We start from the raw sequence: 57,066 nt of genomic DNA, 5'->3' as shown, positions 1-57,066 counted from the left end.
GTGATAACTGATCGCGCCGCCGAGCCCGCCGAGCCCAGTCGCTTCGGAGGCGGTGATAGCCGTGCTGAGAACCGCCGTTCCCGCGAGAACGACGCCGGCCCACAACACCGCGAGAATTCCGCGCGCGACCGGCGCGGTGCGGCGGGAGAGGAGGAAAGGTGTTGGCAGCACGACAAGAATTGCCGCGACCAGCAGTTGCAGACGAGCCGGACTGTCCGTGCTGTTGCCGAGCTGCGGAGCGTACGCACCGATCGCCGCCGCGACCCCGGTCAGCAACGCGAGCAGCCCGGTGAGCGCACGCCAAATGGTGAGCCCGGGGACGCGAGCCTCGCCGGCCAGGTCGGTGCGCTCGGTTTGCGTCTGCTGCGGTGTCGCAAGTGGAGTGAGGACGAGGACCAGCACCATCGGCACGACGGCGAGATACGCGCCCGTCGAGACCTCCAGCCCGGGCACGGCGAACCCGGCGACCAACGTCGGCACCGCGACGGCAAGCACCGCCGCGACAATCCCGCCGAGCGTCCCGCGAGCGACACCGTCAGAGCCGGCGAAAACCCCGAGCACCGCGGCGACCGGCAGCGCACCGGCGAGGAGAAGGTACCCGGCGAGCGCCAGTCCCGGGCCCTCGAATGCTGACCGCGCAAGGAGAAACGGGTCGTCCGAGAGGACCGGGGTCATCAGCAATCCGACTGCGGCGACGACGGCGAGCAGCGGAATGATCAGCCGCCACCGGCGTTTGTCGTCGCCGCCAGCGATCTCGTTGCGCTCCAGCACGACGCGCGCGGCCACTATTCCGGCGGCGAGCGTCAGCAGATGGCCGACGATCAGCAGCCAGAACCCGATGCCGACACCACTGCGGTCGAGCAAGCGGTCCGGGAGGTACAGCTCGGGGCGGATGGTTTTGGAGCCGTTGACGAGGAATTGGAGATCGAGGATCAGCCTCCCCGGCGCGAGCGCGGCGAGTCCGGTGACGAGACCGGCCGCCAGTCCGTAGCGGCCGCTTCGGGCTGCGGCGACCGCGATTCCGGCTGGGACGACGGCGAGGATGACGAGAAGCGGCCAGGAGAGGTAGCCGGGTCCGGCGTCCGGTGAGACCGGGGCGATGGCGCCTGCGGCCAGGGCCAGGGAGCCGACGGCGAGGAGGGCGGTCGCGGCTTGGAGCCTTGGGGAGGGGGGTTGGTCGGTTAGGTCTAGGAGGGTCTCGCCTTTACGGCTTGTGTCTCGACGGCTTGCGTCTTCGCGGTCCGCGTCGCGACGGTCTGCGCTTCGGCCGTTTGCGTCTCGGCGGTCAGCGTCCTGGCGGCTGGGGATGGTCCGGGGCGCAGACCTCTGCTCGTCAGGGATGGCGGCAGGCTTCCGGCTGGCCAGACCTGCCTCGTCACGCTGTTGCCCGGCGGCAGGTTCCCGGCTTGCCGGGCTTTCCGCAGCGGACTGGTCGCGGTCGGCTGAGCTTTCAGCGGAAGTCTCCTCGCCACGGCTAGGCGAGTCGGCGGGACTTGCCGACGTCGGCTCGGTGCCGCCGGGCGAGTCCGCCGAATGTCCGGCAGGGTCCGTCCTGCGGCGACGGGACGAGTCGGCGGGGCTGTCGGCGGGATCCGATTTCGCGCGGTCGGCGTCGCGGCGGGCACGGGCTCGGGCGGCGGCCTTGCGCTCGGCGAGGCTGGGACGCCGGGGTCCGGCGGGACGGCCCGGGGTGTCCGGGGCGGAATCGCCGTCGGAAGGCTCTGGGGTCGGCGGAGTCATCGCTCGCGACGCTAGCAAGGACCGGCCCCGGCGCGGGGACAGCAGGGCCGCCTCGACCAGGCCGGAACGCACTTCCAGGTGAATTCGCCGCGGGATGAACCTTTGGCCGTTCCCGCGCGTCTGACGGGTGCGAAGAAAAAATTCCGCCGATCCGCGTAAGAGGGGCGCGGGCCGGAGGTCTCGACGGCAAGAGGGACTGGAGTGCCGGAGGGAGCGTCGGGAAAAAACTTCGGGGAAGTCGCGTAAGGGAGTGGCGTTCGGGGCGTCACTCCGGCACGGGGCGAAGCACGAGGACACATCGCGGGGGCGATGGACGAGGTCGGATGCCTGTTCGTGGCAGGCGCCCGACCCGGTCGCGGAGGGGAGCCGCGGCGGGTGCCGGAAGGTCGTGGGGACGGCCTGCCGGGACCGAGATGGAGGGGCCGAGACCTGCCGGGGAGGGCAGGTGAACGGCCGCGTCGCGGAGGGAGCCGCGAACTCCGTTCCTGGCAGGCCGGGGAGGACCTGCCAGGAACGGAGACGGCCAGTGCCTGCCGGGACAGGCAATCAGGCCGGGTCGCGGAGGGGACGGCGACAGGCTCGGCAGATCGTGGGGACGGTCGGCCGAGATCGGGGACAGGGACGGCCGGGGCCTGCCGGGGAGGGCAGGTAACCGGCCGCACCGCTAAGAACCCACTGGGCTTGCCGTGAGTGACCGGCATCACAAGATTCGCCGTGAAACTGCTTCAACGCACCGGGGTGGCCGGTTATTTCGTCCGCGAGACCGCCGGGAGGGCCTTCATGGGCGTTGGGCCATCCGAAGGTATGTGACTCAAGCCACAAACGGCGAAGTAGTTTCCGATTAACTTTGGGTAGTTTCCACAGCTAGACGCGCGATGCGCGCCACTCGTTCGGCCGAAAGCCCGGTCGCGTCTTGCTCATTGAGGCGCCGCTTCGTTACTGTCCTGCGGTCCCCATTACAGTCAGGTCACGAAGCAGGACGCTGAGCGAATCACCCCCGAGGTTCGTTCACGGGATCCCCCGCCCGAGTCCGTTTCCGCCCGGCTCCCCGACGATGGAAGGCCCTGTCTTGGCTTCACACCGCTCCCCCGGCGGCCAAGCCCCTTCCCCGGCGCTGAAAGACGCACTGGACGGTGCAGTCATCCGCGTCCGGGGGCAGCACCGCATCGCCCCGCCCTCCTCCGCGCTTCGCGGACGGGTCGTGGTCGCCGCCGTCGCGGCTGGCGCGTTCGCCGCAGCCGCCGCCGGGCAGACCCTCAAGTCCACCAGCGGCGGAGATTCCGACGCCGCGGTCACCCCGCTCGCCAACGCACAGAACGCGAGCGCCTCGTTCACCCTCGGCAGCGCGGGCTCCGGGGGAGCTCCCGAACTGCTGCCGGCCGGGCACGCCGTCGACGCCTCCGCCGAAGCCGCGAAGATGGCCGACAGCGCCAAGGTCACCAAGGCCCGCGTGCAGGCGGAAACCGAAGCCGCGCGCCAGGCCGCCGAAGAGGCCGCCCGCCCGAAGACCTGCATGCCCGCTCACGGCACGTTCACCTCCGGCTTCGGCGCCCGCTGGGGCACGAGCCACCTCGGCATCGACATCGCCAACTCGATCGGCACCCCGATCTACGCCGCCTCCGACGGCACCGTCATCCAGGCAGGCCCCGCCAGCGGTTTCGGCCTCTGGGTGCGCATCCAGCTCGACGACGGCACCATCCAGGTCTACGGCCACATGAACAGCTTCTCCGTCCGCGAGGGCCAGAAGGTCAAGTGCGGCCAGCAGATCGCCGAGATCGGCAACCGCGGCGAGAGCACCGGCCCGCACCTGCACTTCGAGGTGTGGCAGGACGGCACCAAGAAGATCGACCCGCGCCCGTGGCTTGCCGCCCGCGGCGTGAACGTCTGAGCCAGACCGCATTTCCTGTTCGCCGGGCGATCGGCGCAGTGGTGCCCGCCGCCGCGCGGGCACCATCGACTGAGTTTGGTTCGTACGGATCCTTTCTTGGCTGCTCGTAGTGGAAACGCCTTTGTGCGTGAGGAACTCTGGCGGCGCGTGTCATCGCGAGGCCTGGTGTCGACAGGCTCGTCCGTGAACTGGGATTCCGTCGGTTAGTCGCACCGCATGGCCATCGGCCCGAACAATCGGCGACGAGTTCCAACGATCTCTGCCCGGCCTGAGCGAGACTTTCAGCTGTCAGGCGATGGCGTCACGGATCGCTGCCCGGCAGGCGACGGACGAAGTAGGCGACTGCTACCTGCCACACTGTGCACAGGTCCGCGCGTCTTCGCCATGGCATCCATCGCGCGAGTCCCTCGTCAGCGCGCGATGTTCCTCCGCAGACGACGCATCTGCCGTCTGGTCCTAATGCGTGCTGTCTCAGCAGCGCGCGCCATGCTGCGGCCAGCCGTGCCACATCCCCTGGCACGTCCCGAGCTGGCCAAGCTGCCGTCCCCACAGCAACCGTCCCCGCGACTCTCCTCAAGTACTCCTGTACCCCAGCGGCAAATACCCCAAACAGCACCGCGTCCATCCCTGCGTCCCTTCCATAGCCTACCGCATTTCATCGAACTTGTGTTCGATGAACTCAGTATGCCGGAGGGGACCGACAAGATCGGTGGGTTCGCTGGGGAGTTCACTCGGTCCGGCGAAAGATGTCCCGGACGGGGCGGGCAGGCGTCCGACACCGGGCAGGAGTGGGCTGCGGCAGGAGGCTGGGAACAGGCGGAAGCCGCGCAGGGCCCCGGGCGACGCCGAGTTTTGGCACCGCCAGCGGGAAACTAGGGCGAGTGGACCTGTACCGGAGGACGACGAGGAAGGCTTCGCGGGGAGGACGGCTCGCGGTACCGACAGGGGTGGCCTGCCACGGCTGGAAGCATCACGCGCGAGACGTGCGGGGCTGACGCCTGGAGAGGCAATGGGAGCTGAGGGGCGACGTTGCGCGAAAGGCAGCGTGGAGCCCAGAGCAGTGCTGCGGTGTTGGCGGCGGCCAGTGCTCACTGTGGCGAGTCAGCTTGGACAGTCCCTCTGGCGCGCCGGACTGCGGAGAATCGGGCCCACGGCACGGCACGGCACGGCACGGCACGGCACGGCACGGCACGGCACGGCACGGCACGGCACGGCACGGCACGGCACGGCACGGCACGGCACGGCACGGCACGGAGGATCAAACCACCGAAGCCGCGTCAGCCGTAACAGTCACAGCAGCCGTAGCCGCAGCCGCAGCCGCTGGCGGATCAAAACTGCAGCAGCCGTAGCCGCCGCGGCCGAAAGTGTCGTAGCCGAAGGCTCAGCAGACCTCAGAGTTTGACCATCGGCACACTGCCGATCAGCATCAGCCGGACCTTCCCGGAAGCTCCGAAGTCGATCGTCGCCGTCGCGCGGGGGCCGATGCCGTCGCAAGAAATAACGGTGCCCAGGCCGTACTTGTCGTGGCTTACGCGGTCTCCGACGTCCAGTTTCAGCGCCACCGTGTCCTTCCACGCCTTGCCGAACGGCGAGCTCGAGGACGTCGACGACGAGGAGGACCGGCGGCCCCACGTCGTCGCGGCTCGGGGGCCTGACGAGGAACCGGACGAGGAGCCGAAGTTGCCGAAGCCTGGGGAGGACGGTTCCAGGCGGCGCCAGTCGACCAGGTCCGGTGGCAGCTCGTCCAGGAAGCGGGACGCGGGGTTCATCTGCGGCTGTCCCCACGCCGACCGGGTGAGGGCGCGGGATACGTAAAGTCGTTGCCGCGCACGGGTGATCGCCACGTAGGCCAGGCGGCGTTCTTCGGCCAGTTCAGCCGGGTCGCCCAGGGCGCGCATGTGCGGGAAGACTCCGTCTTCCCAGCCGGTGCAGAAGACGACCGGGTATTCCAGGCCCTTGGCGGTGTGCACGGTCATCAGGGTGACCACGCCCGCGCCGCCGTCGCCTTCTTCGCCGCCGTCTGGGGACGGGATCGAGTCGGCGTCTGCGACGAGCGAGACTCGTTCCAGGAAGGCGGGCAGAGAACCTGGGGCGGGGACGCCGTCGTCCAAGACCAGTTCCGCGTTTTCGTCGTTGGTGACCTCGGCGGTGAACTCGGCGAATTCGCGTGCCACCGTCACCAGTTCGGTGAGGTTTTCGACGCGCGACGCGTCCTGCGGGTCGTCCGATTCCTCGAGCTCCGCGCGGTAGCCGGTGCGCTCCAGGACCGCTTCGAGCAGGTCGTGGACCTCGGTGCCGGACGACGCCATCTCCTGCAGTTCGTCCAGCAGCGTCACGAAGCCGGTGATCGCCTTGGCCGAGCGCGGGTTCAGCAGCGCCACCTTGTCGTCGACCGCGTCGCGCAGTGCGGCCCAGAACGAGATGCGCTCCCGTTCCGCGTGCGTCGCCACGACTGCTTCGGCTCGGTCGCCGATGCCGCGCTTCGGGACGTTGAGAATCCGCCGCAGGCTGACCGTGTCATCGGGATTCGCGAGGACGCGCAGGTACGCGATCATGTCCCGCACTTCGCGCCGTTCGTAGAACCGCACGCCGCCGACGACCTTGTACGGCAGGCCGAGCCGGATGAAGATTTCCTCGAACACTCGCGACTGGTTGTTGGTGCGGTAGAACACCGCGACGTCCGAGTAGTCCGCCTCGCCCTTCTCCGCCAGCGAATCGATCTCCCCCGCGACGAACGCGGCCTCGTCGTGGTCGTTGTCCGACACGTAGCCGACGATCTTCTCGCCGTCGCCCGAATCGGTCCACAGCCGCTTGGCTCGCCGGTTGGGGTTGCGGGCGATCACCGCGTTGGCCGCGGACAGGATCGTTTGCGTGGAACGGTAGTTCTGCTCCAGCAGAATCGTGTGCGCGTTCGGGAAGTCGCGTTCGAATTCCTCGATGTTGCGGATGGTCGCGCCGCGGAAGGCGTAGATGGACTGGTCCGCGTCACCCACCACGCACAGTTCGGCGGGCTCGATCCCGGTGTCCGTGGCTTCGGTGCCGGCGAGTGCGCGCACCAAGGTGTACTGCGCGTGGTTGGTGTCCTGGTACTCGTCGACCAGGACGTGCCGGAAGCGCCGCCGGTAGTACTCCGCGACGTCCGGGAACGCTTGCAGCAACGACACTGTCCGCATGATCAGGTCGTCGAAGTCGAACGCGTTCGCGCTCGCCAGCCTGCGCTGGTACTCAGTGTAGACCTCGGCGACCCGCCGCTCCAGGTCGTTCGCCGCCTTCGAGACCGCGTCGTCCGGATCGACCAGCTCGTTCTTCAGGTTCGAGATGTGCACCGCGAGCGTGCGCGCGGCGTACTTCTTCGGGTCGATGTCGAGATCGCGCGCCACGAGCGTGATGAGCCGCTTCGTGTCGTCCGAGTCGTAGATGGAGAAACTCGACGACATGCCGAGCGTTTTCGCCTCGCGGCGCAGGATCCGCACGCACATCGAGTGGAACGTGGACACCCACATCGCGTTCGCGCGCTTGCCGACGAGCGCCGCGACGCGTTCGCGCATCTCGGCGGCGGCCTTGTTGGTGAACGTGATCGCCATGATCTCGCCCGGATGCACGCCGCGCTGGCCGAGCAGGTAGGCGATCCGGCGCGTGAGCACGCGCGTCTTGCCCGATCCGGCTCCCGCGACGACCAGCAGCGGACCTCCGGCGTGCGTCACCGCCTCGCGCTGGGCGGGGTTGAGGTCCTCGAGCAGGTCTGCGGTTCCCGGCCGGGCAGCGCGGGCGGGCGGGTCTGCGGGGAGATCGAAGAGGGTGTCCATCGTCTGTCAACGCTACCCCGGGGGTACGACAGTCCCGGAACAGCCACGGGTCGGCCTGCGCTTCCGGACGTACGCCGCAGTGTCGCCTCGCATCCGACGCGCGACGCCGCCGCGGCGCGGAGCATCGAATGGCATGGACGACAAGATTCCCGCCCGGCTGAGGGCTTCCGACGGCGATCGCGAGCGCGTCGCCGAGACCATCCAGGCCGCCGGTTCCGACGGACGGCTCACTCTCGAAGAGGTGGAAGAGCGGCTGCGCACGGTCTACGCCACCCGCTACACCGACGAACTCGGCGAACTCACCGCCGATCTCCCCCGGCCGGCTCCTGCCCGGCCGCGCGGCGGCGGCTGGCCGCTGACCCGGGCCGCGCTGCGCGAACATCCGGCGCTGCGCGTCCACCTCGGCATCGTCGCCGTGCTCGCGACCTTGCTGATCGTCCGCTGGGCGATCGGCGGCGCGTTCTTCTTCTGGCCGGCGATGCCGTTGTTCTGGCTGTTCATCAGCCTGGTGCTGCACGCGCGGGTGCGGGCGTTCCGCGGGCGGCCGGGCGCGCCTGTGCCATACTGAATCCGTGCGGCACAGCAGCGAGCGATTTTTTTACGGGACCCGGACTCCGGCTCCCGTGATCGCGTAGTGCCCCACCCGCCATCACCCGCAGCCCCGGAGTCCACTGGACCCGGGGCTTTCGCCGTCCCTGGGACAGGGAGTCCGGACTTCAGAGAGGTCCCGATGAACGCGCAGACGCAGAACGCCGACGGACAGCCCGCCGAGCACACCCCGGCGGGCGAGGACATCTCGTCGCTTCGCGAGGAGATCGACTGGCTCGACTCCGAAATCCTCCGGCTCGTGAAGCGCCGGGTCGAGGTGTCGAAGACCATCGGCGCGGCCCGGATGGCCGCGGGCGGCACGAAAATCGTCTACAACCGCGAGATGGACGTGCTGGCGCGCTACCGCGAACTGGGTCCGGAGGGCCGTCAGCTGGCGATGCTGCTGCTGAACCTCGGGCGCGGCAGGCTGGGCCGCTGACCCGGTATCCGGGGCATCCCCGATTCGCGCGGCAGGGAAACCGGGCAGACTGGACACATGATTAACCTCATCGCCGTCATCATCGCGATCGCGAGCGTGCTGGCGGCCCTCGGCCACGTCGGCTACCTGGCGCTGCTGAACAACGCGGCGGGCAAGCGGGCGGGCGGGGCCCCGGTGGCGCAGTACGTGCGCAGCCGCTGGGCTCTGGCCGGCGGCGCCACGGCGGCCTCGCTGTTCGCGTGGCTGCTCACTTCCGGCAACGTCGTGCTGGACGTTCTCGCCATCGTCATCGCGGTCGGTAGCGGCGCGACGTCGATGAAGGCCCTCCAGTCCACGCAGGCGAAGTACCGCAGCGGCGGCTGACGAGGCCCCGAACTGGGCAAACGCCGGGCGGGACGCTGCGCTGCGTGACGTGCCGCCCGTTCGGGCGCGCCCGGTCGAGTGAAACCGGTGCAAGTTGCAGGATGGGTGAAGACATTCGCCTGCCGGTTTCCTACTGTGAAGTCCGTGAGGACCCTGGCGTCTGCGCCGGGCTATGCCCGGAGGACGCGCGGGAGCTGCGGCTCCGCGCGCCGTTCTCCGCGTGCGCGTGCATTTGCGCGGGAGTTCGCAAGTGTGGACGCAAGCGTCGTTCTCCTCGTCCCTGCTCCGTTCGGGTTGACGACCGCCCCGGCGCCGTCACGCCCCCCTCGCGGAGGGGTCGAACCGGCATGACGGGAAACACGATGGGCGGTCGGCGGCACGCGGACCGTCCCGGCGCGGTGTCGGACGCCGAGGTCACCGTTCCCGGACGGCACCGCGTCCGCGCCGACGGCACCTGGACCCCGGTGGTGCCGCCCCGCACCGCCGGACATCACCGGCACCGCACCGGTGCCGTGCCTGCCGTCGACGGCGCCCCGATGCAGCGAGGCAGCGAGAACCCGCGGCTGCGCGGCGCACCGGCCCCGCGCGCGGACCGCGTGCCCGACGACGGGAACCGCCCGGCCCCCAACCAGCCGGTCTTCCCCACCGCGAGCGGCACGTTGCCGATCGGCGAACCGCCGTTGCCGCAGCCGCAGCGCCGCCGGACGACGAGCGATCGCCGCGCCCCCGTCGAACCCCCGCGCCGCCAGGCCTCCGCTCCGGACCGGCTGGCCGAGCCTCGCCAGACCGCTGCTTTCCCCGGACAGCCGTCCGAACCTCGCGGCCACCAGACCGCCGCCCCAGCCCAGCCAGGCACCCCCCAAGACCAGCAGGTCGCGGCCCCGCTGGCCCGTCAGCCCGAATCCCGCGCCGCCTTCGCTCCCCCGCAGGACCGGATCCCCGAGGAGCACCGCGCCTTTGCCCCGCCGGAAAGCGCACTCCCCCAGCCGACCCGGCGCACCCGGCAGGAACGCGTCGCCACCACCTCCGCCGCGCTGGCCAACCGGCCGGAAAGCCCCCGCGAACGGGTCGAGCTGAACCCGGTCGCGGAGGAACCGCCCCGGCGCCAGCGCGTCACGCTCGGCGAACCGGCCGTATCGGCGCGGGAGAGCCAAGAGCAGCAGGACGACGAGGTGCGCGTGTACGCCGCGCCGCTGCTGGACGGCCTCGGCACGTTCGATCTCGGCTCGGTGCCCGCGTCCGTCACCCCGCCGAAGACCTGGCGCAAGGCCGCGTGGTTCGCCACCGGCGCGTCCGGCGCGGTGGTCGTCGGACTGCTGTTCGCCGGGACGTTCCTGGTCGGCGGGCCCACCACCACGACGACCGACGCGGTCGGCGGGGGCGGCTGGCCCGGCAGGCAGAACGGCGGCAACCCGAACCTCAGCGCGCTCATCCCGAACGGGCAGCACGGCGGGGTCGGCGGCAGCGTCCCGCGCAGCGACTCCAGCACCAGCCCGGACGGCGTCACCTCGGACAACGGCACGCATCCGCAGCAGGGCTCGGGTCCGAACAGTTCCGCGAGCAGCAGTTCGGCAGGCGTGACCACGTCGGCGGGCCCCGGCACCGGCACCGGCAGCAGCACGTCCGCGCCGACCACCACGGACTCGCCCTCGTCCAGCGAGCCGCCGCAGAAGCCGCCGGTCACTCCCGCTGAGCGGGAAACGAAAGGACCGCCGGTCTTCACCGCCGGCGACGCGGACACGATGGGGAACAACTCGGAGAAGTTCTTCAACAACGTCACAACCGACCCGTCGGAGGCCTCGTCGGTCACGTCCGGCGACCTCAAGCAGCAGGGCCCGCAGGGGCTGCGCAAGCGCTACGCCGACGTCGCGTACTTCGAGGTCAAGAAGGTCACCATCGACCCGCAGCACGGCACCACGGTGAACACGGTCGAGGTCACGCACCAGGACGGCAGCAAGAGCACCGAGCAGCAGACGCTCACCTTCGACGACAACGGCAAGATCACCGACGACGGGCGCTGACCAGCACACTGTCTGCAAATGCCGATGCACGTGCGGTGCGGTGAGCGGTTGTTCCCTCGTCCGGTTGGGTGACATAAGCTGCCGTTCGTCGTACGACGGCGGCATTCCGGCGACGGAGTCTGGCGGCAGCCGGTCGGCACAGGGTTACCTGGCGACTACGAGGTCCGGGCCGACCACGAATCGCCTCGGACCGCCCCGGGGACACCGCCACCGTGTCGTGTCCCGCCCCGAACCCCCAGAGCGAGGACTTTCGTGCTTGAACGGCAGCGAACCCGGCGAGAACCCGACGCCGTGCGCGTCGAGGACGTGATCCCGCCGGAACTGCTCGAGGACGTGGCCGAGGCCGACCGCGAATATCTCGAGCAGGTGTTCCGCGAACCGCAGAAGTACCTGCCGCCGCGCACCCGCCGCCCGGTCGCCCAGGCCGCGGAACCCGTCGAAGAGCCCGAAAGCAAGCTCGCCCGCCGCGCGAAGCTGGCCGGGCTCGTCGGAGCGGGCGCGCTCGTCGCCGGCGCCGTCGTCACCGCCTCGCTGCTCAGCGGCGGCCCTCGGCCCACCGTGCCGGTCGCCGGAGGAGCCGCGATGCCCGCCGGGTTCAGCGGCGCGGCAGCGCTCGGCGGGCAGGCCGTGCCGCAGCAGCGCAAGGTCCACTCGTCCGGCGGCACGACGTCGGGGCAGAGCGAAAGCACGACGCAGTCCCAGCACACCGGCTCGACGGCCACCACGCCGTCGAACTCGGGCGCCACGACTCCGGAAACCACTTCCGGCACTTCGTCGTCCGCCTCCTCGAGCACCGCCCCCTCGGCGGAATCGCACAAGAAGTCCGCCACCTCGTCCGCGGCCGCGCCGGATCCGGTGAAGCTCGAAGCGGTGCGCAAGTTCTACGCCTCGATCGACCACCAGCCGGAGAACGCGCTTTCGCTGCTCAGCCCGAGCGCCGCGCGCGGCGAAACCGGCGATCTGGTCCGTGCGTGGAGCGGTGCCGACTCGATCGACGTCCAGGAACTGCACGTCCAGGACGACGGTTCGGTCTTCGCCGTGGCGCTGGTCCACCAGGCCGACGGAACCCTCTTGCGCGTGACCCAATTGTTCGACGTCGTCGAGCAGGATGTGATCTCGCAGGCCCGCGTCCTGTCCGCGGTCTACTCCTGACCTGCGCGAACGTGGTTGTGGCGGGTCGGCCGAAGTGTGCCGCGTGCGTGTGCGCAGAGTGAGCGCCTAGCCTTGTCACGGGTCGGTCTCGGCAAAACCGGCACACGGTCCACAGCAGGTGCCTACGCTCCGGTGCTGCGGCGGGTTCGAACTCACCCCTTTGGGGTAGAACAGTCCCGCCCCGGGAAGTCGGAGCCCCAAAGGGAGGTCGCGTGAGCGACGAGGGTCGTCTGGTCGCCGACCGGTACCGGATCGTCGGGAAAATCGGTTCCGGCGCGATGGGGGCCGTCTGGCGCGCCCACGACGAGGTGCTGGGCCGTACGGTCGCCATCAAGCAACTTCTTCTCCAGCCCGGGCTGGAGAACCACGAGGCGGAGGACGCCCGGCAGCGCACCATGCGCGAGGGCCGGATCGCCGCCCGGCTGCACCACCCGAACGCGATCACCGTGTTCGACGTCGTCACCGACGACAACGGCCAGCCCTGCCTGATCATGGAATACCTGGCGTCCACCAGCCTGGCGCAGGTGCTGCAGGAAAAGGGCACCCTGCCGCCGATGGAGGTCGCCCGGATCGGCGCGCAGATCGCCGCCGCCCTGCGCGAGGCGCACGCGGTCGGCATCGTGCACCGCGACATCAAGCCGGGCAACATCCTGCTCGCGGGCAACGGCACGGTGAAGATCACCGACTTCGGCATCTCGCGGGCCAAGGACGACGTCACGGTCACCAAGACCGGGATGATCGCGGGCACCCCCGCCTACCTGGCCCCCGAGGTCGCGATCGGCGGCGACCCCGGCCCCGAGTCGGACGTCTTCTCGCTCGGCTCGACGCTGTACGCCGCCTGCGAGGGACAGCCGCCGTTCGGCCTGTCCGAGAACACGCTGAGCCTGCTGCACGCGGTCGCCGCGGGGCAGATCAACCCGCCGCGGCAGTCCGGTCCGCTGGCGAGCGTGCTCGCGGTGCTGCTGCACCCGGAGACCCAGCACCGGCCCACCGCCGACGAATGCGAGGAGCTGCTGGCCGCGGTCGCACGCGGCGAGACCCCGCTCGGCGGTCCGGACGCCGACACCATGATGGCCTCGTCCTCGGGCACCCTCGGCGCGGCCGCGCTCGGTGCAGCCGGTGGCGCGGCAGCCGCTGGTCTGCTGCATCCGGACGACGAGCAGGCCGGCCACTCCGGCACGCTGCTCGACGACCCGGGCGTCACCCAGCAGTACGACCCGAGCGCACAGCAGTACTACGACGAGGACCCGTACCCGCCGGGCTCCGGCTACCCGGAAGACGACTACGACGACCGCGGTTACCACCAGGACGGCTACCACCAGGAGCCGCCGCTCTACGGCGACCCGAGCCGCAACGGCCTCGCCGCCACCCGCGCGGTGCCGGTGCCGGACCACTACGAGGACGATCCGTACGACGAGGACCCCGCGCCGCGGACCCGCGTGCAGACCGCGCCCGAGGACGACGAGGACGAGAAGCCCGGCGCGTGGAAGAAGCCCGCGATCATCGGCGGCGTCGTGGTCGTCGGCCTGGTCGCGCTCGGCGTGTGGCTGCTGACTCCGGGCAATCCGCCGGACGCTTCGCAGCCCGCGCCGCCCGTTTCGTCGTCCGCGGTCGCGCCGACGTCCGTCACACAGCCGCCTTCGGAAGCAACCACTACGTCCCCGCCTACGTCTTCCCGGGAAAGCGCGACCCGCGAGACCCAGTCGACGCGGCACTCGCGGCGGACCACTTCTGCGGAGGACACTCCGACGCAGGAAACGTCCCAACCGCAGAACACCAAGCCGACGAAGCCGACGGGTTCCAAGGAACCGACGAAGACGCCGAGCGAGACCAGCGGGCCGCCGTCGCCTACCGGATGATTCAGGGACAGCATTGAGTTCAGAAGGCAGCATCGTCGGCGAGCGGTACCGGCTCGACCAGCCGATCGGGCGCGGACGCGCGGGCATCGTGTGGCTCGCGTTCGACACGCGGCTGTTCCGGACCGTCGCCGTCAAACGCATGTACCTGCCCGTCGGCCTGCCGCCGGACCGTGCCGAACAGGCGCGCGCGATGGCGATGGAAGAGGGCAAGGCCGCGGCGCGGATCGATCACCCGTGCGCGATCACGGTGTACGACGTGCTGCCCGACGGCCAGGACGTGTGGCTGGTCATGGAGTACATCCCGTCGCGCGGGATGTCGGTGTTCCTCGCCGAGCACGGCCGGCTCACTCCGGAGCAGGCCGCGTTCCTGGGCATCCAGCTCGGCGACGCGATGGCGTCGATTCACTCGGCGGGCATCGTCCACCGCACGCTCGAACCGAACACGGTGCTGCTCGCGGACGACGGCAGCGTCAAGCTGACCGATATCGGCATCACCGGCGGCGGTCCGCACGCCGCTTACCGGGCGCCTGAGGTCACGCGCGGCGCGCCTCCGTCTGCAGCTGCAGACGTGTTCTCGCTGGGCGCGACGCTGTACACGGCGGTCGAGGGTGTGCCGCCGTTCGGTGACGACGGCCAGTCCCCGGAACGACCGCCGGAGAACGCCGGCCCGCTCGCCGGGGCGTTGCAGAAGATGCTGCGCGCCGACCCGGCGGCCCGGCCGACCATGGACGACACCGTGCACGCGTTGAAGGCGATCACCGTCGGACGCGAGCAGACCGCGTTCATCCCGCCGACCGCGCCTGCGTTGCCGACGCTTCCGGCGTCGCGGCCGCTGCCCGTGCAGCCGCCCAATGTCCCGGAGCCGACCCAGCAGATTCTGCCGCAACAACAGCCGCAGCCACCGGCTCCGCTGATGCAGCTTCCGGTCCAGCAGGTGCCGCAGGCTCCCGCTCCGGCGCAGCCAATGCAGCAGCAGACGATGCAGCAGCCGACCGCCCGGTACACGCCCACTCCGGCGCAGCAGGCCGCGTCCGCGCAGGCTGTTCGGGAGAAGGCGGCGGCGCGGCGACGGATCATCCTCACCGTCGCGGCGATCCTGTGCGCGATCCTGATCGGGATCGGCGTTTCGCAGCTGCTGTTCGTCTGAGCCGATGTCAGGCGACGTTCTCGGTCGCCTCTTGCATGGCTTCGAGGAACGTCTGCACGGCCGGGCTGCCCGCGACGCGCGCGGCCACCGCGGCGTGAATGTGCCTGCTCGGCTGCGGATTGCGGACCCGGCGCACGACCACTCCCGGATGCGGAGTGCCGAGCCCCAGCTCCGGCACCAGCCCGACGCCGAGCCCGGCGGCGATGAACCCTTGCGCCGACGGATAGTCCTCGGACTCGACCACGACGTTCGGATGGAACCCGGCCGACGCGCAGGCGCCTTCCAGGATCGCGCGGCAGGCGCCGGGGATCGGGTCGACGCCGACCCACGGTTCCTCGGCGAGGTCGGTGAGGTCGAGGACCCGTTTGCGAGCCAGCCGGTGCGCCCGCGGCAGGACCGCGCGGTACGGGTCGTCCAGCAGCGGCACCAGCTCGATGCCCCGGCCCGGCTCCGACGGCCGCGGGTACACGATGATCGCCAGGTCAGCACGGCCTTCCTCGACCTCGGTGAGCGGGTCGCCCGGGTCGATGAGCTTGAGATCGAGCCACACGCCGGGGTGTTCGCGGCGCAGCGCGGCCACCGCGTACGGCACCATCGTCGCGCCCGCCGTGGCGAAGTAGCGGATGGCGAGCTTGCCGGTGCGGCCTTCCTTCAGCTCGGTGAGCGCGGCCTCGGCTCGGGCCAGCTCCGCGCTGAGCGTCTCGGCGTGTTCGGACAGCAACGTCCCGGCCGGGGTCGGCTGGACGCCGCGGCCGACGCGTTCCAGCAACGGCGTGCCCGCTTCGCGTTCGAGCACCGCCAGCTGCTGGCTGATCGCCGACGGCGTGTAGCCGAGATTCCTCGCCGCGGCAGTGATCGAACCGCTCGTGATCACCGCGCGCAGCACCTGCATGCGCCGTACATCGAGCATGTCTCGATCCTACAGCTTTGCTTAATTGTCCCTGCAGTTATTTTCGCTTGTCCTTACACCTTGCCGCGGCGAAGCTGGCTAGCGAGGCAAAGGAGGAACCTGGGGTGGGCGAGTCGAAGACGCTGCTGAGGATCGCGGCGCTCGCGTTGATGTGGGGATCGAGTTTTTTCTGGATCAAGCTCGGGCTTGAAGCGCTTTCCCCGGTGCAGCTGGTGCTCGCGCGGCTCGTGCTGGGCGCCGTGGTGCTGCTGGCGCTGTGCTTGATCGGGCGGCGGAGCCTGCCGTCGCGACGGAGCACCTGGGGGCATCTGCTCGTCGCGGCGTTCTTCCACAATGCGTTGCCGTTCCTGCTTTTCGCGGTCGGCGAGACCACCGTGGACTCCGGCATCACCGGGGTGCTGAACTCGACCACTCCGCTCTGGGTGCTCGTGGCGGCCCCGTTCCTCGGGGTCTCGAATCGGATGACCGCGACGCGGATCGCCGGTCTGGTGATCGGGCTCGGCGGGATTCTGCTGATCTTCGCGCCGTGGCAGGCGTCCGGGCTGCTCAGCTGGGGTGCGCTGGCGTGCCTTGCCGCGGCGGCGAGCTACGGGTTCGCGTTCGTCTACGAAGGCCGGTACCTGTCGAACACCGGCTCCTCGCCGTACGCGATCGCGGCCGGGCAGATGCTGCTGGCCACGGGTTTTCTGGTGCTAGCCATGCCGTTCGGCGGGCTGACGCCGGTGCACCTGAGCCCGGTCGCGCTGATCGCGGTGGTGATCCTCGGCCTCGGTTCGACCGGGATCGCGTTCGCGCTCAACTACCAGCTGCTGGCGAGCGAAGGCGCGGTGGCCGCGTCGGTGGTCGGTTATCTGCTGCCGGTGGTGTCGGTGCTGCTGGGCGCGGTTTTCCTGCACGAGCAGCTGAACCTGCGCGTGATCGCGGGCATGGTCGTGGTGCTGCTCGGCGTCGCGTTGACGCGGTTGCAGCGCAAACCGGCCGTGACCCCGGAAGAAGAACTGACTCCGGCCTAGACGAGACGGCGGTCCGAGGCCCAGCGGGAGAGCTCGTAGCGGTTCGACAGCTGGGTCTTGCGCAGGACGCTCGACACGTGCGTCTCGACCGTCTTCACCGAGATGAACAGCTCGGACGCGATTTCCTTGTACGCGTAACCGCGGGCGAGCAGGCGCAGGACGTCGCGCTCGCGCGGGGTGAGCAGGTCCAGTTCGGGGTCGTTGATCGGCGCGGACCCGGGACGGTCGGCGAAGGCGTCGAGGACGAAACCGGCCAGGCGCGGGGAAAACACCGCATCGCCGTCGGCGACCCGGACCACCGCGCGGACGAGTTCCTTCGACGAGATCGTCTTGGTGACGTACCCGCGCGCGCCGGCGCGGATCACCGCGATGACGTCCTCGGCGGCGTCGGAGACCGACAGCGCGAGGAACACGACATCCGGCAGCTCCGGGCGCACGCGGCGGAGCACCTCGGCGCCGCCGCCGTCGGGCATGTGGACGTCGAGCAGCACGACCTGCGGACGCGTGCGCGCGATGCCGGCGACCGCTTCCGCGACCGACCCGGCCTCGCCGACCACCTGCACCTCGTCGGTGATCGAATCGAGTTCCGTGCGCACTCCCGCGCGGAACAACGCGTGGTCGTCCACGAGGAAGACCTTGACCGGTTCCCGCTGGCTTTCCGTCACGACTGCCCACTCCCTCGCTTCGCCTGCCCCCGAGCATAGCGAGGTCATGCCACCCCTTTGGCCGCCTTCACCGGCATGGCGAGCTGGACTTCGGTGCCTTCGCCGGGTGCGGTGCGCAGCTTGCAGGTGCCGCCGTGGCGTTCCATCCGGCCGCGGATCGAGTCGGCGAGGCCGTGCCGGTCGGCGGGCACGACGTCCGGGTCGAAGCCCTTGCCCCGGTCGCGCACGAACACGGTGACCTCGGTGGGTTCGACCTCGGCGAACACGCTGACCTCGGCGACGCCGGCGTGCTTGGCCGCGTTGACGATCGCCTCGCGCGCGGCCTGCACCAGCGCGGTGAGCGGCGGGTTCAGCTCGGCGTCGCCGACCACGACCTGGCCGACCGAGATCGCGAACTGGTCCTCGACCTCGCCGCACGCCGCGGCCAGCGCCTCGGACAGTTGCTGGCGGGTGCCTTCTTCCTCTTCCTTGGTCCGTTTGTCGCTGGGTTTGCCGTAGCCGCCGGGGCCGTACAGCCAGCCGCGCAGCTCGCGTTCCTGGCCGCGGGCGAGGCGCGCGACCTCGGCGGGCTGGTCGGCCTGGCGCTGGATCAGCGCGAGGGTCTGCAGGACGGAGTCGTGCAGGTGCGCGGCGATTTCAGCGCGTTCGTCGGTGCGGATGCGGGCCTGGCGTTCCTCGCCGAGGTCGCGGACCAGCCGCAGCCAGAACGGGACGGTGAGGACGGCGACGCCGATCAGCGTCGCGAGCACCGCGATCAGAGCGAATTTGACCTGGTCGAAGTCGCCGCTGGCGAACACGACGAAGCCGATGCCGGTGGCGACCAGCGCGACCCCGGCGAGGATCCGGACGAACGCGGCGAGCCTGCCGCCCTCGCCGACCAGCCCGTCGCGGGCCCCGACGCGCCAGCGCCGCCGCTGCGATTCGTCCGCCTCCCGCCAGACGACCGCCGCACCGAGCGCGGCGAGCGCGAGCGGCACCGCGACCCAGCCGCGGATGGCGCCGGTGAGCGTGCTGCTGGCGATCGCGAGCCCGATGCCGAGCGCGATCAGCCCGTATGCTTGCTGGCGGTCGCGGGCCTTAGGCGCGGTTTCGGTTTCCTCGGCGCTCTGCGGGACGAACACCCAGAGCAGGCCGTAGGCGAGCAGGCCGGCCCCGTTGAGCGCGGCCAGCAACGCGAACACGACGCGGACCCAGACGACCGGAACCCCGAGGTGATCGGCGAGCCCGCTCGCGACGCCCGCGACGGCCCGCCCGGAGCGCCGCCGGTACATCTTGGGCCGCGATTCGGGTTCGGCGACCTCCATCGCCTGGGCGGACACGAGTGCCGAGGGCTCCTCGGCGGTCGAGGAAACCCGCCCCGGGGCACTGATGTCGAGAAAGTCCTGCACGAGTCCCATCGTCACACGCGGGAGCGGCCCGGACATCGGGGAAGGCCCTGATCCACTCCCCCAGATGGCCGCCGGTGAGGAAATTCCGCGAACCTCCCTGCCGCCTCCCGGGACTCGGTACGATGCAGGGGGCGAGCGATCACAGTGCGTACACGGGGCGGGGAGGCCGGATGACCGAGCAGCATCGCGCGGAACACGTCGAGTCCGCAGGCGATTACTACGCCCGGACGCAGAACGTGAACCAGATCTTCGCAGCCGGCGAGGACTCGCCGGAGACGCGCAGCGCGACTGAACGGAATGCCTCGCAGTACTCGGTCCAGCAGGGCCAGCAGCTGCTCCAGGGCCAGCAGACCCGCGGGGACGCGCCGGCACCGGACGCGAATTATGCGTCGTACAGCCACGAAGACCTGCACAAAATGGTCAACGAGGGCCTGGACTTCGAGGGAATCAACGACCGCAGCCGCGTGACGAACGTCTACGGCAACTGGCTCGCGGACGCGTCCAATCAGTTCCGCGACGCGGCCAACACAGCGGGTGCGGAGTGGCAGGGAACCGCCGCTGCGCAGGCGCATTCGTTCTTCCAGAGCACGGCGGACCACACGGAAAAAACCGGCAGCGCGATGCAGCTGGTGTCCAACCGGTACTCCCAGCAGTCCGCAGCGGCCGATTACGCGCACAAGAACATGCCGGAGCCGACGGGGTTCGACCAGAAGGCCGAGATGGCCAAGGCGACCGAGCAGTTCCAGAACGGGAACCCGCTGCAGGGCGTGATCGCGATGGGCGACGTGGCGGCCAAGCAGCAGCAGGCCGACGCCGCGCACCAGCAGGCGGTCCAGGTGATGCACGGGCTGGACACGACGTATCACGAGACGTCGACTACGCAGCCGGTTTATTCGCCGCCGCCGCAGATGAACAACGACAGCACTCACGCCAGCAGCGCCGCGCCGGTGACTGTGTCCGGCGGGACTTCGAGCGGTCCTTACAGCGGGCCGGGTTCGGGTGGGCCGGTGACCGGTGGACCCGGGACCGGGTTCACGGGAACAAACCCGCCGCTGAGCGGTCCCCCTCCGGTCAACTCCTTCCCGCCAGGCGGAGGCAATTCCCCGGGCATTCCTTACAGCCCCGGACCGGGAATCAACACCGGCACCGGGCCGCTCAGCAACCCCGCGGTGTCAGGGGGCGGGAACAGCCTGCGGACCACGCCGAACATCGGCGGCCGGTTTTCTCCGGAAGGGCTCGCTTTGGGCGGTGGCGGCGGCGGGAACTCCGGCTCCGGCGAGGACACGCCGCGCAGCCGGTCAGGCGGCGCTGGTCGAGGTGGCGCCGGTGGCCGCGTGACCGGCGGTGCTGGTTCGGGCGGCTCCGGGAAGCCCGGCGAGTCCGGCGGCAAGGGCGCTGCTGAGCGGCTTGAGCGCGGCGCTACTGCTGCTGCGAACGCTGGAAAGGGCGGAAAGCCGGGTGCCGGGGGTGCTGGCGCCGGCGCGGCGGGTGCCGGGAAGAAGAAGGAAGAGGACAAGGAACACAAGAACAAGATCCCGACACAGGTCGATCCGGACGAGGTCTTCGAGGTCAAGCCGGAACGTGGGCCGGACGGGGAGAAGATCACTCCCCCGGTTCTCGGCGGCTGATTCCAGCTGCCAGACGCGCGGATGTCCTTCGCCGCGCCAGGGCCTTCGCATCTCGAGCGCATACGTAGACACAGGAGCAGCTGATGTCAGGAATCGAAGTAAACCCGGAGCCGCTCTCTGGAAACTCTTCCGCGGCCGACACAGCGGGCAACGCCTTCTTAGCGGGACTCACCGAGGGCCCGGGGAGCCACGAAGCCGCGGAGAAGATGCGCGAGGCCGGGAACACGCTGAAAACGTTGGCCCAAAACGGCTCGTTCGCGGTCAATGAGGCCGGGTTCAACGCCTACATGAAGGCCTGCAATTTTTTCCTCGACGGCTACAAGACGATGATCCACGACCTGACCCTCCTCACCGAGTTCGCCAAAATGGGCAGCTCGCCATACGCGACCTTGGTAGCAGGGTTCAATGTCGAAGTAGCAGCCGTAGGCGGCGACGCAATGCTGCCTAACCTTGTCCTCATGCGGGATGCCATTGAAACCGCCAGAGACGCTCTCGCCATCGCGCGCAAAAATTACCGCGAAACCGACCACACTCACAAGAAGTCATTCGATCAGATCAACAAGAAAATTGACAACTGATGATCGCATCGCGAGTCCCGAAAACCCTGCTCCTGCTCGGCGCGGCCACGGTGATGCTGACCGCGTGCGACAAGACCGTCGACGGGACCGCCGGAACAAGCCAAGCACCCCCTCCGACCGCCGCACCGCCTGCCTCTTCTGAAAATCCTTTTGCCGCGAGGAACCAGTGCGCGCTGCTGGATCAAATCCTGGCTGGCCGAGGTTTTTCCAAAGCGACCCCCTCGGTCGCCGATTCACAGCGCTCTTGCGTGTCCAAGAAGCCAGGCGACGGACCGGACGCTGGCGTCATCGGGCTCACTTTGCAGGCCGGTCAGCGCTACACCGACAACGTTGCCGACCCCAGCAAGGCGCACGCCGGCAACGTCAACGGCCGCCCCTTAATCGAGGAGCGCCAGCCAATCGGTTCAAGTGGATCATGTGTGATCAAGCTGGCTGTCGCGACCAACTCTCGCGCGCTCATCGATGTCACAAACGGCAGTGACACCGACGTAGCATGTGCGGCGGCCCGAGACCTAGCGGTCAAGCTAGATCCCCTGCTTCCGAAAGGCTGATCTCGCCGCGCTAGAAGCCGTACGAGTCGCCGACCTTCGTCAACGGCAAAGTTGGCCACCATAGGACTTCTTCTCTAATAAGGTCAGCAGTACACGGACAACATCCGGAACCCCGGCGATGCTCGACGTAACCCGTGGTACGGACACCGCTATCTCGTGTCAGACCGCGGAAGACTCGGCCAGCAAGCTGAAGCCGCTGCTCCCGTTACCGAAGCCTGCTCGAAGAGCAGGCCTACAGCAGTGCGACGACAGTCCTCAGCCGGAACGAGCCCCACGCCAGGGCCGCATCTCGGGGATAACCTCAGGGACCTTCCCCGATGTGCCGCCCCACTCCATCGACCATGCTGTGAAGCATGAGTGGTGCGAACGACGTGCGGCCTCCCCGTACGAACCCCCTGAACGGGTTCGAGGAGACCGTCAAGGACTTCTGGGCCAGCAGGCCTCGGCGGCCGCACTCGGGTCGGAAGGTTGCTGGGGTCGCGGCTGGGCTGGGGGATCGCTACGGGATTGACCCGGTGGTGATTCGGGTCGCGTTGGCGGCGGCGACCGTTTTCGGGGGGTTCGGGCTGGTGCTTTACCTGCTCGGCTGGTTGTTCTTCCCCTCCGAGGGCGACGAGGTTTCCGGCTTCGAGGCGTTGATCGGGCGCGGGCAGTCGAGCATGACGAAGGCCTTCGCGGCCGTGCTCACGGTCGCGGTGATTCCGGTTGTCGGGTGGACGTTCGGCGGCGGCTGGTTCGACGGCGGCGGCCTGATCGGGTTCGCGTTGCTCGCCACGTGCCTTTATCTCCTGCATCGCACCCGCGGGCAGGACAACCGACCGGCGCCGATCGTCGCGTTCGCGGCGGACGGAACCGCTTCCGGAACCGGAGCTTTCACGATGAACAGCGACACCCCGACTCCCGCGGCGGCGGCACCGGGCTGGGATCCGCTGGCCGCCGACCCGGCGGGCTGGGATTTGCCCGATCCGGCGGCACCGCCACCGCCGCCGCCTCCGGCAGGCGACTACAACAACTACGAGCACCGGCCGCCGCGGCCGCGGTCCAAGATCGGGGCTGCCACGTTCGGGGTCGCGGTGATCGTGGCCGGCGTCGGCGTCGCGCTCGCGCTGAACGGGTTCGACTGGTTCTCGCTGCGGCACATCATCGGCATGACGCTCGCCGTGCTGGGGGTCGGGCTCGTGGCGGGGGCGTTCGCTCGCGGCGCACGCGGTCTGATCGGGCTCGCGATTCCGCTGTCGGTCGCCGGGATGGTGCTCACGACCAGCACGTTCGACAACCTCGACGTGCGCGGCGGCGTCGGCGACCTGTCCGCCACTCCGCGTACGGTGGCCGAGCTGCAGCCGGTCTACCGGCACACCGCGGGCAACATGAAGATCGACCTGACCCAGCTGGCCGCGAGCGAGCCGATCACCACCACGGTCTCCAACGGCGCCGGAAACACCGAGGTCATCGTGCCCCGCACCGCGGACGTGACGTTCACCTGCGAGAACAGCGCCGGTGAGGTCGACTGCCTGAACCGCACGTCCAACGGCGTCGGCCAGCCTGCCGTCACCGGGACCGACAACGGCGACGACAACGTCGGCGGACAGAAGATCACGCTCCACGTCACCAACGGCGTGGGCCAGGTGGAGGTGCGCCGTGGCTGAGAACCCTTACTCCTACGACGAGCCCGAAGCCCCGGCTCGCCGCCGCGGGGTCGACTGGATCACCCTGGTCGTCGGGGTCGCGACGCTGCTCGTGTCCGGCTACGTCCTCACCGACGGCTCGAGCTGGCTGCCGACCTTCGACTTCCGCTGGATCATCGCGGGCGGCGCGGTGTTCTGCGGGATCCTGATGCTCGGCGCGTCGTCCCGCAAACGACGGCCCTGAGACACAAAAAAACGGGGCCCGGACATTTCCGGGCCCCGTTTTTTCACGTCATTCCCACTCGATGGTGCCCGGCGGCTTGCTCGTCACGTCCAGCACCACGCGGTTGACCTCGGACACCTCGTTCGTGATCCGGGTCGAGATCCGCTCCAGCACCTCGTACGGCAGCCGCGTCCAGTCGGCGGTCATCGCGTCCTCCGACGACACCGGGCGCAGCACGATCGGGTGACCGTACGTCCGTCCGTCGCCCTGGACGCCGACGCTGCGGACGTCCGCGAGCAGCACCACCGGGCACTGCCAGATCTCCTGGTCCAGCCCGGCCGCGGTGAGTTCCTCGCGGGCGATCGCGTCCGCCTCGCGCAGGGTCTCCAGCCGGTCCGCGGTCACCTCGCCGATGATCCGGATGCCGAGGCCCGGCCCGGGGAACGGCTGGCGCTGCACGATCGTCTCCGGCAGCCCCAGTTCGAGCCCGACCCGGCGGACCTCGTCCTTGAACAGCAGCCGCAGCGGTTCGACCAGCTCGAACTGCAGGTCGTCAGGCAGGCCGCCGACGTTGTGGTGGCTCTTGATGTTCGCGGTGCCCTCGCCGCCGCCGGATTCGACGACGTCCGGGTACAGCGTGCCCTGCACGAGGAACCGGTAGTCGCCCTGCGCCTTGAGGTCGCGTTCGGCCTGCTCGAACACGCGGATGAACTCGCGGCCGATGATCTTGCGCTTCTGCTCCGGGTCGGTGACGCCGGCCAGCGCGTTCAGGAACCGCTCGCGCGCGTCGACGGTGACCAGGTTGACCCCGGTCGCGGCCACGAAATCGCGCTCGACCTGGGTGCGCTCCCCCGCGCGCAGCAGGCCGTGGTCGACGAACACGCAGGTCAGCCGGTCTCCGATGGCGCGCTGCACGAGCGCCGCGGCGACCGCGGAGTCAACGCCGCCGGACAGGCCGCAGATGGCCCGTCCCTCGCCGATCTGCGCGGCGACCGCGGCGACCTGCTCGTCCACAATGGACGAAGTGGTCCAGCCGGGCCGCACGCCGGCGATCTCGTACAGGAACCGGCGCAGCACCTCCTGGCCGTGCGGCGAGTGCGCCACCTCCGGGTGGTACTGCACGCCCGCGAAGCGCCGCTCGACGTCCTCGAACCCGGCGACCTCGGCCCCGTCGGAGCTGGCCGTGACGACCGAGCCCTCGGGAGCCTTGGTGACGCTGTCGTTGTGGCTCATCCACGCCGTCTGGTGATCGGGCAGCCCGGTGTGCAGGACGCCGCCCTCGCCGACGATCCGCACGTCGGTGCGGCCGAACTCGCGCACGCCGGTCGGCTCGACGACGCCGCCGAGCGCGCGGGCGAGCAGCTGGTGGCCGTAGCAGATGCCGAGGATCGGCACGCCGGCCTCGACCAGCTTCGGGTCCATCGCGGGGGCGCCCTCGGCGTACACGCTCGACGGGCCGCCGGACAGGATGATCGCGGACGGGTTCTTGGCGAGCAGCTCCTCGACGGTCGCGCTGGACGGCACGACCTCGGAGAAGATCTGCGCCTCGCGCACGCGACGGGCGATCAGCTGCGCGTACTGCGCCCCGAAGTCCATGACGAGTACCGGACCGGTGGGAGTGGCCACCCAAGACCTCCAGGTATCAGCGCTTTTGCCACCATCGTCCCAGGTGGGCCCCGTCACGTCGGCAATGGCCCCGTAATGAGGACAGCCGCTGTCCGCGAACCGGCTTACCGTTCCCGCATGACCAACGACTGGACCAACGAACTGACCGAGCAACTCGACTGGCACTGGCAGCACCACGTGCGCCCGAAGCTGGAGGGGCTGACCGACGACGAGTACTTCTGGCAGCCGGTCGCGGACTGCTGGACGGTGCACCCCCGCACGAGCGAGAACGACCCGGGCACCGGCGACTTCACGGTCGATTTCTCGTTCCCGGAGCCGACTCCGCCGCCGGTGACCACCATCGCGTGGCGGCTGGCCCACATCATCCCCGGCGTGCTGGGCATGCGCTCCGCGTCGCACTTCGGCGGACCGCCGGTGTCCTATCAGGACTTCCCGTACGCGGGCACTGCCGACGAAGCGCTGAAGCAACTCGACGACGCGTACGCGACCTGGATCGCCGGCGTACGCAGCCTCGACGCCGAAGCGTTGGCGCGCCCGTGCGGTCCCGCTGAAGGCCCGTACGCGGAGCTGTCGATGGCCGCGCTCGTCCTGCACATCAACCGAGAGATGATCCACCACTGCGCGGAGATCCTGCTGCTGCGCGACCTTTACCGAAACCGGTGACCAGCAGCCCCAGCGCGATGCCGAGCAGCGCGGGCATGCCGTGGTTGTCGTGCAGCACCGTGTCGAGCACCGCCAGTGGCACGATCAGCAGCGCGGCGCGGTAGAGCGCTTGCGGCGGCTCGGCCTCGCGCGCCCGCCACACCACCACCGCGAGCGCGCCGAGCAGCCCGGCGACGCACATCGAGTTGCCCGCCCCGACCGAGTTCAGCCAGACGTAGCTGAGGTACTGGCCGAACAGTCCGCAGCCGAAGTACAGGACGAACCAGGACACCCGGCCAAGGCACCATTCCGCGAAGGTGCCGACCGCGGCGAGGGCGAGCAGGTTGAAAATCCCGCCGAAAATCTTGCCGTCTTGGAAGAACATGCCGGTCAGCAGCCGCCACCACTCTCCGGCGTCGATCGCGGCGGCGTCGCGCTTGAAGCGGTCGAAGAGCGCCGGATCCGCCAGCTGGGCAACGAGCACGACTGCGGTCACGAGAAACACCGCGCCGGTCAGCACCGGACGGCGCGGTGTTCCGACCCGCGCGAAGAAGGCCCGCGACGGGCTTTCGGTCCAACGAGAGGCCACGGAGTTCGTCATGGGCCGAACGATATGCCGGGCGGGTGCCAGGGACCCCCGACAAATGTCATCTCGACGCCAGGACAGAAGCCACAATCGAAGGACCGAGTCCGGCGTGCCGGGCTTGGCGCTCCCTAATACCTTGAGCCCATGGACACGATCACCCCACAGCCGCGGGCCGCGTGGATCGCCGGTCAGGCTGAGCAGGGCGCGAGCACCCTCGTGGTGCACCACCCGTTCGACGGCAGCGAAGTGGCGACGGTCGCGGTGCCCGGCGCTGACCAGGTGGAACGGGCGGTGGCCGCGGCGGCCTCGGTCGCGAAGGAGTTCCGGCGCACTCCCGCGCATCAGCGCGCGGCCGCACTGGAGCAGGTTTCGCGCGGGATCGCGATGCGGGCCGACGAACTCGCCGAGGTGATCACGGCCGAGAACGGCAAGCCGCTGAAGTGGGCCGAGGCCGAGGTGAAGCGCGCGGTGTCGGTGTTCCGGATCGCGGCCGAGGAGGCTCGCCGGTTCAGCGGCGAAATGCAACGGCTCGACGCCGATCCGTCCGGCGACGCCCGGCTCGCGCTGACCCGCCGGGTGCCGCGCGGGCCGGTGCTCGGGATCGCGCCGTTCAACTTCCCGCTGAACCTGGTGGCACACAAGGTCGCGCCCGCGCTCGCGGTCGGCGCGCCGATCATCGTCAAGCCTGCCCCGCGTACGCCGCTGTCCTCGCTGGTGCTTGGCGAACTGCTTGCCGAGACCGACCTGCCGGAAGGCGCGTTTTCCGTGCTGCCGCTGGGAAACGAGGAAACGCAAGCGCTTGTCGCCGACCCGCGGCTGCCGGTGGTTTCGTTCACCGGTTCGGGACCGGTCGGCTGGTCGATCGCGGACGCGGCTGCGCGCAAGCACGTGGTGCTCGAACTGGGCGGCAACGCCGCGGCGGTTGTGCTGCGCGACTGGCCGGACGTCGAGGGTGCCGCGCAACGGATCGCGACATTCGGGAACTACCAGGCGGGCCAGTCGTGCATCGCGGTGCAGCGGGTGATCGTGGACGCGGCGATCGCGGAGGAGTTCGTGCCCGCGCTGACCGAGGCCGTCGAGGCACAGCAGACCGGCGATCCGTACGACCGCAACACCGACGTCGGCCCGGTCGTCGACGAGGCGGCCGCGGAACGGATCATCGAGTGGGTCGAGGAAGCCGTGGCCGGCGGTGCCCGGGTGCTGACCGGCGGAACCCGTTCGGGCGCAACGGTTGCGCCGACGCTGCTGACCGACGTGCCCGCGGATGCCAAGGCCTGGTCGGAGGAAATCTTCGGGCCTGTTCTCGCGGTGTCCATTGTGGATGGTGTGGACGAGGCTTTCGCTTCGGTGAACGCATCCGCGTACGGACTGCAGGCTGGGGTGTTCACCAGTGACGTGCAGCTGGCCTTCCACGCGTCGGCGGAATTGGAGGTCGGCGGCGTGATCATCGGTGACGTGCCGTCGTACCGCGCGGACCAGATGCCATACGGCGGCGTGAAGGGATCGGGCATCGGCCGGGAGGGCGTGCTGTCGGCGATGAACGACCTGACCGAGGAGCGGGTCACTGTTTTCACCGGGGTCGACCTCTGACCACAGTGGACTTGCGACGGGCAACGGCCGCGGACGCACGCGACATCGCCGACGTGTGGCTGCGGTCGTTCTCCGCCGCGTTGCCGACAGTTCGCCGCGCCCACGATGACGACGCGGTGCGCTGGTGGTTCGCGAATGTCGTGGTTCCGCAGCAGGAAACCTGGGTCGCGGTCGCCGAGTCCACTGTGGCCGGACTGCTCGTGCTCGACGGCGCGGAACTGGCACAGCTTTATCTCGACCCTCCGTGGCGCGGCCGCGGAGTCGGAGACCTGTTGGTCGACTTGGCCAAACAGCTCCGCCCCGACGGGCTGGCCCTGTGGACGTTCCAGGTCAACGAGCCAGCACAACGGTTTTACCGCCGCCACGGTTTCGTCGCCGTCGAATACACCGACGGGCAGCGAAATGAAGAGGGTGCGCCAGACGTGCGTTACGTCTGGCCCCCGCCTCAAGCCGACTGAGCGAACTTGAAAACCCCGTTGGGGTCGTACTTCTTCGCCACCTGGTCCAGCCGAGCCGCGTTGTCGCCGTAGTAGGCCGACTTCCAGTCCGGCAGGTCCGGGTCGATGTAATTCACGTAGCCGCCGCGCGCGCCCGCGTCCGCCAGTCCAGCGACCACAGTGGACACAGACTTGCGTGCGGTGTCCTGGCTGCTCTCCGTTGCCGGGGCGTAGACCTGAATGCTGGCCAGCGCTTTCCGGTGCGGGAACGCCGTTGCGGTGGGCGCGATGTCGCCGACCGCGCCGCCGAGGCCGTCGATGAGCAGGTCCATTCCCTTGTGCCCGGAAGCGAGATCGGCGATCTTCCCGCCGTCGACCGGATCGGTGATGATGCGTGACGACGCCACGAAGGTCTGCCGTTCGGAACTGCCGGAGAAGTAGTTCATCGCCGCGCCGTAGCTGAGGGTTTTCATCGTGCGGCTGGACGGCGTCACCGAGAATCCGCTGAGCGCCGACGTCAGGCCCGCTGAAGTACCCACGAACGCCCCGCCGACCCGGCAGGCTCCGCTCGGGCCGCCGGAAACCACGCAGTTCGACCACAGTTCGGGCGGGGCGCTCGGCAGCCAGCGCTGCCACGCGTCGACCACGTCGCTCGCCGAACCGGACGGGAACTTCAGCGAAAACACCGTGACGGTCGGCGCTTCCACCGTGGTGAAGGTGAACGACGTGACCACCCCGAAGTTTCCGCCCCCGCCGCCGCGCAGTGCCCAGAACAGGTCGTCGTCCGCTTGCGCGCTCACCGTGCGCAGCTTGCCGTCCGGCGTGACGATCTGCGCGGCCTGCAACCGGTCGCAGGTCAGGCCGTATTTGCGGGTCAGCACGCCGATTCCGCCGCCGAGCGCGAGCCCGGCGATGCCGACGGTCGGGCACGAACCCGCGGGCAGGCAACGGCCGGCCTTCGCGAGCGCCGAGTAGACGTCGCCGAGTTTCGCGCCCGCGCCGATCACCGCCTGATCGCCCTGGACGTCGACACCGGCCATGCCGCCGACATCGAGCACCAACCCGCCGTCCGGCGCGGAATACCCGGCATAACTGTGCCCGCCGCTGCGCGCGGCGAGCGGAACCCGTCCGCCGGCCGCTTCGACGCACGCCTGCACATCCTCCGGCTTCGCGCATTTCGCCACCGCAGCGGGATTGTGTCCGTCGAAAAGCGGATTGAACGCCCGCTTCGCGGTGGCGAATCCGTCGTCGGAAGGCAGCACGAGGTCGCCGGAGAGTTTGCCGCGCAACGCGTTCCAGTCCGGCGGCCCGGACGGCTTCGAGCTGGTGCTCGGCGGTACGGACGTTCTCGTCGTCGGGCTGGTCTGCGGCACCGACGGTCCCGGTTTCGCTGTGCAGGCCGCGGCCACCGCGCCGACCGCCGTCAACCCGGCGGCGCGCAGGAACGTCCTTCTCCCCAGTGTCATGTTCATTCAGACGCCTCAGACCGTGAATGGGTTGCGAAAAGTCCAGCGAGTAATGCCCGAAGGGCGAATTCGAACCGCTCGGCGTGCCGGGCCCCGTCCCGCAGGGCTTGCGCGAGCAGCGGAAAGCGGTCCTCGTCAAGGTGCGCGAGACTGTCCACATCGGACTTCGCGCCGGGCGTACGGCCCGCCTCGGCGAGCGTGTGGCCGAGGACGAAGGTCATCACGGCGTTCACCATGTCGAGTCCGCGCGCCGGCGGCAACTCCAGCAGCCGCAATGCGGTTTCGATCACCTGCAACGACTCCGGGCTGACCGCGGGGCGGGTGGCGGCGAGCGGCAGCACGCCCGGATGCGCGAGCAACTGCTCCCGGTACGCGCGGGCGACCCGGCCAAGCCACTGCTGGCCGGACTCCCCCGGCTCCGGCTCGATCCCGGCCAGCGCCGAGACGAGCCGGTCGACCAGCGCGTCGAACAGCGCTTCCTTGTTCGGCACGTAGTGGTAGAGCGTCATCGCCTCCACGCCGAGTTCGGCACCGAGCTTGCGCATCGACAGCGCGGCGATGCCGTGCTCGTCCACGAACGCGAGCGCGGCGTCCACGACCCGCTCCCTGGTCAGCCCGGCGCGCGGTCGGGCCCTCCGATCGGACACTGGTCCCCCTTGACGTTTCTTACGCCGTAAGGTACCACTGTGCTCGTCTCTTGCAGCGTAAGAATCGAGGAGCCATGACCGGCCCCAAGACCGTCCTGCGCCGTTTTCTCGCCATCGTCAACAGCCACGACCTCGCCGAACTGGACACCGTCGTGGCCGAGGACGTCACCGAATCCGGCCCGGTCGTGGTCGACGCGCCGACCGGCGGGCTCGCCGCCTTCCGCACCGGCTGGACGCAGATGCTGACCGCGTTCCCGGACCTGCGCGTCGACGTCGATTCACTACTCGCCGAAGACGACCAGGTCGCGGCCACGGTGACGCTCACCGCGACCAACACCGGCTACTACCGCAGAGGCTTCGCGACCGGCAAAAGCGGAACGTGGCGCGGTTTCGTCCTGGCGCGGGTGACCGACGGGCGGATCTCCGAACTCGACATCCAGACCGACCGGCTCGCCATCCTGCAGCAACTGGGCATCGTCGGCGACGACGACGAGCTCGCCGCCGCCCGCCAGCCCAGCTGAGTCAGATCAGCGGAGCCATCTCCGGCACCGGCCCGGAAAGCGCGGAACTGTCGCCGCGACCGGTCAGCCAAGCCAGCACCGTGCCGGGCGTTCCGGTGACGAGGTCGCCGCCTTCGCCGAGGGTCCAGGTGCGGACGCCGTCGGTGATCCGGAACGAGGGCAGCGGACGCGGGCACATCCGGATCAGCGTCCCGATCACCGCTTCGAGATGCCCGCCGAGCAACGCGGTGGCACTGTCGAAATCGTGGCCGGCGTCGAGGTCGGCGAGGTGGATCGTGGTCTCGGAAAGCCGCAGCGTGAGCACGTCCGCGCCGGTCAGCTCGCCGCCGTGCCGGTGCCGGACCGGCGCTGCCCACACCTCGTCCGACAGCCGCGCGGCGTGGTCGGTCAGGCGCTTCCCGGCCGCGACCAGGTCGGCCACGATTTCCGCCGGAGCACGGCCAGCGCCAGCCTCGATCTCGTCGTCCCGCGCGTTGCCCGGGCCGTACATCGACCGCTCGACCCCGGTTTCCGCCCAGGTCAGCAGGTTGCCGAGGGCATCAGCGTTGCGCGCGAGGTGGGTGAGCAGATGCGCGCGCGTCCAGCCCGGCAGCGCGCTCGGCTCGCCGAACGCCGAGGCAGGCATCGTCTCGGCGACTCGTGCCCATTCGTCGTGCAGTTCCCGGATCCGGTCCAGCGCCGCAGTGGTCACCGGACGATCTTAGGTCAGCGGCGCAGTGCCGCGGGCGCGTTCGCCGGAACCGCCGGGTTCTTCGGCGCGACCGGTTCCACCCGGGCGTACCCGCTGCTCTGCTCCGGCCGCTCGTCCGCCTCGCCCTTGTTGGGCCAGAACGAGAACGCCCGCTCGGCCTGCGCGGCGATGGTGAGCGACGGGTTCACCCCGAGGTTCGCGGTGATCGCCGAACCGTCCACAACGGACAGTCCGGGATAGCCGTAAACCCGGTGGTACGGGTCGATGACCCCGGTGTCGGCGCTGTCGCCGATCGGCACGCCGCCGATGAAGTGCGCGGTGAGCGGGATGTCGAAAACCTCGCCCCAGGTGCCGCCCGGCATGCCGCCGATCCGTTCCGCGGTAAGGACGTTCGCCTCGTGCCCGGCCGGGATGAAGCTCGGGTTCGGCTCGCCGTGGCCCTGTTTCGACGTGTACTTCCGCCGTCCGAACAGACCGCGCCGGGTGTAGGTGGTGATGGAATTGTCGAGGCTCTGCATCACCAGCAGGATCACCGTGCGCTCGCTCCACCGGTACGCGTTCAGCAGTTTCGCCGACTGCACCGGGTGCTTGACCAGGAACGTGACCGCCTGCCGCCAGCGCGGAACGCGCGAAGACCCGTCGGTGGCAACGGTCTGCAGCAGGCTCATCGCGTTGCTGCCCTTGCCGTACCGCACCGGCTCGATGTGCGTGTTCTCGTCCGGATGGATCGACGACGTGATCGCGACGCCGCGGCTGAAGTCCCGTTCGGGGTCCACAGTGGTCCGCGCCGCGCCGATGATCGCCTCGGAGTTCGTCCGGGTCAGCTCGCCGAGCTTGGCGGACAGCTTCGGCAGCGCGGCCGTGTCCTTCATGCGGTGCAACAGGTTCTGCGTTCCCCAGGTGCCCGCGGCGAACACCACCTGCGCCGCGGTGACCGTGGTCCGGAACCGCCGCGAACGCGTGCCGGTCTTCTGCAGCGTGATCTCGTAACCGTCGCCGCGCGGGCGCACCGACGTCACCGTGGTCAGCGGAATGACCTGTGCGCCGTCCTTTTCCGCGAGGTACAGGTAGTTCTTCACCAGCGTGTTCTTCGCGCCGACGCGGCAGCCGGTCATGCAGGAACCGCATTCGGTGCACCCGACCCGGTCCGGCCCGGCACCGCCGAAGAACGGATCCTTCACCGTCTCGCCCGGCTTGCCGAAATACACCCCGACCGGCGTGGCGTGGAACGAATCCTCGACGCCCATCTTCTTCGCGACGTCCCGCATCACCACGTCGGACGGCGTGATCGTCGGGTTCGTGACAACGCCGAGCATGCGGCTGGCCTGGTCGTAGTGCGGCGCGAGTTCGCTTTCCCAGTCGGTGATGTGCGCCCATTGCCGGTCTTGGTAGAACGGCTTGAGCGGGCGGTACAGCGTGTTCGCGTAGACCAGCGAACCGCCGCCGACGCCAGCGCCGGCCAGCACCATCACGTCGTTGAGCATGTGGATGCGCTGGATGCCGTAACAGCCGAGCTGCGGGGCCCAGAGGTAGCGCTTGAGATCCCAGGACGTCTTGGCGAACTCGTCGTCGGCGAAGCGCCGGCCCGCCTCGACCACCGCGACGCGGTAGCCCTTCTCGGTCAGCCGCAACGCCGCGACGCTGCCGCCGAACCCGGAACCGACCACGAGGACGTCGTAGTCGGGTTCTTGCCGCGCGGTAGTGGTGTTACTGGCAGTCACAGGAAAGAGGGTAACCCCCGGGGAGCCGCCAGGCCAGAGTTAAGTTACTGACGAGTTACCTCATCGGGTCTTGCGCCGCGGCGCGAACCGGAACAGCTCCCCGAGCGCCCGGATGATGGCGGGCCGCTCCGCCGGAGTCGTGCCGCGCAACGCCACGACCAGCGCGAGCAGCCGGATCAGCAGGCTGCCCACCACGATGCCGCCGAGCCACCAGGTCGGCGCGAACTCCCCCAGCAGTGCCATCCGCTCACCCTTCAGGCGCGACACCGAACTCCAAAGATAACGAAAGCATAACGGAGGTGGGCGCACTTCGGACCTGCGGGCACAAAAAAGGCCCCCGCGAAGGGGGCCTTTTCCGCGAATACCTCAGCCGCGCACGGTCAGCCCGACGCGCTGGAACTCCTTCAGGTCCGAATACCCCGTCTTGGCCATCGCGCGACGCAGCGCGCCGAACAGGTTCACCACGCCCTCCGCGTCCGAGGACGGGCCGAACAGCAGCGTCTTCAGGTCCACCGCGTAGTCCGAGTCCGGGCCGGCCACCACGCGGGAGCGCGGCAGCGACGGGTGCGCCGCCGCGGCGGTCCAGTACAGGCCCTGGCCCGGGGCGTCCGACGCGGTCGCCAGCGGGGCGCCGAGCATGACCGCGTCCGCGCCGCAGGCGATCGCCTTCGCGATGTCGCCGGACGTCGTGATGCCGCCGTCGGCGAGGACGTGCACGTAGCGGCCGCCGGTCTCGTCCAGGTAGTCGCGGCGCGCGGCGGCCGCGTCCACGATCGCCGTCGCCATCGGGGTGCCGATGCCGAGCACGCGGTCGGTGCTGGTGACGCCGTCGGTGTAGCCGTGGCCGACGATGACGCCCGCCGCGCCGGTGCGCATCAGGTGCATGGCGGTGCGGTAGTCGCTCACGCCGCCCGCGATCACCGGCACGTCGAGGCGGCCGATGAACTCCTTGAGGTTGAGCGGTTCCGCGTCGCGCTGCACGTGCTCGGCGGAGATGATCGTGCCCTGCACGACCAGGATCTCGACGCCCGCCGCGATCAGATCCGGGGTCAGCTCGGCGGCGTGCTGCGGGCTCACCCGCGCGGCGACCGTCACACCGGATTCGCGGACCGTCTTGATCGCCTCGGTCAGCAGGTCGAGCCGGATCGGCGCGGAGTGCAGCTCCTGCAGCTCGCGCACGACCGCGGCCGGGTCTTCGCTGTCCTCGGCGGCGCGGACGAGGCGGAAGATCGCCTCCTCGACGTTCGCGTGCCGGGCCCACAGCCCTTCGGCGTTGAGCACGCCGAGGCCGCCCAGTTCGCCGATCGCCACCGCGGTCCCCGGCGACACGATCGCGTCCGTCGGGTGGGTGACCAGCGGCAGGTCGAACCGGTACGCGTCGATTTGCCACGCGGTGGACACCACCGACGACGACCGCGTCCGCCGCGACGGCACGATCTCCACGTCATCGAGGTCATACGCCCGCCGCGCCGTGCGGCCCATGCCGATCTCGACCAGATCCCGCACGTGATGTCCCTTCTCGCGCCTGACGCCTTCGCGGTCCATTGTCGCGAGTCGGCACGGGTGACCTGCGCGCGGGGGACCGTTGCGGTGGCGACAACCACCGGTTGTGCGCGCGGTTGTTTGCCACCGGCGCGGGCGGATGGTTGGCTGCCCGGCTGAACGAGGGGGACGGATTTGGCGCTGGGCAAGGACTTTCACCGGCTGTGGCTCGCGTACGCGGTCAGCGTCGCGGGCACCTACTTCGCCCTCGACGCCTTCTCGATCATCGCGGTCCGGGTGCTGCACAGCAGTGCCGGACAGGTGTCGCTGCTGGCCGGAGCCGGGCTCGCGGCGGGTTCGCTGGCCGCGCTCCCGCTCGGTCCGTGGGTCGAATTCCGGCGAAAACGACCCGTGCTGATCGCGATGGACCTCGTCCGGTTCGCCGCCCTGCTCACGCTGCTGCCCGCGTACCTGCTGGATCTGCTGACGTTCGCCCAGCTCGTGGCGGTATCGGTGCTCGTGGCCGCGGCGAACATCGCGTTCACATCGGCGAGCGGGGCGTATCTGAAATCACTCGCGCGTGGTCCAGACCTGCTCGCCGCGAACGGCCGGTTCGAGACCACGCTCTGGACCGCGACCGCACTCGGCCCGCCCGCCGGCGGTGCGGCGATCGGGTTCTTCGGCCCGCTGGCCACTGTGCTTCTCGACGCGTTCAGCTACCTGCTGTCCGCGTTCTCCCTCTCGACGATCCGCACCCGCGAGCCCAAACCAGCCCGCCCGGCCGCCTTCCGCGCCGCAGACCTCGTCGAAGGCTGGCGCTACCTCTTCCGGCACGCCCGGCTGCGGATGCTGTTCCTCAACTCCTGCCTGGTCAACGGCCTGATCATGGCCACCTCGCCAGTCCTGGCGGTGCTGCTGCTCGGCGAACTCGGCCTGCCGACCTGGCAGTACGGGCTCGCGTTCGGCGTCCCCTGCCTCGGCGGCCTGGTCGGTTCCCGGCTCGCCCGCCGCCTGGTCCCCCGCTGCGGCCGGGTGCGGCTGCTGCCGATCCTCGCCACGGTCCGGACGTGCTGGGTCGTGCTGCTGGCGTTCGTGCCACCCGGGATCGGCGGGCTGTTCTGGGTGATGGCGGTGGAGTTCGGCCTGATCATCTGCGCGGCGGCGTACAACACGGTCCTCGCGACGTACCGGCTCGAGGAAACCGAAGACGGGTACGTGAGCCGGATGTTGTCCGCGTGGCGGATCAGCGGCGGCGCCAGCACCGCTGGCCTGACGCTGCTGTGGGGCTTGGTCGCGACGTGGCTGGGCACGCGCGGCGCACTCGGGCTGGCGGGCGCGTTGATGCTGGCGACGCCGTTGCTGCTGCTCGGGTGGAACCGCGCTCAGAACGAGACGCGCGCGGTGGAATCGGTCCGCAGCACGGATTCCTGATCGAACAGGTGCTTGTAGTCGGTGCGGATCTGTTCGAGGTCGCCGTTCGCGTGCTGATTCGTCGGCGGATACAGCACGACAAGCACGATCGAATGCTCCCGGACGACCGCGCCGCCGCCGGACCGCCACTGACCGGTGCCCTCGAGCTGGGTGAAGCCGTCCGGGAAACGCGGCGTGATGTCCTTGGCCGAGAAGTCCGCGAACTCCTTTTCGCTCACCTCGCCGCCGCCGGGCTTCGAGGTGCCGAAGTACAGCTCGGTGCGCTTCCACAACGAACTGTCCGGCGAATCCGCCGCGGCCGCCGACGCCGCCCCTCCCCCGAGCACCATCGCGGCCGCCGCCGTCAGCACGAACCTCCGGGAAAACCGCATTCGCCCGCTCCCCTCGCCGTCACCTGGAGATCCAGTGTGCCGGGCGGCGGAGCGGGCGAACAGCGCGATCAGCGGGTCGTGTAGTTCGGGGCCTCGACCGTCATCGTGATGTCGTGCGGGTGGCTTTCCTTCAGCCCGGCCGCGGTGATCCGGACCAGCTGCGCCTCCTGCATCGCCGCGATCGTCTCCGCACCCGCGTAACCCATGCCCGCGCGCAGACCGCCGACAAGCTGGTGCACGACGTTCGACAGCGGCCCGCGGAACGGAATCCGGCCTTCGATGCCCTCCGGCACCAGCTTGTCCTCGTTGAGCACGTCGTCCTGGGCGTAGCGGTCCTTGGAGTAGGACTTCGCCTCGCCGCGCGACTGCATGGCGCCCAGCGAGCCCATGCCGCGGTACACCTTGAACTGCTTGCCGTTCACCAGGATCAGGTCGCCGGGCGATTCCGCGGTGCCCGCGAGCAGGCTGCCCAGCATGACCGTGGACGCGCCCGCGGCGATGGCCTTCGCGATGTCGCCGGAGTACTGGATGCCGCCGTCGCCGATCACCGGAACGCCCGCCGGACGACAAGCCTGGTCCGCCTCGTAGATCGCGGAGATCTGCGGCACGCCCACACCCGCGACGATCCGCGTGGTGCAGATCGAGCCCGGGCCGACGCCGACCTTCACCCCGTCCACGCCCGCGTCCACCAGCGCCTGCGCACCGGCCCGCGTCGCGACGTTGCCACCGACGACGTCGACGGTGTCGCCCAGTTCCTTCTTCAGCAGCCGCACCGTTTCCACGACCGCCCGCGAGTGGCCGTGCGCCGTGTCGACCATCAGCACGTCCACCCCGGCCTCGGCCAGCGCCATCGCACGCTTGTGCCCGTCCGGGCCCACGCCGACCGCGGCGCCGACGATGAGGCGGCCGTCCGGGTCCTTCGAGGCCTTCGGGTACTGGTCGGTCTTCACGAAGTCCTTGACCGTGATCAGGCCACGCAGCTTGCCCGCGCCGTCGACGATCGGCAGCTTTTCGATCTTGTGCCTGCGCAGCAGCCCCAGCGCGGCCTCCGCGGTGACGCCGACCTGCGCCGTCACCAGCGGCGTCCGGGTCATGACCTCGCTCACCAGGCGGGTGTGGTCGACCTCGAACCGCATGTCGCGGTTGGTGATGATGCCCACGAGCGCGCCGGAGGCGTCGGTGACCGGGACGCCGGAGATCCGGAACCGCGCGCACAGCGCGTCGACCTCGGCGAGGGTGTCGTCCGGGGAACAGGTGACCGGGTCGGTGACCATGCCCGCCTCGGACCGCTTCACGACCTCGACCGCCGCCGCCTGCTCCTCGATCGGCAGGTTGCGCTGCAGCACGCCGATGCCGCCCTGCCGTGCCATGGCGATCGCCATCCGCGCCTCGGTGACCGTGTCCATCGCGGCGGAGACCAGCGGAACGTTGAGCTTGATGTTGCGGGTGAGCTGCGTGCTCGTGTCCACCGCGCTGGGCACCACGTCCGATTCCGCGGGCAGCAGCAGCACGTCGTCGAAGGTCAAGCCGAGCATCGCGAACTTGCTGGGCACTGCGGGGGTGATGCTTTCGCTGGTCATGAGGGGCGAAGGGCCTTCCTGGCGGGAGTGGGCTGGAGTCGCGGGCAGCGGTGCCTGGCGTGGGCCGAGGGTGGTCGGGCCTTCCCCTCATGATATCCGGGCCGGGGCCCTGGCCCGGGCGGGTGGCCCGGCGGGTAGCGTGCAGGCCGTGCCGCACGATGTGTTGCCCCCCGATCCGTTCGCGGACGACCCGGACGATCCGGCCCGGGCCATCCCCGACCCCGACGACCACCTCGAAGAGCCGATCAGCGCGGACGAGCGCACCGAGCTGCTGGCCGACCTGTCCGACCTCGCCGTGTACCAGGCTCTGCTGGAGCCTCGCGGGGTTCGCGGCATCGTGGTCGACTGCGGTGAGTGCGACGAACCCCACTACCACGACTGGACGCTGCTGCGCGCGAGCCTGGAGCAGCTGCTGTCCGACGGCCGGATGCGCCCGCACGAGCCGGCGTTCGACCCGAACCCGACCGACTACGTGAGCTGGGACTACTGCCGCGGTTTCGCGGACGGGGTCACCGCGAACGAGAGCGCGTACTGAGTTTTAGATCGTCCGAAAAGGTCCTGGTGAGCTTGGCCACCAGGACCTTCTTCGTGTGCGCGGACAAGTTGTCCACAGGGGTTGTCCACAGCTGTGTCGACTTGTGGACAACCCAGGGTCAGCGTCGGCGCTTCACGCTTTCCGCCTGGGCGATCATCGCCCGCTCGGTCAGGTTCGGCCACGGCGGACGGCGCACCACGGCCAGCGTCGCGAACGCCGCCGCCACGAAACCCGTACACGCGCCGATCAGCGCGATCCGGCCCTGATCCGTCGCGGGCGTCCACGTCACGCCGTCCGCGTTGATCGTGTACAGCCCGACCGCACGCCCCGGCCCGCCTCGACGGCCCTCCCGCGTGACGGTGACCAGCACCGTTCCGCTCGCGGTCTCGTAGGGCTCTCCGAAAACCAGCATCGCGCCTCCCCGCCGATACGAAAAAGGTCCCGGCACTGTTCGTGCCGGGACCTTCGGAAAACCTAGGAACCGCTGGTGCCGTTCGGTGCCTGCGCCCCTTGCGACGACTCGTTGCGCGGACTGCTGCCCGTGCCCGGATCGTTCGGGGTGGCGCTCGGCGACGGCGGCGGCGAACTCGGCGTCGACGTCACCGGCGGCAGCGGCGTCACCGAGGTGACCGGCGGCGGGTTGTCGGTGTGGCCAGTGCCCGGCAGCGAGGTCGACTGGCCGGGCGGCTGCGCCGCGCTGCTGGCCGGGACGTGCGTCGGCGGGACAGCGGGCGAGGACGACTGCTGGTTTGTCGGCGGGGCCGTCGGCTGACCGAGCTGCGCGGCGAGTTCGCGGTGCTGCTGCATCAGCTGGTTGCGGTTGTCCGCGTCGGTGACCTGGGTGAGCGCGGCCTGCGCGTCGGCGAGCGCGCGCCGGGCGTCCGCGAGCCGGTTGTCGGCCAGCGCCAGGTTCGCCTTCTCCAGGTCGAGCTTCGCCGCGGCGGCGGCCTCGACGGAGCGGGCGTGGTCGGCGTACAGCACCTTCGTGAGGCCCCACAGCGTGTCGCCGGGCTGGGCGTCCCGGGCGGCGAGCCCGGTGCCGGTGAAGGCGATCGCGGCGGCGGCGCACGCGGCGGCCACCGGCACGAGATAGCGGCGGCGCCGGCCTCGGCTTTGGTATTTGCGCGCCAGCGTGGCGGTCTTCACCGTGGTGATCGCGGTGTCGACGTCGACCAGCTCGGCGAGCGGCTCGCTGTCGATGTCGCGGCGCCAAGCGAGCAGCAGCGCGTTCAGTTCCTGGTCTCCGAGCCCGTCGGCGACAGCCGGATCGGTCCCGCCGAGCGCGTCGAGGAGCGCGTCGTCGGCCTGGATGGCCGTGAGGTCGCCGTCGGCTTCCGCTTCGTACCCGGTCAGGCCGCTGGCCTGGGCGGAAGGTGACAGGTCTCTGTCCCGGTCTTCGCGATCGGTCACTCAGATCACCTCCTCGGCGGCAAGCACCTTGCGCAGCCGGGCGAGCGCCCGGTGCTGGGCGACGCGGACGGCGCCCGGCGTGGAACCGACGGCGTCCGCCGTCTCCTCCGCCGACAGCCCGACCACGACCCGCAAAACGACGATTTCCCGTTGTTTGTCCGGCAGCACCTGCAGCAACTGCGCCATCCGCTCGTTCAGCTCACCCTGGAGAGCACGTTGCTCCGGGCCGACGCCGACCTCGATCTCGTCGGGGATCTCGGCGACCGGCTCCGCCCGGTTGCGCGCCGCGGCGCGGTGCGCGTCGGCGACCTTGTGCTGGGCGATGCCGTAGACGAACGCCAGAAAGGGGCGGCCCTGGTCACGGTACGAAGGCAAGGCCGTAAGCACCGCGAGACACACCTCCTGCGCAACGTCGTCTGCCGAAGCGAACGAACGCTCCTGCCTGCCAACCCTGGCACGGCAATACCGCACCACAAGGGGACGAATGGCGGCCAGCAACCGCTCCACTGCCTGAGGGTCTCCCTCGACAGCGGCGGCGACCGGCTCGTCCAGTCCATCCCCCACAGTGGCCATCGCAGACAACAGTCCCAGCGTTACGTGTAGGCGTGCAAAGAATCCGGCGCGTGGTCGTCCCCGTCCAGCGCCGGTCACAGCTACCGTACCGTCGGAGTCCTACCAGACAACCGCCAGAGGTGGTGACCGGCGCGCCGGGCGCGGCCGGACGGCGATTGTCGCAGGCAGACGGGCTGGGGCAGTGCCGTCACGCGGTGGGGACGCGGGCGTGGCACGAGTGCGGGGGCCAGGACAACAGGTACGGGCCAGGGCTTGGCTGCCCTGGCCCGTTCGTCACCGCGGGAATCGGATCGGAAGTCCCGTTTTGGCTTGCCCCGCCTCGGTCAGGACACGAGGCCGCGGCGGAAGCCGTGCGCCACGGCCTGCGCGCGGTCGCGGACGCCGAGCTTGCGGAACAGCCGCCGCGCGTGCGTCTTGACCGTGTCCTCGGAGAGGTACAGCTCACGGCCGATCTGGCCGTTGCTCTTGCCCTGGCTCATGCCGCGCAGCACCTGCAGCTCGCGCTCGGTGAGCTGCACGCCCGGGTCGGACGGCTGACGCGGCGCGGGCACCGAGGTGCTGGCCAGGGTGTGCGCCAGCGCGGCGACCAGTTCGGGCCGCGAAGCGTCCCAGCGCAGGTAGCCGCGCGCTCCGCCGGCGATGGCGGCCGCGATGCTGCCCGCGTCGTCCGGGGCTCCGAAGACGATGACGTTCGCCTGGGGGTTCGCGGAGACGAGCCGGCGCGTGGCCTCGACGCCCGTCGGGACCGCGCGTTGCGTTCCGACCAGCACGACATCGACCGGCTGACGGGTGTACCGGGCCAGCAGCTCGTCACCGTGCGCTACGCAGTCGATGCGACTGACCCCAGGCACCGCGGACATCACACGGGTGAGCCCTTCGCGGACACTGCGTCGGTCGTCGCAGATCAAGACCGTCGTCACGGGGTTTCCTTCCTGCAGCCGGGTGACATTCCACTTCCCCTATCGGACGCTTTAGCCCGAACCTTGACACGATCCGGTGGCTTTTTTTGAAGTTTCTTAGCCCGGATGCCGGAACGCCCGTTCCCGCAGGCCTACCCGGGTCCGACGGGCACCCACGGCGATTCGTGTGCGATACGCATCACGCCAGGATCCGCGTGCCGTAACACTGCGTGCAACACTTGGCGACTCCTGAATCGATACTCCTCGGCCCGGTCGTGGTCCAAGTCAGCGGCGACGCGGTCCGCCACCCAGCTAAGTGAATCGAGTTCATATTTTTCGGCGTCCGCGGCGGCTGCGACGACGAGTTCCCGAGCCCCGTCCTGCCCTGCGGAGAGCAGCGCGACGCCGAGGACGATGCCGGACTTCACGATGTGTCGCCGAGCGTGCCGGGCGACGGCAGTCTCGTAGGCGTGGCGGGCCGGGGCGACGGCCGCTTCGGGCTGTCCGTCGGCGAGCTCGATCTCGGCGCCCACCCAGCCGCCGCGGATGGTCGCCCGCCAGCGCCGGTCGGCTTGGGCGGCACGGACGGCCAGGCGACGGGCGGCGGAGATGCGACCGAGGGCGAGGTTGTCCGCGGCCAGGCCGAGGAGGGCGTCGGCTCGGGCACCTTGGAAGTCCAGCCCGTGGGGGTCTTCGGTGGGCTCGACGAGGCTGCCTTGGCTGGCGGGTGCGCTGCGGCTCGCGGTGCCGGGCGAGGAATCGGTGGCCGAGGTTGACCCCTGAGCGGGCGAAGCTGCTCCGGTGCCAGTTCGGACTGGGCCGCCGCGCCGCGAGCCCGAATCAGCCGCAGCTAAGCCGTCACCAGCCCCTCCCGAGCCAACGCCTCGCGAACCCGAATGAGTCGCGGCCACGCCCCCAGCTGTTCCCGAAGCGCCACCACGCGAGCCCGCCCCAGCCGCAGCCAGCCCACCGCCAGCCATTCCCGAGCCGCCTGTCGGGGTCCTCCACTCCCCCGCTCCGCGCAGCCCGACCGCCAGCAGCGCCTCCCCATCCAGCTTCCGCGCCAGCACGTGCGCACCCAGCTGCCGCCGATGCGACGCCAGCGTGCTCGCCGCCAGCGAGGCCGTCAGCGGATCACTGCCGCGCCGGAGCGGGTCGAGCAAGTCCGCGGCCGCCGCGTATCGGCCGCGGGCGCCCAGCACGATTGCCGCCAGGAGGCGTTGCCTTGGCGAGCCGTCGCGAGGTATCGGGTCTGCCGACCTGGCGTCCGGGCCGAACGCGAGGGCCGTCAGCGCTTCTTCGTCCACTCGACCTTTCTAGCGCGGAGCACCGACAAGAACGTGCTCCACGCGGTCGGCGGCCGCGGAAAGATCCGCCAGCAACTCGACTTTCGGCGGCAGCAGCGCCGGATCCCAGCCTGGGCCGCAGGCGAACAACCGGGTCCGCTGCCGTCCGCGGGACACGCGCGCGAAGAGCCGAGGGTCCGCGTTCGCCCGATTCGCCCACAGCACCACTGCAGCGGGCGCGCTTCGCCGCACTGCTACCGCCAGCACTTCTTGTGGCAGCGCAATGCCGAAGAGCTGCGCGCCGATCCTTCGCCCCGCGAGAGCCGCCGCGAGCGCGTACACCGGCATGTTGTCCCGTTCGTCGGGCACGCACGCGAGAAGGACCGGCCGTTGGTTGCGAGGCTCGTCGAGGACCGGCGTCGCGCGCACTAGTGCCGCGTACACGCACTCAGCGAGCAGGTACTCCACTTCGGCACCCGCGTGCACACCGCGCCACCGCGCGCCGAGCGCAGTGAGGACCGGGTCGATAACGTCCGACCACGCCTGAAGCACACCTAGCTCGCTAATGGCGTCAACGAGCATGCGCTGTACCGCGCCGACGTCCATCGCCAACGCAGCAGTGCTCAAGCGACGCGCGAGCCGCGAAGGCACTTCGAAGTCGTCAGCGGCCGCTTTCGTCTCTGTCGCTTCCGCGGGCTCGGCAGGCGCTGGCACGAAGTCCGCGCGCGGCATCTGCTCTAACGCGTACTGCGCGGCCTCCGCCGTTGAAGCGCCGCGAAGGAGCGCGCGCTGCATAAGTTCGAGACGACCGATGTCGGAGCTGCCGTAGCGGCGATGTCTGCCGTCGGTGTGGCGACTGGGACCGAGACCGTAGCGGCGGTCCCAAGTACGCAGGGTGGACGGCGCGACACCGAGCCGGCGGGCGACCGAGGCCACCGGCAGGGTGGGTTCTCCATCGCCTGATCCGGATCCCACCCGGTCAATATCCAGCCCGTTCGCGGTCCCGGCAACCCGAGCCAAAAGCCCTGCTCACACATCTGGGGGATGCCTAACGGCTGAATCGCCGCCGATCTATTGAACAACTATTGGCGCGCTTCTAACGTTACCGCCGTTGCACCGAATGGAGTATCGGCACCACAGCAGAGCAGCTAATGGCATCGACCGGATGACGGAGGCGGTCAGGATGGCAGACACGCGCAGGCTCCCCGGCCCCAACGCAGACATGTGGGACTGGCAGCTGGAGGGGTCGTGCCGGGGGATGGACAGCGGATCCTTCTTCCACCCGGACGGAGAGCGGGGACCGGCGAGGGCGCGGCGCGAGGCCAGGGCCAAGGCGATCTGCCTGTCGTGCCCGGTGCTGGAGATGTGCCGCAAGCACGCGCTCGCCGTGCACGAGCCCTACGGCATCTGGGGCGGGCTGTCCGAATCGGAGCGCGACCACATCATCAAACAGGACAAACGCGCGCTGACCATGGCGCACATCTGACTTTTATCACGGCGCGGAAGGGGCGGTGTCCACAGTGGACGCCGCCCCTCCGCCGTTTCCGGGCCACATCGAGAGTGCGAGGTCGATGACGGTCATCAGCGAGTCGAGGCTGACGCCGTCGCGCGCCTGCATGGTCAGTCCATAAAAGACAGTCGCGTACAACGCACTGAGCGCGTCAATGTCCACAGTGGCCGCGAGGTCGCCTTCCTCCACTCCGCGACGAAGGCGCTCGTGAAGCTGCCGTCGCACTTCGTCCCGCGAAGCAGCGAGAAACTTCCACACGGACACATTGGCTGGCGTGCAGTTGGTAGCCGCCAGAACGACCATGCAGCCTTTGGGATGCCCCGGTTCCACGTACGCGCAAGCGTTGTCGCGAAGCATCGCTTCAACCGCCGCGCGCGCCGTCGGCTCTTCGGTCAGCGCGCGCATCGTGTGCCGTCCGTACGCGGATTGGTAATGCTCGATCGCTTCGCGGAACAGTGCTTCCTTGTCCCCGAAGGCCGCGTACAGGCTCGGCGGCTTGATGCCCATCGCCTCGGTCAACTCGGACAGCGACGCACCGTCGTAACCACGCTCCCAGAACACCAGCATCGCCTGGTTGAGCGCGTGCTCGCGGTCGAACGCGCGCGGGCGGCCGCGGGGTGACATGGACCACCTTCTTTAGTGAGCGATACAGAAGTCTTGACCCGACCCATCGTACGCGGCTATTTATGTAGTTATCGCTACAGAAAGAGGTGGGACATGGGAACCCTGGACCGCAAGGTCGCGCTGGTCACCGGCGGAAGCCGCGGAATCGGCGCGGCGATCGCACTCCGGCTGGCCGAGGACGGCGCGGACGTCGCGATCACCTACGAACGCGCCGCGGACCGGGCGGCGGAAGTAGTCGCGTCCATCGAGAAATTCGGCAGGCGAGGCCTCGCTCTGCAGGCGGACGCCGCCGACGCGGACGCGGTGACCAGCGCAGTCGACCAGACCGCGGCCGAACTGGGCGGACTGGACGTGCTGGTGAACAACGCCGGCGTGTTCCCGGCGGCACCGGTCGAAGACCTGACCACGGAAACGATCGACCGCACGCTGGCGATCCACGTGAAGGCCCCGCTGGTGGCGGCCCGGGCAGCGGTACGGCACATGAAGCAGGGCGGGCGGATCGTGTCGATCGGCAGCGATTTGGCGGAGCGCGCGCCGTTCGTCGGATTGAGCCTGTACTCGGCGAGCAAATCCGCGCTGGTGGGGATGACCAAGGGCCTGGCGCGCGACCTGGGACCGCGCGGGATCACGGCGATGGTGGTCCACCCCGGCTCGACAGACACCGAAATGAACCCGGCGGACGGCCCGCATTCCGGGGACCAGTTGGCGCATATTGCGTTGGGGCACTACGGAAATCCGACGGACATCGCGGCCGCGGTGGCTTACCTGGCTGGTCCGGACGGGCGGTATCTGACCGGGACGTCGATCACGGTGGATGGCGGGTTTACTGCTTGATCAGCGTTGGGGCGCCGGTCGAATGGGCACCACCCGATCATGCGGAAACACCTGCGCCCGAACCCCGCACCACGCACCACGCAAAGCGGGGCGGCACTCCCCGAAGGGAATGCCGCCCCGCTATAACGCAAAGGCTGAACCGCGTCAGTGCGAGTGACCGTGGCCAGCGGCCTCCGGCTCCTCCTCGACCGGCTTCTCGACCACGGAGCTTTCCGTGGTGAGCACCAGCCGGGCGATGGACGCCGCGTTCGCGACGGCCGAGCGGGTCACCTTGACCGGGTCGACGATGCCGCCCGCGATCAGGTCGGTCAGTTCGCCGGTGGCGGCGTTGAAGCCCTGGCCCCAGCCCTGCTCCTGGACCTTGTTCACGATGACCGCGCCCTCGTGGCCCGCGTTCGTCGCGATCCAGAACAGCGGGGCGGTGAGCGCGTCGCGGACGATGGCGACACCGGTCGCCTCGTCGCCGGTCAGGCCGAGGTTGCCCTCGAGTTCCTTGACCGCGTGCACCAGCGCCGAACCGCCGCCGGGCAGGATGCCCTCCTCGACGGCCGCCTTGGTGGAAGCCACGGCGTCCTCGATGCGGTGCTTGCGCTCGTTCAGCTCGGTCTCGGTGGCCGCGCCGACCTTGATCACGGCCACGCCGCCGCCGAGCTTCGCGAGCCGCTCCTGCAGCTTTTCGCGGTCCCAGTCGGAGTCGGTGGTCTCGATCTCCTTGCGGATCTGCGCGGTCCGGGCGGCGATGTCGTCCTTCGTGCCCGCGCCGTCGACGATCGTCGTGTCGTCCTTGGTGACGACGACCCGGCGGGCCTTGCCCAGCGAGCTGAGGTCGACCTCGGACAGCTTGCGGCCGATCTCCGCGGAGATCACCTCGCCGCCGGTCACGACGGCGAGGTCGTCCAGGAACGCCTTGCGGCGGTCGCCGAAGAACGGGGCCTTGACCGCGACCGCGGTGATCGTCTTGCGCAGCGAGTTCACCACGAGGGTGGACAGCGCCTCGCCGTCGACGTCCTCGGCGATGATGAGCAGCGGCTTCTTCGCCTCGACGACCTTCTCCAGCACCGGGAGCAGGTCGGCCAGCGCCGAGATCTTCTCGCGGCTCAGCAGGATGTAGGCGTCCTCGAGGGTCGCCTTCTGGTCCTCCGGGTTGGTCGCGAAGTGCGCCGACAGGAAGCCCTTGTCGAACTGGACGCCCTCGGTGATCACGAGGTCGGTCGCCAGCGTGGACGACTCCTCGATGGTGATCACGCCGTCCTCGCCCACGCGCTCGACGGCCTCGCCGAGCAGCGCGCCGATCGTCGCGTCACGCGAGGTGACGGTGCCGACCTGGGCGATGTTGTCGCGGCCCTTGACCGGGGTGGCCTTGGCCTTGAGGACCTCGACGACCTTCTCCGCGGCCGCCTCGATGCCCTTGCCGACCGCGGTCGGGTTGGCGCCGGCGGCGACGTTGCGCAGGCCGTGCTTCACCAGCGACTGGGCCAGCACCGTGGCGGTGGTGGTTCCGTCGCCCGCGACGTCGTTGGTCTTGGTGGCGACGCTCTTCGCGAGCTGCGCGCCGAGGTTCTCGAACGGGTCGTCGAGCTCGATCTCGCGAGCGACGGTGACGCCGTCGAGGGTGATCGTCGGGCCGCCGAACTTCTTGTCGAGGACGACGTGGCGACCGCGCGGGCCGAGGGTGACCTTGACCGCGTCGGCGAGCTTGTTCACCCCGCGCTCGAGCGCGCGACGAGCGTCCTCGTCGAAACTGATCTGCTTGGGCATAACGCTTTCCGCTTACCTTTCGGTTGTCGTGCGACGCAAAACGCCCCGCACCCCGGCATGAGCGGGGCCCGGGGCGTCCTTGCGCTGCGAGTGACGCGTCAGTTGATGACGGCCAGCACGTCGCGGGCGGAGAGGATCAGGTAGTCCTCGCCGTTGTACTTGACCTCGGTGCCGCCGTACTTGGAGTAGATGACGACGTCGCCGACAGCCACGTCCAGCGGAACGCGGTTGCCCTTGTCGTCGATGCGGCCCGGGCCCACGGCCAGAACCTTGCCCTCCTGGGGCTTCTCCTTGGCGGTGTCGGGGATGACGAGGCCGGAAGCGGTCGTCTCCTCGGCCTCGCTCGTCTGGACAACGATCTTGTCCTCGAGCGGCTTGATGTTCACGCTCACCGGGTTGACCTCCACGGTCGTCGAAAGCGTCGGCATGATGACTGGTTACGGCTCATACCACCCCCGCCGTCGCGGGTGCCGGGGCGTGTCCGGGCCGTTCGATTAGCACTCTAGCCATGTGAGTGCCAGCTTCGCAAGGAGGGTCCGCCGGACCTGGTGAAACCCCAGGCGGAGGCCGCTGACCGGCCCGTTTGCTCCGGGCCGCGCGCGAGGGCCCTCCACCAGGCGGCGGGCGGCCCGGGCACCGCCGCGTGCCCGTTCGGCCGCATCCGGTGGATAAAGCTCACCAAATCCCCCGGCTCCTGGTTGGATCCGCACAGACAGGCATCTCACCCCTGGAGCCCTCTATGCCCCGCTCACTCCCGTGGCGCCTGGCCGCTGCCACCACCGGGCTGCTGGCAGTGGCCGCGGTCGCCGTGCCCGCCTCCGCCCAGCCCGCTAACGAAGCCCGCCAGCACGCCTTCGCCGACGCAGCCTCCGAATTCGGCGTCCCGGCCGACGTCCTGCTAGCCGTCTCGTACCTGGAGTCCCGCTGGGACACTCATTCCGGCGCGCCCAGCACTGCCGCCGGGTACGGCCCGATGCATCTCACCGACGTCCGCACCGCCGGTCTGCGGACCAGCGAATTCGACAATCCCGACGAAGACCCCCGCGGCGACGACTCTCGCCCGGCCCTGCGCCTGCGCCCGCTGGAAGTCCCGGCTCCCCCGCCCGGCAGCCAGACCATCGACCAGGCCGCCGCACTGCTGCACACCGGCGCGGCGAAGCTCCGTACGGACGCCGTAGCGAACATCCGCGGCGGCGCGGCGCTGCTGGCCGAGTACCAGCGAGAGTTGGGCGTCAAGAGCGACAGCGCGAAGGACTGGTACGGAGCTGTCGCGCGATACAGCGGCTCCGAGGACGTCACTGGCGCGCGCACCTTCGCCGACGAGGTATTCGCCACCATCAACAGCGGCATCGCGCGTACGACCGACGACGGCCAGGCCGTCAAACTCGCCGCGGCGTCCGGTGTCACCCCGGACCGTGCCCAGGCGGATCGGCTCGGTCTGCAGGCCGGAAAGCCGCCGGCCACGGAGTGCCCGCGGTCGATGTCCTGCGAATCGGTGCCCGCGCCGTTCCAGAAGATCGGCGACAGCTACGGCAACTACGACAAGGCTGACCGGCCGCGCGACCAGAAGATCGACTACATCGTCATCCACGACACCGAGGGCGCCTGGGACTCGGTGATGAAGCAGGCGCAAACCCCCGGTCAGACCGCGTGGCACTACACGGCCCGCTCCTCGGACGGCCAGATCGCCCAGCACGTGCCGACCAAGGACGTCGGCTGGCACGCCGGGAACTGGTACCTGAACGAGAAATCCCTCGGCGTCGAGCACGAGGGCTTCGCCGCGCAGGGCACCTGGTTCACCGAGGCGATGTACCGGCAGTCCGCGAAGCTCGTGCGTTACCTCGCGCACCGCTTCGGCGTTCCGCTGGACCGGGCGCACATCCTCGGCCACGACAACGTGCCCGGCCCGAACGCGGACAAGATCAAGAGCATGCACTGGGACCCGGGTCCGTACTGGGACTGGGCGCACTACTTCGATCTGCTCGGCGCTCCGCTGGAGCACTACGGCGAGCCGGATTCCGGTCTGGTCATGATCGATCCGGAGTTCTCCGCCAACCGTCCGGCATTCACCGGCTGCGACAAGATCGGGTCCGGAAACCCGTGCCCCAAGCGGAGTTCCGGGTCGGTCGTGCTGCACACCGAGCCGAGTGAGTCCGCACCGCTGCTGTCCGATGTGGGCATGCACGGGCCTGACCCGTCCACAATGGACGTCTCGGACATCGGCAGTCGCGTGGCCACCGGCCAGAAGTACGCCGTCGCGGACACTCGCGGCGACTGGACCGCGATCTGGTACCTCGGGCAGAAGGGCTGGTTCCGCAACCCGGACAACGCGCCCACCGCGTATCCGGCGGACGGATTCGTCGCGATTCCCAAGGCGGGCAAGGCAACCGTGCCGGTCTACGGGAGCGCGTACCCGGAGGCCAGTGCGTATCCGAAGGACATTCCGGTGCAGGAGCTCAAGCCGCTGCCGTATCAGCTCGGCGCGGGTCAGAAGTACTCTGTGGGCGGGCTGACCGGTTCGGAGTACTACTCGGCGTCCTTCGACGTCGCGACGAACAAGGTCGTGAAGGGCAAGTCCAGGTACGTGGAAATCCAGCTCGGCCACCGCGTGGCGTACGTCAGCCGCGACGACGTCGATCTCGAACCGGCGTCCTGACCGCGGCTCGCCGAATGCCCGGGCCGGAACTTCCGGTCCGGGCATTCACGCGTCCAGCGCCACTTTCACACCCGTGGTGGCCTCGGTGTTGCGCCGGGTCTTGGCCCAGCCGTTGCGGCCGCGCACCAAGCGGAACAGCGCGCGCCAGGACGTGATGTAGAAGGTGTAGATGTAGGCCGCGTACAACAGGCCCATGCCGATGCCGCGGAAGATGTTCTTGCTGCGCAGGCATTTCATCTGGTAGATCGGGCCCCACACGACGAACGGCAGCAACCCGAACGAACCGTAGATCGCGAACAGGATCCAAGCGCCGCCGGTGAACCACGTCCACACCTGACCGGGATCGCCCGCGGTGCTCACGAGAAGCAGGATGAACGGCACCGGGTACAGCAGCGAGCCGAGCAGCTGCATCCACGGCTGCGCCAGGTAATACATCATCTCCGCGGCGCCCAAAGTGGACACGTGCGGCGAGTCCCAGATCCGGCGCAGGTACCGCATGCACTGCATGGTTCCCTGGCCCCATCGCGTGCGCTGCACCAGGAACCGGCGGAGGCTGTACAGACCTTCTTGCGCCACATGCGAATCCGGCGTGAACCCGGTGCGCCAGCCCGCGGTGAGCAGGTGTACGCCGAGTTCGAAGTCCTCCAGCAGCGAACCGCGCCACGGGGCCAGTTCGTCGCCCGCGATCGAGTCCAATGCGGACAGCCGGGTGAACTGCCCGTTGCCGCCCATGGAGATCGTGCCGGTGAAGCCGCGGGAGGTCTGGATCGCCGCGATCGCGGTGCGGAACTCCAGGTCCTGCAACTGGGCGAGCTTGAGCCCGAAGGCGCGGGAGAACCACGTGCAGCCGGGCGGACGGCTGCGGAAGTTGCTCATCCGGACGTCGAGTTGAACGGCGCCAACGGTTTCGTCGCCGAACAGGTGGTCCGCGGCGCACACTTCGAGACAGTTCGGCGCGGGACGGCCGTCCGCGTCGACCACCACGACCACGACCCGGTCCCGGTCCGCGTCGGGACCGAGCCAGTCGTCCAGTTCGCGATAGGCGGCGTTGAGCGCGTCTCCCTTGCCCGTACGCGCTTCCGGGCGCTGACGGGCGACGAGGTGCAGATTCGGGTCGTAGCCGCCGTTGCGCCGCCACACCGAGCGCACGACGCGGGCGGTGCGGTCGTCGGAGTCGTCGTCCACGACCCACACGTGCGCGCGGCGGAAGGTGCCGCGCAGGTACTTCACCGTCTCGCGGATCACCACCTCCTCGTCGCGGCAGGGGACGAAGAAGTGCCAGGAGAAGTCGGCCGGATCGCCGACCGGAGCGGGCTTGCGGCGCAGGTACGGCACGACGATCACCACGACGTACACGAGGAACGCGACGCTCATGGTCAGCGCGAACGCCTGCGTGACCGACAGCAGGATCTTCAGGCCGGAACCGCTCACGCCGCGGCCCGTTTCTCGGCCTTCGTCTTCCGCGTCGCCAGCCACACGAACAGCACCAGCGAGATCGCGCCGCCGATGACGCTGACCAGCGAGCCGAGCAGCGTGTGGCCCCAGTAGTAGCCCTCGTCGGTGCCGAGCCCGTTGACCAGCCCGACGATGGTGAGAATGCGTAACTGATTAACCAAGATCACCGTGATCGCGGAAATTCCCAGCGAGAAAAAGAGCCTGCGGGCATTCTGTGGCCGGAACCACAGAAGTGCGGCGGTCACTAATAGCAACGGCAGCAGAAGGAATACCGACGAGCATTCCGGAGTCATCCGCAACCCGAATGGAGTATCGCCAGACAACCCGAAGTAGACCGATTCCCGGTTTCCGGCCACATAGACCCCCGATGAGGTGACAATCCGGAGGATGACCCCGGCCAGTCGCACCTCCAGCTCCCGGTACCCGCGTTCCACGAGCACCAGCACCACCCCCGCGGCGAGCACCCCGACCACCGCCATACGCAGCGGAAACCGGGATGCGCCTGACACCGGCGCGTTGACTGCTGTCACGACGACCCTCTCGAGAAGAAACCCAGCGGAACCGGGCGGACCCGGCCACGGTCGTGTCCGCGACGGCTCCCGCCCTGCGCCGGGCAGCCCCATTCCGGGGACACCCGAGCAGCTTTCGGCATATTCTTACGCACTCTTGCTACTCCGTTAGAGTGATGCTTCACGCAACCTGGGGAAAAGCGAATTCTTATCACCCGATGTGGTGATTGAGGGCAAAAAACTGTGCCATTTCGGAAACCTCAGCCGATAACCGATCCGCGTGCCGACTCTTGCTCAGCGGGTTTAGTCCGCGCAGCGGCTCGCCCTGAGAAAAATCGGAGGACCAGTGAAGAGACACCTCGTGCGACGAGGCGGCCTGCTCGCCGCTGTCGTGGCGAGCATCGCCCTGGCCGGAGCTGTTCCGGCCAGCGCCGCTCCCGGCGACGGGTCGGCCTACGGCGTCAACGTCGACGTGACGCTGCTCGGCCAGCCCGCGGTGCATCTCGGCCCGCTCGCGGCCGCGAACACCAACGGCCCGACGGAAAGCACCGCGGTCTCCGCGAACGTGCCCGGCGTGCTGACCACCGGCGTGATCAAGACGTCCGCCGTGCGCGACGACAACTCCGGCGCGGTCACGGCGAAGGCGTCCGTCGCCGACGTCGGGCTGCCGCTGCTCAAGGCCGCCGCCGGCGATGTCGGCGTGAAGGCGGTCGAAGCCGTCTGCACCGCGACGCAGGAAGGCGTCAAGGGCAGCACCACGCTGGTCGGCGCGAACCTCGGCACCCTCGGCAAGGTCGACGCCACCCCGGCGGCGAACACCCAGCTGAAGGTCCAGGTCGGCCCGCTGCACGTGGCGACGCTGATCCTGAACGAGCAGATCAAGAACAACGACGGCAGCCTCACCGTCAACGCGCTGCACCTGAAGCTGCTCGGCGGCGCCGCACTGGGCGCGCTCGGCTCGGGCGACGTGATCCTGTCGTCGGCGACCTGCGGCCCGGCCGCTCCGCCGATGCCGCTCGCCTCGGGCGCAGGCATGTGGATCGGGTTCGGCGTGGTCGCCGCGATCGCGGTGCCGGTCGGCCTGCGTTTCTCCCGGCGTCGTTCGGCTGCCTGACCCGGTGAGGTGATGGATCGATGTACAAGATGCCTGGCGCCGGGGTCGGCGTCGCCGGTGGCGGGGTGGGCACCCTCGCCGCCACCGGCGCCGACGTCGGCTGGTGGCTCGCGGTCGGGGTGGCGCTGGTGATCCTCGGGATCGTCGCGCTGATCGCCGTCCGCCGCCGGAATCGGCGGTTCGCCCGCCTGGACGGCTGAAGAATCCGGGCTGCCGGCGTGATCCCGCCGGCAGCCCGGTTTTCCGGGACACTCGAAAGGGTGAAAACGTTGGACGTGATGCTGCTGGCCGGGACGCGCCCGGAGGCGGTGAAGCTCGCGCCGCTCGCGCTGGCCCTGGACGCCCGGCCCGGGCTGCGGCCGCTGGTCGTGCACAGCGGTCAGCATCAGGGCATGGTCGAGCAGGCGCTGGCCCCGTTCGAGGTCGGGATCGACGCGTGGCTCGACGTGCCGCCGCGGGTGTCCGGCACGCAGGCGGAACTGGTGTCCGGCCTGCTGCCCGCGCTCGACGCCGCGCTGCGCCGGTACCAGCCGTCGGCCGTCGTCGTGCAAGGCGACACCACCACCGGACTGGCCGGCGCGCTCGCCGCGTTCTGGCTCGGCATTCCGGTGGTGCACCTCGAAGCCGGGCTGCGTACGCACGACTTGGCGTCGCCGTTCCCCGAGGAGGGAACGCGGCAGATGATCTCGCGGATCGCCGCGCTGCACCTGGTCCCGACGGCGGCCGCGGGCGCGGCGCTGCGGGCCGAGGGCGTGCCTTCGGAGCGGATCACGCGTACGGGCAACACAGTCGTCGACGCGGTGCTCGCGGTGGCGGCGCGCGATTTGCCCGCGCGCGATCCGGCGCTTGCCTTGCTGGAGATGGGAATCGCCGAAGCGGGCGAGCAGTTGGTGCTGGTGACGTCGCACCGCCGCGAGTCGTGGGGCGAACCGTTGACGCGCACGCTGACTGCCGTGCGCCAGATCGTCGATGCCCATCCGCGCGTGCAGGTGCTGTTCCCGGTGCATCCGAATCCGGCTGTGCGGGAACAGGTCGAGGAGGTGCTGGGCGGGGTTGCGCGGGTGACCGTCACCGAGCCGTTGGAGTACCCGGATCTCGTGCGCGCACTGCGGTTGGCGTCGCTCGTGCTGACGGATTCCGGTGGTATTCAAGAAGAAGCACCGACGTTCGGTACGCCGGTGCTGGTGTTGCGTGACACTACGGAACGCCCGGAGGCCGTCGAAGCCGGTTGCGCTTGGCTGGTCGGCACCGACACCGAACTGATCACCGACACCGCCGCGCGCATTCTCCGCGGGGAGATCAGCGCTGCCGCATCAGCGAATCCGTACGGAAACGGTTCCGCGGCCGCACGGTCAGCGTTGGCGATCGAGGCGCTGCTGGGGGTGTCGCTTGATGCCGCTGCCCTGGTGAGTCCTAAAGGGACACAACATTGACCGGCAGGCCCGGGTTCGCCGAAAAGTCCAGCGGTGCCACGGATCGACCAGCCGCCACCACGTGCGCACCCAACGCCGCGATCATCGCGCCGTTGTCCGTGCACAAGCGCGGCCGCGGCACGCGCAGCTCAATGCCAGCCTCCGCGCATCGCTCCGCGGCCAGTTCGGAAAGCCGCGAATTCGCTGCCACGCCACCGGAAATCACCAACGTGCCGATGTTTTGTTCACGCGCGGCACGGATCGCCTTCGCGGTGAGCACGTCCGCGACCGCTTCCTGAAAGGACGCCGCGACGTCGTTCACCGGCACCTGATCGCCAGCGCGCTCGGCGTTCTCCACCCAGCGGGCCACCGCCGTTTTCAAGCCGGAGAAGGAAAAGTCGAACTTCGCGTCGCGCGGGCCGGTCATCCCGCGCGGGAACGCGATCGCCTTCGGGTTGCCCTGCTTGGCCGCCTTGTCGATCGGCGGCCCGCCCGGGTACGGCAGCTCCAGCACCCGCGCGACCTTGTCGTACGCCTCGCCCGCCGCGTCGTCCACAGTGGACCCGAGTTCGGTGATGCTCGACGCGATGTCGTCCACTCGCAACAGTTGCGTGTGGCCGCCGGAAACGAGCAACGCCAACACCGGCGTCGGCAACGGGCCGTGCTGCAACGTGTCCACCGCGATGTGCCCGGCAAGGTGATTCACGCCGTACAGCGGCACATCCAACGCGGTCGCATACGCCTTGGCCGCCGAAACGCCCACCAGCAACGCGCCAGCGAGACCGGGCCCGGCCGTCACCGCGATCGCGTCCACATCGGACAGTTTCAGCCCGGCGGTGGCGAACGCACGCTCCGCCGTCGGCACCATCGCTTCGAGATGCGCACGACTGGCGACCTCCGGCACGACCCCGCCGAAGCGAGCGTGCTGGTCCACACTGGACGCGACCTCGTCGGCGAGCAGCTCCACCGTGCCGTCGTCGTGCAGCCGGACGAGGCCGACCCCGGTCTCGTCGCAGGAGCTTTCGATACCCATGATGACGCGCGCCATCAGCCGGCCACCTCGTCTCGTGCCGGGGCCTGCGCGGGGCGGGCCATGGTGAACGCGTCCGCACCGGAGGGCTGGTAGTAGCGCCGCCGGATGCCAAGTTTTTGGAAGCCGTGCGCCTCATACAGGTTCACGGCGGGGTCGTTGTCCGTGCGCACCTCGAGGAAGACCGCCGCGCGCAGCTCGTCCGCGCGCGTCAGCAACGCGCGAAGGAGCGCCTTGCCGATGCCCTGCCCTTGCGCCTCCGGCACCACGCCGATCGTGTGGACGCTCGCTTCGTAGTCACCGCGCCGCCCGACCACCGCGAGCCCCGCGTACCCAAGCAGCGTCTCCCCGTCGTCCGACCGCGCTGCGAGGTAGTAATGCCCCTGGTCAAGCTCGGAGTGGAAGGCGCGCGCACTCCACGGATCGTCGCCGGGAAAGAGGATCTTCTCGATCTCCGCGCACTTCCCGACGTCAGCGCGGCGCAGCTGGTCGAGCTTCACAGCGCAGTCACCCTCTTGCGCGCCGCGGGCTCGACAGCGTCCGGACGACGCAGGTACAGCGGCGTCAACGGCTCCGGCTCCGCGCGCTCGAGAAGCGCCGTACGCGCCACGCGCACCAACCCAGCCGGCGACGGAAACCGCGGCTCGATCGGCACCACGCCCACCGATGCCGCGTACTGCAACGCACCATCGCCCGCCGCTACGCGAATGTCAGTCTCAATGTCCGCGGGCCGCTGTACGTGCGGACCGTCGGTGCGCGCGCCCGAAGCGTCGTACGCAGCCCAGTAGACCTCGCGACGCCGTGCGTCCGTGAAGACGAGAAACAACTTCTCCGTGCGTACGACGTCAGACGCGATCGCGTCGAGACTGCACACCGGGTACGCCGGGATGCCGAGCGCGTGCGCATACGCAGCCGCCGTGGCCATGCCAGCCCGCAACCCGGTGAACGGACCAGGCCCGACGCCGCACACGATCGCGTCCAGTTCGCGGAGCGTGACGCCAGCCTCCTCCGCGGCCGCCAGCGCATGCGGGGCGATCAGCTCGCCGTGCGCCCGAGGATCCACCGTGACGCGGTCCGCCCGGGTGA

55 protein-coding genes (2 of these 55 running past the window's edge) are annotated in these 57,066 nt (G+C 69.7%); 26 read left to right on the top strand and 29 right to left on the bottom strand.

The window, feature by feature from the left end:
* A protein-coding gene (locus WA670_RS34780; protein ID WP_336160462.1) for a hypothetical protein crosses the window boundary here: on the bottom strand, positions 1-1,740 show its 5' portion. It extends 489 nt beyond the left edge of the window; the window shows 1,740 of its 2,229 coding nt (coding positions 1-1,740); the start codon lies at positions 1,738-1,740; its stop codon lies off the left edge, out of view.
* Between the two features lie 1,201 nt (positions 1,741-2,941).
* Here WA670_RS34780 and WA670_RS34775 point away from each other — a divergent pair.
* Positions 2,942-3,628, top strand: a complete 687-nt coding sequence (locus tag WA670_RS34775) for a M23 family metallopeptidase (RefSeq protein ID WP_037816184.1) — start codon at positions 2,942-2,944, stop codon at positions 3,626-3,628.
* Positions 3,629-5,019: 1,391 nt separating this feature from the next.
* On the opposite strand, the gene pcrA is transcribed toward WA670_RS34775, so the two are convergent.
* On the bottom strand, positions 5,020-7,434 hold the full coding sequence (gene pcrA, locus WA670_RS34770; protein WP_037816185.1) for a DNA helicase PcrA: 2,415 nt from the start codon (positions 7,432-7,434) through the stop codon (positions 5,020-5,022).
* Positions 7,435-7,567: 133 nt separating this feature from the next.
* Here pcrA and WA670_RS34765 point away from each other — a divergent pair, with 133 nt between their 5' ends.
* The 7 genes from WA670_RS34765 (at position 7,568) to WA670_RS34735 (ending at position 15,003) form a co-directional block, all read left to right on the top strand.
* Complete coding sequence (locus WA670_RS34765) at positions 7,568-8,002, top strand: DUF1707 SHOCT-like domain-containing protein (RefSeq protein ID WP_037816186.1); 435 nt, start codon at positions 7,568-7,570, stop codon at positions 8,000-8,002.
* 162 nt (positions 8,003-8,164) lie between these two features.
* Positions 8,165-8,461 (top strand): chorismate mutase, encoded by a 297-nt coding sequence (locus tag WA670_RS34760; RefSeq protein WP_009072470.1) that lies wholly within the window; start codon positions 8,165-8,167, stop codon positions 8,459-8,461.
* A 57-nt stretch (positions 8,462-8,518) separates the two neighbouring features.
* Complete coding sequence (locus tag WA670_RS34755) at positions 8,519-8,824, top strand: hypothetical protein (RefSeq protein WP_037816187.1); 306 nt, start codon at positions 8,519-8,521, stop codon at positions 8,822-8,824.
* Between the two features lie 347 nt (positions 8,825-9,171).
* A complete protein-coding gene (locus WA670_RS34750; RefSeq protein ID WP_336160458.1) occupies positions 9,172-10,845 on the top strand; it encodes a hypothetical protein in 1,674 nt (557 codons plus the stop codon).
* Positions 10,846-11,097: 252 nt separating this feature from the next.
* Complete coding sequence (locus WA670_RS34745) at positions 11,098-11,997, top strand: hypothetical protein (RefSeq protein ID WP_037816189.1); 900 nt, start codon at positions 11,098-11,100, stop codon at positions 11,995-11,997.
* Between the two features lie 212 nt (positions 11,998-12,209).
* Complete coding sequence (locus WA670_RS34740) at positions 12,210-13,856, top strand: serine/threonine-protein kinase (protein ID WP_037816190.1); 1,647 nt, start codon at positions 12,210-12,212, stop codon at positions 13,854-13,856.
* A 13-nt stretch (positions 13,857-13,869) separates the two neighbouring features.
* A complete protein-coding gene (locus tag WA670_RS34735; RefSeq protein WP_336160455.1) occupies positions 13,870-15,003 on the top strand; it encodes a serine/threonine-protein kinase in 1,134 nt (377 codons plus the stop codon).
* Positions 15,004-15,010: 7 nt separating this feature from the next.
* On the opposite strand, the gene WA670_RS34730 is transcribed toward WA670_RS34735, so the two are convergent.
* On the bottom strand, positions 15,011-15,913 hold the full coding sequence (locus WA670_RS34730; protein ID WP_037816192.1) for a LysR family transcriptional regulator: 903 nt from the start codon (positions 15,911-15,913) through the stop codon (positions 15,011-15,013).
* A gap of 104 nt (positions 15,914-16,017) precedes the next feature.
* Here WA670_RS34730 and WA670_RS34725 point away from each other — a divergent pair, with 104 nt between their 5' ends.
* A complete protein-coding gene (locus tag WA670_RS34725; protein ID WP_037816193.1) occupies positions 16,018-16,926 on the top strand; it encodes a DMT family transporter in 909 nt (302 codons plus the stop codon).
* Here the strand turns inward: WA670_RS34725 and WA670_RS34720 are convergent.
* Both WA670_RS34720 and WA670_RS34715 read right to left on the bottom strand, forming a co-directional pair.
* Positions 16,923-17,639, bottom strand: a complete 717-nt coding sequence (locus WA670_RS34720) for a response regulator (RefSeq protein WP_107051117.1) — start codon at positions 17,637-17,639, stop codon at positions 16,923-16,925. The genes WA670_RS34725 and WA670_RS34720 overlap by 4 nt on opposite strands.
* A complete protein-coding gene (locus tag WA670_RS34715) occupies positions 17,636-18,994 on the bottom strand; it encodes an ATP-binding protein (protein WP_442893149.1) in 1,359 nt (452 codons plus the stop codon). The genes WA670_RS34720 and WA670_RS34715 overlap by 4 nt, the downstream gene beginning before the upstream one ends.
* Before the next feature lie 155 nt (positions 18,995-19,149).
* Here WA670_RS34715 and WA670_RS34710 point away from each other — a divergent pair, with 155 nt between their 5' ends.
* The 5 genes from WA670_RS34710 to WA670_RS34690 all read left to right on the top strand — a co-directional run bounded on the left by WA670_RS34710 (position 19,150) and on the right by WA670_RS34690 (position 23,605).
* Positions 19,150-20,607, top strand: a complete 1,458-nt coding sequence (locus tag WA670_RS34710) for a hypothetical protein (protein ID WP_336160453.1) — start codon at positions 19,150-19,152, stop codon at positions 20,605-20,607.
* An 83-nt stretch (positions 20,608-20,690) separates the two neighbouring features.
* Positions 20,691-21,185, top strand: coding sequence for a hypothetical protein (locus tag WA670_RS34705; protein WP_037816195.1), 495 nt, complete (start codon positions 20,691-20,693; stop codon positions 21,183-21,185).
* Positions 21,185-21,736 carry a DUF3558 family protein gene (locus WA670_RS34700; RefSeq protein ID WP_078870586.1) on the top strand — a complete coding sequence of 184 codons (552 nt, stop codon included), beginning with the start codon at positions 21,185-21,187 and terminating at the stop codon, positions 21,734-21,736. The genes WA670_RS34705 and WA670_RS34700 overlap by 1 nt, the downstream gene beginning before the upstream one ends.
* Before the next feature lie 353 nt (positions 21,737-22,089).
* Positions 22,090-23,382: a PspC domain-containing protein gene (locus WA670_RS34695; protein ID WP_336160449.1), complete on the top strand. Its 1,293-nt coding sequence runs from the start codon at positions 22,090-22,092 to the stop codon at positions 23,380-23,382.
* Positions 23,375-23,605: a hypothetical protein gene (locus WA670_RS34690; protein ID WP_336160447.1), complete on the top strand. Its 231-nt coding sequence runs from the start codon at positions 23,375-23,377 to the stop codon at positions 23,603-23,605. The genes WA670_RS34695 and WA670_RS34690 overlap by 8 nt, the downstream gene beginning before the upstream one ends.
* 48 nt (positions 23,606-23,653) lie before the next feature.
* Here WA670_RS34690 and guaA read toward each other — a convergent pair whose 3' ends face one another.
* The gene (gene guaA / locus WA670_RS34685) at positions 23,654-25,210 is read right to left on the bottom strand and encodes a glutamine-hydrolyzing GMP synthase (RefSeq protein WP_078870587.1); all 1,557 of its coding nucleotides are present in this window, start codon (positions 25,208-25,210) and stop codon (positions 23,654-23,656) included.
* A 117-nt stretch (positions 25,211-25,327) separates the two neighbouring features.
* Here guaA and WA670_RS34680 point away from each other — a divergent pair, with 117 nt between their 5' ends.
* Entirely contained in the window at positions 25,328-25,873 is a 546-nt protein-coding gene (locus WA670_RS34680; protein WP_134731464.1) for a DinB family protein, read from the top strand.
* Here the strand turns inward: WA670_RS34680 and WA670_RS34675 are convergent.
* On the bottom strand, positions 25,806-26,453 hold the full coding sequence (locus tag WA670_RS34675) for a rhomboid family intramembrane serine protease (protein WP_336160445.1): 648 nt from the start codon (positions 26,451-26,453) through the stop codon (positions 25,806-25,808). The two genes, WA670_RS34680 and WA670_RS34675, sit on opposite strands and share 68 nt — an antisense overlap.
* A 129-nt stretch (positions 26,454-26,582) precedes the next feature.
* On the opposite strand from WA670_RS34675, the gene WA670_RS34670 reads away from it, so the two are divergent.
* Together WA670_RS34670 and WA670_RS34665 are read left to right on the top strand one after the other, a co-directional pair.
* A complete protein-coding gene (locus WA670_RS34670; RefSeq protein ID WP_336160444.1) occupies positions 26,583-28,028 on the top strand; it encodes an aldehyde dehydrogenase family protein in 1,446 nt (481 codons plus the stop codon).
* A 5-nt stretch (positions 28,029-28,033) separates the two neighbouring features.
* Positions 28,034-28,486, top strand: a complete 453-nt coding sequence (locus WA670_RS34665; RefSeq protein WP_336160443.1) for a GNAT family N-acetyltransferase — start codon at positions 28,034-28,036, stop codon at positions 28,484-28,486.
* Here the strand turns inward: WA670_RS34665 and WA670_RS34660 are convergent.
* On the bottom strand, positions 28,474-29,937 hold the full coding sequence (locus WA670_RS34660; protein ID WP_336160442.1) for an FAD-binding oxidoreductase: 1,464 nt from the start codon (positions 29,935-29,937) through the stop codon (positions 28,474-28,476). The two genes, WA670_RS34665 and WA670_RS34660, sit on opposite strands and share 13 nt — an antisense overlap.
* Positions 29,934-30,578, bottom strand: a complete 645-nt coding sequence (locus WA670_RS34655; protein WP_037816204.1) for a TetR/AcrR family transcriptional regulator C-terminal domain-containing protein — start codon at positions 30,576-30,578, stop codon at positions 29,934-29,936. Before WA670_RS34655 ends, WA670_RS34660 begins: the two co-directional genes overlap by 4 nt.
* 74 nt (positions 30,579-30,652) lie before the next feature.
* Between WA670_RS34655 and WA670_RS34650 the strand changes: the two genes are divergently transcribed.
* A complete protein-coding gene (locus WA670_RS34650; RefSeq protein WP_336160441.1) occupies positions 30,653-31,099 on the top strand; it encodes an ester cyclase in 447 nt (148 codons plus the stop codon).
* 1 nt (position 31,100) lies between these two features.
* On the opposite strand, the gene WA670_RS34645 is transcribed toward WA670_RS34650, so the two are convergent.
* From WA670_RS34645 to WA670_RS34630, 4 genes are all read right to left on the bottom strand, one after another.
* On the bottom strand, positions 31,101-31,790 hold the full coding sequence (locus tag WA670_RS34645) for a maleylpyruvate isomerase family mycothiol-dependent enzyme (protein ID WP_336160440.1): 690 nt from the start codon (positions 31,788-31,790) through the stop codon (positions 31,101-31,103).
* A gap of 14 nt (positions 31,791-31,804) precedes the next feature.
* Positions 31,805-33,511: a GMC family oxidoreductase gene (locus WA670_RS34640; RefSeq protein ID WP_037816206.1), complete on the bottom strand. Its 1,707-nt coding sequence runs from the start codon at positions 33,509-33,511 to the stop codon at positions 31,805-31,807.
* A gap of 60 nt (positions 33,512-33,571) precedes the next feature.
* Positions 33,572-33,754, bottom strand: a complete 183-nt coding sequence (locus tag WA670_RS34635) for a hypothetical protein (protein ID WP_336160438.1) — start codon at positions 33,752-33,754, stop codon at positions 33,572-33,574.
* Between the two features lie 123 nt (positions 33,755-33,877).
* Positions 33,878-35,017, bottom strand: a complete 1,140-nt coding sequence (locus WA670_RS34630; protein ID WP_037816435.1) for a GuaB3 family IMP dehydrogenase-related protein — start codon at positions 35,015-35,017, stop codon at positions 33,878-33,880.
* 171 nt (positions 35,018-35,188) lie between these two features.
* On the opposite strand from WA670_RS34630, the gene WA670_RS34625 reads away from it, so the two are divergent.
* On the top strand, positions 35,189-36,424 hold the full coding sequence (locus tag WA670_RS34625) for an MFS transporter (protein WP_336160437.1): 1,236 nt from the start codon (positions 35,189-35,191) through the stop codon (positions 36,422-36,424).
* On the opposite strand, the gene WA670_RS34620 is transcribed toward WA670_RS34625, so the two are convergent.
* Entirely contained in the window at positions 36,376-36,795 is a 420-nt protein-coding gene (locus WA670_RS34620; protein ID WP_336160435.1) for a DUF3574 domain-containing protein, read from the bottom strand. The two genes, WA670_RS34625 and WA670_RS34620, sit on opposite strands and share 49 nt — an antisense overlap.
* Positions 36,796-36,863: 68 nt before the next feature.
* Entirely contained in the window at positions 36,864-38,375 is a 1,512-nt protein-coding gene (gene guaB, locus WA670_RS34615) for an IMP dehydrogenase (protein ID WP_336160434.1), read from the bottom strand.
* Positions 38,376-38,514: 139 nt separating this feature from the next.
* Here guaB and WA670_RS34610 point away from each other — a divergent pair, with 139 nt between their 5' ends.
* Entirely contained in the window at positions 38,515-38,910 is a 396-nt protein-coding gene (locus tag WA670_RS34610; RefSeq protein WP_009072430.1) for a DUF5319 domain-containing protein, read from the top strand.
* 118 nt (positions 38,911-39,028) lie between these two features.
* Here the strand turns inward: WA670_RS34610 and WA670_RS34605 are convergent, their stop codons facing one another.
* From WA670_RS34605 to WA670_RS34580, 6 genes are all read right to left on the bottom strand, one after another.
* Complete coding sequence (locus tag WA670_RS34605; RefSeq protein WP_037816210.1) at positions 39,029-39,322, bottom strand: hypothetical protein; 294 nt, start codon at positions 39,320-39,322, stop codon at positions 39,029-39,031.
* Between the two features lie 62 nt (positions 39,323-39,384).
* Positions 39,385-40,320, bottom strand: coding sequence for an anti-sigma-D factor RsdA (locus tag WA670_RS34600; RefSeq protein ID WP_336160433.1), 936 nt, complete (start codon positions 40,318-40,320; stop codon positions 39,385-39,387).
* Complete coding sequence (locus tag WA670_RS34595) at positions 40,321-40,893, bottom strand: sigma-70 family RNA polymerase sigma factor (RefSeq protein ID WP_037816212.1); 573 nt, start codon at positions 40,891-40,893, stop codon at positions 40,321-40,323.
* 323 nt (positions 40,894-41,216) lie between these two features.
* A complete protein-coding gene (locus tag WA670_RS34590) occupies positions 41,217-41,813 on the bottom strand; it encodes a response regulator transcription factor (protein ID WP_020662719.1) in 597 nt (198 codons plus the stop codon).
* Positions 41,814-41,944: 131 nt separating this feature from the next.
* Positions 41,945-43,099: a hypothetical protein gene (locus tag WA670_RS34585; protein ID WP_442893148.1), complete on the bottom strand. Its 1,155-nt coding sequence runs from the start codon at positions 43,097-43,099 to the stop codon at positions 41,945-41,947.
* Between the two features lie 9 nt (positions 43,100-43,108).
* Positions 43,109-44,014: a MerR family transcriptional regulator gene (locus WA670_RS34580; RefSeq protein WP_336160431.1), complete on the bottom strand. Its 906-nt coding sequence runs from the start codon at positions 44,012-44,014 to the stop codon at positions 43,109-43,111.
* 247 nt (positions 44,015-44,261) lie between these two features.
* Between WA670_RS34580 and WA670_RS34575 the strand changes: the two genes are divergently transcribed.
* Positions 44,262-44,564, top strand: a complete 303-nt coding sequence (locus WA670_RS34575; protein ID WP_037816439.1) for a WhiB family transcriptional regulator — start codon at positions 44,262-44,264, stop codon at positions 44,562-44,564.
* Positions 44,565-44,570: 6 nt separating this feature from the next.
* Here WA670_RS34575 and WA670_RS34570 read toward each other — a convergent pair whose 3' ends face one another.
* Positions 44,571-45,212 carry a TetR/AcrR family transcriptional regulator gene (locus tag WA670_RS34570; protein ID WP_336160429.1) on the bottom strand — a complete coding sequence of 214 codons (642 nt, stop codon included), beginning with the start codon at positions 45,210-45,212 and terminating at the stop codon, positions 44,571-44,573.
* A 93-nt stretch (positions 45,213-45,305) separates the two neighbouring features.
* On the opposite strand from WA670_RS34570, the gene WA670_RS34565 reads away from it, so the two are divergent.
* Positions 45,306-46,046, top strand: a complete 741-nt coding sequence (locus WA670_RS34565; RefSeq protein WP_238608621.1) for an SDR family NAD(P)-dependent oxidoreductase — start codon at positions 45,306-45,308, stop codon at positions 46,044-46,046.
* Between the two features lie 144 nt (positions 46,047-46,190).
* Here the strand turns inward: WA670_RS34565 and groL are convergent, their stop codons facing one another.
* Both groL and groES read right to left on the bottom strand, forming a co-directional pair.
* Positions 46,191-47,804: a chaperonin GroEL gene (gene groL / locus WA670_RS34560; protein ID WP_336160426.1), complete on the bottom strand. Its 1,614-nt coding sequence runs from the start codon at positions 47,802-47,804 to the stop codon at positions 46,191-46,193.
* A 98-nt stretch (positions 47,805-47,902) separates the two neighbouring features.
* Positions 47,903-48,196 carry a co-chaperone GroES gene (groES, locus tag WA670_RS34555; protein WP_009072407.1) on the bottom strand — a complete coding sequence of 98 codons (294 nt, stop codon included), beginning with the start codon at positions 48,194-48,196 and terminating at the stop codon, positions 47,903-47,905.
* Between the two features lie 347 nt (positions 48,197-48,543).
* Here groES and WA670_RS34550 point away from each other — a divergent pair, with 347 nt between their 5' ends.
* On the top strand, positions 48,544-50,460 hold the full coding sequence (locus WA670_RS34550; protein WP_336160422.1) for a peptidoglycan recognition family protein: 1,917 nt from the start codon (positions 48,544-48,546) through the stop codon (positions 50,458-50,460).
* A gap of 45 nt (positions 50,461-50,505) precedes the next feature.
* On the opposite strand, the gene WA670_RS34545 is transcribed toward WA670_RS34550, so the two are convergent.
* Both WA670_RS34545 and xrtP read right to left on the bottom strand, forming a co-directional pair.
* Complete coding sequence (locus WA670_RS34545) at positions 50,506-51,834, bottom strand: glycosyltransferase family 2 protein (RefSeq protein ID WP_336160544.1); 1,329 nt, start codon at positions 51,832-51,834, stop codon at positions 50,506-50,508.
* Between the two features lie 53 nt (positions 51,835-51,887).
* A complete protein-coding gene (xrtP, locus tag WA670_RS34540) occupies positions 51,888-52,394 on the bottom strand; it encodes an exosortase P (RefSeq protein ID WP_037816219.1) in 507 nt (168 codons plus the stop codon).
* A 376-nt stretch (positions 52,395-52,770) separates the two neighbouring features.
* On the opposite strand from xrtP, the gene WA670_RS34535 reads away from it, so the two are divergent.
* The 3 genes from WA670_RS34535 (at position 52,771) to wecB (ending at position 54,971) form a co-directional block, all read left to right on the top strand.
* Positions 52,771-53,538, top strand: a complete 768-nt coding sequence (locus WA670_RS34535; protein ID WP_134667666.1) for a choice-of-anchor P family protein — start codon at positions 52,771-52,773, stop codon at positions 53,536-53,538.
* A gap of 20 nt (positions 53,539-53,558) precedes the next feature.
* On the top strand, positions 53,559-53,738 hold the full coding sequence (locus tag WA670_RS34530) for an LPXTG cell wall anchor domain-containing protein (protein ID WP_037816221.1): 180 nt from the start codon (positions 53,559-53,561) through the stop codon (positions 53,736-53,738).
* Positions 53,739-53,807: 69 nt separating this feature from the next.
* On the top strand, positions 53,808-54,971 hold the full coding sequence (wecB, locus tag WA670_RS34525) for a non-hydrolyzing UDP-N-acetylglucosamine 2-epimerase (RefSeq protein WP_037816441.1): 1,164 nt from the start codon (positions 53,808-53,810) through the stop codon (positions 54,969-54,971).
* Here wecB and tsaD read toward each other — a convergent pair.
* The 3 genes in view from tsaD to tsaB are tightly spaced (each overlapping or abutting the next) and all read right to left on the bottom strand, a layout consistent with a single transcriptional unit that may run on beyond the window.
* Positions 54,952-55,998: a tRNA (adenosine(37)-N6)-threonylcarbamoyltransferase complex transferase subunit TsaD gene (gene tsaD / locus WA670_RS34520; RefSeq protein WP_043835247.1), complete on the bottom strand. Its 1,047-nt coding sequence runs from the start codon at positions 55,996-55,998 to the stop codon at positions 54,952-54,954. The genes wecB and tsaD overlap by 20 nt on opposite strands.
* Positions 55,998-56,480, bottom strand: a complete 483-nt coding sequence (gene rimI, locus WA670_RS34515; RefSeq protein ID WP_134731477.1) for a ribosomal protein S18-alanine N-acetyltransferase — start codon at positions 56,478-56,480, stop codon at positions 55,998-56,000. The genes tsaD and rimI overlap by 1 nt, the downstream gene beginning before the upstream one ends.
* Positions 56,477-57,066, bottom strand: partial view of a tRNA (adenosine(37)-N6)-threonylcarbamoyltransferase complex dimerization subunit type 1 TsaB gene (gene tsaB, locus WA670_RS34510; RefSeq protein ID WP_336160418.1) — the 3' portion only. Its footprint extends 76 nt past the window's final position; 590 of the gene's 666 nt are visible here — the last part of the coding sequence; its start codon lies beyond the right edge, outside the window — the gene reads right to left on this strand; its stop codon occupies positions 56,477-56,479. Before tsaB ends, rimI begins: the two co-directional genes overlap by 4 nt.

Origin of the sequence: Amycolatopsis sp. VC5-11, assembly GCF_037034185.1 — a bacterium.
Lineage (GTDB): Bacteria > Actinomycetota > Actinomycetes > Mycobacteriales > Pseudonocardiaceae > Amycolatopsis > Amycolatopsis nivea.
Note: the sequence above shows the minus strand (reverse complement) of the source record. Positions and strands in the feature narration are given on the sequence as shown.

Bases quoted from the DNA above. Each gene is read 5' to 3' on its own strand.
- WA670_RS34720 (WP_107051117.1), bottom strand. From the start codon at position 17,639: ATGACCTCGCTATGCTCGGGGGCAGGCGAAGCGAGGGAGTGGGCAGTC.
- tsaD (WP_043835247.1), bottom strand. From the start codon at position 55,998: ATGGCGCGCGTCATCATGGGTATCGAAAGCTCCTGCGACGAGACCGGG.
- xrtP (WP_037816219.1), bottom strand. From the start codon at position 52,394: ATGGCGGTGGTCGGGGTGCTCGCCGCGGGGGTGGTGCTGGTGCTCGTG.
- WA670_RS34670 (WP_336160444.1), top strand. From the start codon at position 26,583: ATGGACACGATCACCCCACAGCCGCGGGCCGCGTGGATCGCCGGTCAG.
- WA670_RS34695 (WP_336160449.1), top strand. From the start codon at position 22,090: ATGAGTGGTGCGAACGACGTGCGGCCTCCCCGTACGAACCCCCTGAAC.
- WA670_RS34760 (WP_009072470.1), top strand. From the start codon at position 8,165: ATGAACGCGCAGACGCAGAACGCCGACGGACAGCCCGCCGAGCACACC.
- WA670_RS34650 (WP_336160441.1), top strand. From the start codon at position 30,653: ATGACCGGCCCCAAGACCGTCCTGCGCCGTTTTCTCGCCATCGTCAAC.
- WA670_RS34680 (WP_134731464.1), top strand. From the start codon at position 25,328: ATGACCAACGACTGGACCAACGAACTGACCGAGCAACTCGACTGGCAC.
- WA670_RS34605 (WP_037816210.1), bottom strand. From the start codon at position 39,322: ATGCTGGTTTTCGGAGAGCCCTACGAGACCGCGAGCGGAACGGTGCTG.
- WA670_RS34755 (WP_037816187.1), top strand. From the start codon at position 8,519: ATGATTAACCTCATCGCCGTCATCATCGCGATCGCGAGCGTGCTGGCG.
- WA670_RS34620 (WP_336160435.1), bottom strand. From the start codon at position 36,795: ATGCGGTTTTCCCGGAGGTTCGTGCTGACGGCGGCGGCCGCGATGGTG.
- WA670_RS34660 (WP_336160442.1), bottom strand. From the start codon at position 29,937: ATGAACATGACACTGGGGAGAAGGACGTTCCTGCGCGCCGCCGGGTTG.
- WA670_RS34765 (WP_037816186.1), top strand. From the start codon at position 7,568: ATGGACGACAAGATTCCCGCCCGGCTGAGGGCTTCCGACGGCGATCGC.
- WA670_RS34675 (WP_336160445.1), bottom strand. From the start codon at position 26,453: ATGACGAACTCCGTGGCCTCTCGTTGGACCGAAAGCCCGTCGCGGGCC.
- WA670_RS34710 (WP_336160453.1), top strand. From the start codon at position 19,150: ATGACCGAGCAGCATCGCGCGGAACACGTCGAGTCCGCAGGCGATTAC.
- pcrA (WP_037816185.1), bottom strand. From the start codon at position 7,434: ATGGACACCCTCTTCGATCTCCCCGCAGACCCGCCCGCCCGCGCTGCC.
- WA670_RS34700 (WP_078870586.1), top strand. From the start codon at position 21,185: ATGATCGCATCGCGAGTCCCGAAAACCCTGCTCCTGCTCGGCGCGGCC.
- guaB (WP_336160434.1), bottom strand. From the start codon at position 38,375: ATGACCAGCGAAAGCATCACCCCCGCAGTGCCCAGCAAGTTCGCGATG.
- WA670_RS34545 (WP_336160544.1), bottom strand. From the start codon at position 51,834: ATGAGCGTCGCGTTCCTCGTGTACGTCGTGGTGATCGTCGTGCCGTAC.
- WA670_RS34550 (WP_336160422.1), top strand. From the start codon at position 48,544: ATGCCCCGCTCACTCCCGTGGCGCCTGGCCGCTGCCACCACCGGGCTG.
- WA670_RS34530 (WP_037816221.1), top strand. From the start codon at position 53,559: ATGTACAAGATGCCTGGCGCCGGGGTCGGCGTCGCCGGTGGCGGGGTG.
- WA670_RS34730 (WP_037816192.1), bottom strand. From the start codon at position 15,913: ATGCTCGATGTACGGCGCATGCAGGTGCTGCGCGCGGTGATCACGAGC.
- groL (WP_336160426.1), bottom strand. From the start codon at position 47,804: ATGCCCAAGCAGATCAGTTTCGACGAGGACGCTCGTCGCGCGCTCGAG.
- WA670_RS34635 (WP_336160438.1), bottom strand. From the start codon at position 33,754: ATGGCACTGCTGGGGGAGTTCGCGCCGACCTGGTGGCTCGGCGGCATC.
- WA670_RS34575 (WP_037816439.1), top strand. From the start codon at position 44,262: ATGGCAGACACGCGCAGGCTCCCCGGCCCCAACGCAGACATGTGGGAC.
- WA670_RS34595 (WP_037816212.1), bottom strand. From the start codon at position 40,893: ATGGCCACTGTGGGGGATGGACTGGACGAGCCGGTCGCCGCCGCTGTC.
- WA670_RS34705 (WP_037816195.1), top strand. From the start codon at position 20,691: ATGTCAGGAATCGAAGTAAACCCGGAGCCGCTCTCTGGAAACTCTTCC.
- WA670_RS34570 (WP_336160429.1), bottom strand. From the start codon at position 45,212: ATGTCACCCCGCGGCCGCCCGCGCGCGTTCGACCGCGAGCACGCGCTC.
- WA670_RS34565 (WP_238608621.1), top strand. From the start codon at position 45,306: ATGGGAACCCTGGACCGCAAGGTCGCGCTGGTCACCGGCGGAAGCCGC.
- WA670_RS34750 (WP_336160458.1), top strand. From the start codon at position 9,172: ATGACGGGAAACACGATGGGCGGTCGGCGGCACGCGGACCGTCCCGGC.